Source organism: Kitasatospora phosalacinea (genome assembly GCF_000716545.1).
Lineage (GTDB): Bacteria > Actinomycetota > Actinomycetes > Streptomycetales > Streptomycetaceae > Kitasatospora > Kitasatospora phosalacinea.
In genome coordinates this window covers 1-57671 of the sequence record NZ_JNWZ01000031.1, presented here as the reverse complement: position 1 = coordinate 57671, position 57671 = coordinate 1, and the positions used below count along the sequence as shown (strand labels likewise).

General features: G+C 75.9%; 50 protein-coding genes and 1 pseudogene (1 of these 51 running past the window's edge). 23 read left to right on the top strand and 28 right to left on the bottom strand.

The window, feature by feature from the left end:
* Positions 1-603 carry the 3' end of a sigma-70 family RNA polymerase sigma factor gene (locus OO48_RS17375; RefSeq protein WP_033217174.1) on the top strand. Its footprint begins 1044 nt before the window's first position, so 603 of the gene's 1647 nt are visible here — the last part of the coding sequence; its start codon lies off the left edge, out of view; its stop codon occupies positions 601-603.
* A gap of 65 nt (positions 604-668) precedes the next feature.
* Here the strand turns inward: OO48_RS17375 and OO48_RS17370 are convergent, their stop codons facing one another.
* Positions 669-1088 (bottom strand): STAS domain-containing protein, encoded by a 420-nt coding sequence (locus tag OO48_RS17370; RefSeq protein WP_157845475.1) that lies wholly within the window; start codon positions 1086-1088, stop codon positions 669-671.
* A 313-nt stretch (positions 1089-1401) separates the two neighbouring features.
* Here OO48_RS17370 and OO48_RS17365 point away from each other — a divergent pair, with 313 nt between their 5' ends.
* Positions 1402-2190, top strand: a complete 789-nt coding sequence (locus OO48_RS17365; protein ID WP_033217172.1) for a VOC family protein — start codon at positions 1402-1404, stop codon at positions 2188-2190.
* Positions 2191-2224: 34 nt separating this feature from the next.
* Here OO48_RS17365 and OO48_RS17360 read toward each other — a convergent pair whose 3' ends face one another.
* Positions 2225-3571, bottom strand: a complete 1347-nt coding sequence (locus OO48_RS17360; RefSeq protein WP_033217170.1) for a cryptochrome/photolyase family protein — start codon at positions 3569-3571, stop codon at positions 2225-2227.
* Positions 3572-3792: 221 nt separating this feature from the next.
* On the opposite strand from OO48_RS17360, the gene OO48_RS40690 reads away from it, so the two are divergent.
* Positions 3793-6042: a CRISPR-associated endonuclease Cas3'' gene (locus tag OO48_RS40690; protein WP_033217168.1), complete on the top strand. Its 2250-nt coding sequence runs from the start codon at positions 3793-3795 to the stop codon at positions 6040-6042.
* A gap of 487 nt (positions 6043-6529) precedes the next feature.
* Positions 6530-8350 (top strand): hypothetical protein, encoded by a 1821-nt coding sequence (locus tag OO48_RS17350; RefSeq protein ID WP_051732237.1) that lies wholly within the window; start codon positions 6530-6532, stop codon positions 8348-8350.
* A gap of 67 nt (positions 8351-8417) precedes the next feature.
* On the opposite strand, the gene OO48_RS17345 is transcribed toward OO48_RS17350, so the two are convergent.
* Positions 8418-8906 carry a DUF3291 domain-containing protein gene (locus OO48_RS17345; RefSeq protein ID WP_033217167.1) on the bottom strand — a complete coding sequence of 163 codons (489 nt, stop codon included), beginning with the start codon at positions 8904-8906 and terminating at the stop codon, positions 8418-8420.
* Positions 8907-8954: 48 nt separating this feature from the next.
* Positions 8955-9587, bottom strand: coding sequence for a helix-turn-helix transcriptional regulator (locus tag OO48_RS17340; protein WP_033217165.1), 633 nt, complete (start codon positions 9585-9587; stop codon positions 8955-8957).
* Between the two features lie 233 nt (positions 9588-9820).
* Here OO48_RS17340 and OO48_RS17335 point away from each other — a divergent pair, with 233 nt between their 5' ends.
* Positions 9821-10072 (top strand): hypothetical protein, encoded by a 252-nt coding sequence (locus OO48_RS17335; protein WP_033217163.1) that lies wholly within the window; start codon positions 9821-9823, stop codon positions 10070-10072.
* Between the two features lie 250 nt (positions 10073-10322).
* On the opposite strand, the gene OO48_RS17330 is transcribed toward OO48_RS17335, so the two are convergent.
* Positions 10323-11663, bottom strand: a complete 1341-nt coding sequence (locus OO48_RS17330) for an NAD(P)/FAD-dependent oxidoreductase (RefSeq protein WP_051732236.1) — start codon at positions 11661-11663, stop codon at positions 10323-10325.
* A gap of 278 nt (positions 11664-11941) precedes the next feature.
* Here OO48_RS17330 and OO48_RS17325 point away from each other — a divergent pair, with 278 nt between their 5' ends.
* Together OO48_RS17325 and OO48_RS17320 are read left to right on the top strand one after the other, a co-directional pair.
* The gene (locus OO48_RS17325) at positions 11942-13693 is read left to right on the top strand and encodes a cation:proton antiporter domain-containing protein (protein ID WP_033217159.1); all 1752 of its coding nucleotides are present in this window, start codon (positions 11942-11944) and stop codon (positions 13691-13693) included.
* 114 nt (positions 13694-13807) lie between these two features.
* Positions 13808-14245 carry a GNAT family N-acetyltransferase gene (locus OO48_RS17320; protein WP_033217157.1) on the top strand — a complete coding sequence of 146 codons (438 nt, stop codon included), beginning with the start codon at positions 13808-13810 and terminating at the stop codon, positions 14243-14245.
* 309 nt (positions 14246-14554) lie between these two features.
* Here OO48_RS17320 and OO48_RS17315 read toward each other — a convergent pair whose 3' ends face one another.
* From OO48_RS17315 to OO48_RS17295, 5 genes are all read right to left on the bottom strand, one after another.
* Positions 14555-15025 carry an NUDIX hydrolase gene (locus OO48_RS17315; protein WP_033217155.1) on the bottom strand — a complete coding sequence of 157 codons (471 nt, stop codon included), beginning with the start codon at positions 15023-15025 and terminating at the stop codon, positions 14555-14557.
* 111 nt (positions 15026-15136) lie between these two features.
* Positions 15137-15523: a nuclear transport factor 2 family protein gene (locus OO48_RS17310; protein ID WP_033217154.1), complete on the bottom strand. Its 387-nt coding sequence runs from the start codon at positions 15521-15523 to the stop codon at positions 15137-15139.
* Between the two features lie 252 nt (positions 15524-15775).
* Positions 15776-17995, bottom strand: a complete 2220-nt coding sequence (locus OO48_RS17305) for an NADP-dependent isocitrate dehydrogenase (protein ID WP_033217152.1) — start codon at positions 17993-17995, stop codon at positions 15776-15778.
* Between the two features lie 88 nt (positions 17996-18083).
* The gene (locus OO48_RS17300; protein WP_033217151.1) at positions 18084-19553 is read right to left on the bottom strand and encodes an SDR family oxidoreductase; all 1470 of its coding nucleotides are present in this window, start codon (positions 19551-19553) and stop codon (positions 18084-18086) included.
* Positions 19554-19728: 175 nt separating this feature from the next.
* The gene (locus OO48_RS17295; protein WP_157845474.1) at positions 19729-20382 is read right to left on the bottom strand and encodes a pyridoxamine 5'-phosphate oxidase family protein; all 654 of its coding nucleotides are present in this window, start codon (positions 20380-20382) and stop codon (positions 19729-19731) included.
* A gap of 284 nt (positions 20383-20666) precedes the next feature.
* On the opposite strand from OO48_RS17295, the gene OO48_RS17290 reads away from it, so the two are divergent.
* A complete protein-coding gene (locus OO48_RS17290; protein ID WP_033217149.1) occupies positions 20667-21530 on the top strand; it encodes a universal stress protein in 864 nt (287 codons plus the stop codon).
* A 71-nt stretch (positions 21531-21601) separates the two neighbouring features.
* On the opposite strand, the gene OO48_RS17285 is transcribed toward OO48_RS17290, so the two are convergent.
* On the bottom strand, positions 21602-23287 hold the full coding sequence (locus OO48_RS17285; RefSeq protein ID WP_051732235.1) for a PP2C family protein-serine/threonine phosphatase: 1686 nt from the start codon (positions 23285-23287) through the stop codon (positions 21602-21604).
* 443 nt (positions 23288-23730) lie between these two features.
* Positions 23731-25797 (bottom strand): AfsR/SARP family transcriptional regulator, encoded by a 2067-nt coding sequence (locus OO48_RS17280; protein WP_033217148.1) that lies wholly within the window; start codon positions 25795-25797, stop codon positions 23731-23733.
* Positions 25798-25915: 118 nt separating this feature from the next.
* On the opposite strand from OO48_RS17280, the gene OO48_RS17275 reads away from it, so the two are divergent.
* The gene (locus tag OO48_RS17275) at positions 25916-26797 is read left to right on the top strand and encodes an alpha/beta fold hydrolase (protein ID WP_033217146.1); all 882 of its coding nucleotides are present in this window, start codon (positions 25916-25918) and stop codon (positions 26795-26797) included.
* A gap of 438 nt (positions 26798-27235) precedes the next feature.
* Positions 27236-27376 carry a hypothetical protein gene (locus OO48_RS38380; RefSeq protein ID WP_157845473.1) on the top strand — a complete coding sequence of 47 codons (141 nt, stop codon included), beginning with the start codon at positions 27236-27238 and terminating at the stop codon, positions 27374-27376.
* A gap of 51 nt (positions 27377-27427) precedes the next feature.
* Here the strand turns inward: OO48_RS38380 and OO48_RS17270 are convergent, their stop codons facing one another.
* From OO48_RS17270 to OO48_RS17260, 3 genes are all read right to left on the bottom strand, one after another.
* Positions 27428-28633 (bottom strand): alpha/beta hydrolase family protein, encoded by a 1206-nt coding sequence (locus OO48_RS17270; protein WP_033217144.1) that lies wholly within the window; start codon positions 28631-28633, stop codon positions 27428-27430.
* A gap of 92 nt (positions 28634-28725) precedes the next feature.
* Positions 28726-29064, bottom strand: coding sequence for a winged helix-turn-helix domain-containing protein (locus OO48_RS17265; protein WP_033217142.1), 339 nt, complete (start codon positions 29062-29064; stop codon positions 28726-28728).
* Positions 29061-29804, bottom strand: coding sequence for a hypothetical protein (locus tag OO48_RS17260; protein WP_063830695.1), 744 nt, complete (start codon positions 29802-29804; stop codon positions 29061-29063). Before OO48_RS17260 ends, OO48_RS17265 begins: the two co-directional genes overlap by 4 nt.
* Positions 29805-30486: 682 nt before the next feature.
* Here OO48_RS17260 and OO48_RS17250 point away from each other — a divergent pair.
* From OO48_RS17250 to OO48_RS17235, 4 genes are all read left to right on the top strand, one after another.
* Positions 30487-31572, top strand: a complete 1086-nt coding sequence (locus OO48_RS17250) for a LacI family DNA-binding transcriptional regulator (protein WP_245194688.1) — start codon at positions 30487-30489, stop codon at positions 31570-31572.
* Between the two features lie 205 nt (positions 31573-31777).
* Positions 31778-33733 (top strand): hypothetical protein, encoded by a 1956-nt coding sequence (locus OO48_RS39275; RefSeq protein ID WP_051732234.1) that lies wholly within the window; start codon positions 31778-31780, stop codon positions 33731-33733.
* Between the two features lie 364 nt (positions 33734-34097).
* Positions 34098-36926: a cellulose binding domain-containing protein gene (locus OO48_RS17240; RefSeq protein WP_051732233.1), complete on the top strand. Its 2829-nt coding sequence runs from the start codon at positions 34098-34100 to the stop codon at positions 36924-36926.
* A 171-nt stretch (positions 36927-37097) separates the two neighbouring features.
* Entirely contained in the window at positions 37098-37823 is a 726-nt protein-coding gene (locus tag OO48_RS17235) for a hypothetical protein (RefSeq protein WP_081952182.1), read from the top strand.
* Here the strand turns inward: OO48_RS17235 and OO48_RS17230 are convergent.
* From OO48_RS17230 to OO48_RS17220, 3 genes are all read right to left on the bottom strand, one after another.
* Complete coding sequence (locus OO48_RS17230; protein ID WP_033217135.1) at positions 37813-38544, bottom strand: dienelactone hydrolase family protein; 732 nt, start codon at positions 38542-38544, stop codon at positions 37813-37815. The genes OO48_RS17235 and OO48_RS17230 overlap by 11 nt on opposite strands.
* A gap of 178 nt (positions 38545-38722) precedes the next feature.
* Positions 38723-39199, bottom strand: a complete 477-nt coding sequence (locus OO48_RS36345; RefSeq protein WP_033217133.1) for an MFS transporter — start codon at positions 39197-39199, stop codon at positions 38723-38725.
* 61 nt (positions 39200-39260) lie between these two features.
* Positions 39261-40676 (bottom strand): MFS transporter, encoded by a 1416-nt coding sequence (locus OO48_RS17220; protein WP_081952181.1) that lies wholly within the window; start codon positions 40674-40676, stop codon positions 39261-39263.
* 220 nt (positions 40677-40896) lie between these two features.
* Here OO48_RS17220 and OO48_RS17215 point away from each other — a divergent pair, with 220 nt between their 5' ends.
* The gene (locus OO48_RS17215) at positions 40897-41772 is read left to right on the top strand and encodes a LysR family transcriptional regulator (protein WP_033217131.1); all 876 of its coding nucleotides are present in this window, start codon (positions 40897-40899) and stop codon (positions 41770-41772) included.
* A gap of 71 nt (positions 41773-41843) precedes the next feature.
* On the opposite strand, the gene OO48_RS17210 is transcribed toward OO48_RS17215, so the two are convergent.
* The 5 genes from OO48_RS17210 to OO48_RS38925 all read right to left on the bottom strand — a co-directional run bounded on the left by OO48_RS17210 (position 41844) and on the right by OO48_RS38925 (position 46572).
* Positions 41844-42863, bottom strand: coding sequence for an LLM class flavin-dependent oxidoreductase (locus tag OO48_RS17210; protein WP_033217129.1), 1020 nt, complete (start codon positions 42861-42863; stop codon positions 41844-41846).
* A 149-nt stretch (positions 42864-43012) separates the two neighbouring features.
* Complete coding sequence (locus tag OO48_RS17205) at positions 43013-43963, bottom strand: GNAT family N-acetyltransferase (protein ID WP_033217127.1); 951 nt, start codon at positions 43961-43963, stop codon at positions 43013-43015.
* A gap of 326 nt (positions 43964-44289) precedes the next feature.
* Complete coding sequence (locus tag OO48_RS17200) at positions 44290-45723, bottom strand: dihydrolipoyl dehydrogenase family protein (RefSeq protein ID WP_033217126.1); 1434 nt, start codon at positions 45721-45723, stop codon at positions 44290-44292.
* 85 nt (positions 45724-45808) lie between these two features.
* Positions 45809-46243: a response regulator gene (locus tag OO48_RS38930; protein WP_033217124.1), complete on the bottom strand. Its 435-nt coding sequence runs from the start codon at positions 46241-46243 to the stop codon at positions 45809-45811.
* Positions 46243-46572: a hypothetical protein gene (locus tag OO48_RS38925; protein WP_051732232.1), complete on the bottom strand. Its 330-nt coding sequence runs from the start codon at positions 46570-46572 to the stop codon at positions 46243-46245. The genes OO48_RS38930 and OO48_RS38925 overlap by 1 nt, the downstream gene beginning before the upstream one ends.
* 166 nt (positions 46573-46738) lie before the next feature.
* Between OO48_RS38925 and OO48_RS17185 the strand changes: the two genes are divergently transcribed.
* The 3 genes from OO48_RS17185 (at position 46739) to OO48_RS17175 (ending at position 50129) form a co-directional block, all read left to right on the top strand.
* On the top strand, positions 46739-48412 hold the full coding sequence (locus OO48_RS17185; protein ID WP_051732231.1) for a sensor histidine kinase: 1674 nt from the start codon (positions 46739-46741) through the stop codon (positions 48410-48412).
* Entirely contained in the window at positions 48409-49611 is a 1203-nt protein-coding gene (locus OO48_RS17180) for a PP2C family protein-serine/threonine phosphatase (protein WP_051732230.1), read from the top strand. Before OO48_RS17185 ends, OO48_RS17180 begins: the two co-directional genes overlap by 4 nt.
* A gap of 92 nt (positions 49612-49703) precedes the next feature.
* A complete protein-coding gene (locus OO48_RS17175; RefSeq protein WP_033217120.1) occupies positions 49704-50129 on the top strand; it encodes an ATP-binding protein in 426 nt (141 codons plus the stop codon).
* 51 nt (positions 50130-50180) lie between these two features.
* Here OO48_RS17175 and OO48_RS17170 read toward each other — a convergent pair whose 3' ends face one another.
* Positions 50181-50732 (bottom strand): YceI family protein, encoded by a 552-nt coding sequence (locus OO48_RS17170; RefSeq protein ID WP_033217118.1) that lies wholly within the window; start codon positions 50730-50732, stop codon positions 50181-50183.
* 102 nt (positions 50733-50834) lie between these two features.
* Positions 50835-50999, bottom strand: coding sequence for a hypothetical protein (locus OO48_RS39270; RefSeq protein ID WP_209439496.1), 165 nt, complete (start codon positions 50997-50999; stop codon positions 50835-50837).
* 22 nt (positions 51000-51021) lie between these two features.
* Between OO48_RS39270 and OO48_RS39265 the strand changes: the two genes are divergently transcribed.
* Both OO48_RS39265 and OO48_RS36335 read left to right on the top strand, forming a co-directional pair.
* Positions 51022-51522 carry a hypothetical protein gene (locus OO48_RS39265; RefSeq protein ID WP_209439495.1) on the top strand — a complete coding sequence of 167 codons (501 nt, stop codon included), beginning with the start codon at positions 51022-51024 and terminating at the stop codon, positions 51520-51522.
* 6 nt (positions 51523-51528) lie between these two features.
* Positions 51529-51690 (top strand): annotated as a pseudogene (locus OO48_RS36335) (SDR family oxidoreductase); the annotation flags it as partial.
* A 40-nt stretch (positions 51691-51730) separates the two neighbouring features.
* Here the strand turns inward: OO48_RS36335 and OO48_RS17160 are convergent.
* A complete protein-coding gene (locus OO48_RS17160; protein ID WP_157845472.1) occupies positions 51731-52381 on the bottom strand; it encodes a hypothetical protein in 651 nt (216 codons plus the stop codon).
* A 252-nt stretch (positions 52382-52633) separates the two neighbouring features.
* Complete coding sequence (locus OO48_RS17155) at positions 52634-53515, bottom strand: SDR family oxidoreductase (protein WP_033217114.1); 882 nt, start codon at positions 53513-53515, stop codon at positions 52634-52636.
* Positions 53516-53602: 87 nt separating this feature from the next.
* On the opposite strand from OO48_RS17155, the gene OO48_RS17150 reads away from it, so the two are divergent.
* Positions 53603-54181, top strand: a complete 579-nt coding sequence (locus OO48_RS17150; protein WP_033217112.1) for a TetR/AcrR family transcriptional regulator — start codon at positions 53603-53605, stop codon at positions 54179-54181.
* 188 nt (positions 54182-54369) lie between these two features.
* Here the strand turns inward: OO48_RS17150 and OO48_RS17145 are convergent, their stop codons facing one another.
* Positions 54370-55296 (bottom strand): helix-turn-helix transcriptional regulator, encoded by a 927-nt coding sequence (locus OO48_RS17145; RefSeq protein ID WP_051732228.1) that lies wholly within the window; start codon positions 55294-55296, stop codon positions 54370-54372.
* A gap of 116 nt (positions 55297-55412) precedes the next feature.
* On the opposite strand from OO48_RS17145, the gene OO48_RS17140 reads away from it, so the two are divergent.
* Positions 55413-56003 (top strand): non-oxidative hydroxyarylic acid decarboxylases subunit B, encoded by a 591-nt coding sequence (locus tag OO48_RS17140; protein WP_033217110.1) that lies wholly within the window; start codon positions 55413-55415, stop codon positions 56001-56003.
* A 45-nt stretch (positions 56004-56048) separates the two neighbouring features.
* On the top strand, positions 56049-57587 hold the full coding sequence (locus tag OO48_RS17135; RefSeq protein WP_081952180.1) for a UbiD family decarboxylase: 1539 nt from the start codon (positions 56049-56051) through the stop codon (positions 57585-57587).
* Positions 57588-57671 lie beyond the last annotated feature (84 nt).

Sequence of the window (57671 nt, the reverse complement as noted above, 5' to 3'; positions counted from 1 at the left end):
GTGGAGCCGACGGAGGGCGGCGCGCCCGCCCCCGCCGCGTCCCCCGCCGTCTCCTCGGCCGCCGCCCTCCCGTCCCCTTCGCCGTCCCCCTCGCCGTCCGCGTCCGCCGGCGGGTCGCCCTCGCCGACGGTGCGGGAGGCGAGCGCGCCGGCCGCCCCCGCGGTCCCGTCGGCGCCGTCGTCGTCCGCCCCGGCCGCCTCCGCGGCGGCGAAGCGTTCGGCGGACCAGGCGCAGCAGGTGCTGGAGCTGGTCAACGCGGAGCGCGCGAAGGCGGGGTGCGGGCCGGTGACGGCGGACGCGAAGCTGGCGACGGCGGCGCTGCGGCACTCCGAGGACATGGCGGCGCGGAACTTCTTCGACCACACCAACCCGGACGGCGCCGGTCCGCAGCAGCGGATCGACGCCGTCGGGTACGCGTGGAGCGGCTGGGGTGAGAACATCGCGCGCGGTCAGAAGGACGCGGCCGCGGTGATGGACAGTTGGATGAACAGCCCGGGTCACCGGGCGAACATCCTGAACTGCAAGTTCACCGAGCTCGGGGTGGGGGTCCACCTGGGCGCCGGTGGGCCTTGGTGGACGCAGGACTTCGGTACGCCGCGCTGACGCCGTCGCCGCCGACGGTGCCGTCCGCCCGGGGTTGCTCCGCCCGCCGCTCTCCGCCCGCGCGGTCAGTCGGTGGTGGCGTGGGTCCCTTCGCGGGGGCGGGGGACGGCGTCGGCGGCCTCCGCGGTCAGTACGGGCTCGCGCAGGTCGGCGAGCGCCTCGTCCACCGAGTCGTGGACGTCGAAGATCCGCTCGATCCCGAACAGCTGGAGGATCTTGCGGGTGTGGACGTCGGGTCCTGGCAGGACCAGTCGCAGCTGTCCGTCGCGGGAGGACAGCATGCGACGGGTGGCCACCAGGACGGCGAAGCCCGTGGAGTCGCAGAAGTCGACCCGGCTGATGTCGACCACCATCCGCAGGCAGCCGTCGGTGACCAGTCGCTGGAGGCGTTCCCGGAGGGCGGCGACTCCGCTGATGTCCACCTCGCCGGCCACCTGGACCACTGTCCAGCCGTATCGCTCCCCGTAGCTCACGCTCAGTGCCACTCTGTTGCCTTTCTCCGGGATCGCTGGGGTATGCGGGCCCCTGCCCGTTTACTCCGGCGGCAACCCTGTTCCAGGTGACGATTTAGCGGCTGGGCGGAGGAATTTCCGCGAAATGTCATGGCAGTGATCCGTTCGACGGCCGAATTCGCTGCCCGGGCCGACGATCTGCACAGGATTTACTCCGGTTGGCGGTACCGCCGGCCGCCCCTTCCTCTCGGCTTCCCCTCGGTCTCCCTCGGTCCGGTCCGCCGGAACGCGGGCGGCGCGAGCGGGTGCCAGGCTGGGAGGGAGTGCCCGGACAAGGGAGGACGCCGTGATCACCACCGATTTCGTGCCCGGCTCGCCGTGCTGGCTGGATCTGGGCGCGCCCGACGTCGCCGCCGCGTCCGCGTTCTACGGCCCGGTGCTGGGCTGGGAGTTCGAGCACCCGGAGGGCGCGGAGGACTTCCTGCTGGCCACCGCCGACGGCCGGGTCGCGGGCGGCATCGGCCCGCTCACCGAGCGCGGCGCCCGCTCGGCCTGGATGGTCCACTTCTTCACCCCGGACGTCCACGAGACGGCCGCCTCCGTCCTGCGCGCGGGCGGCACCGTCCGGGTCGAGCCCCGCGACGTGGCCGGCTGGGCCTCGCTGGCCCAGTTCACCGATCCGCAGGGCGGCCGGTTCGCGGTCTGGACGCCGGGGAGGGCGGGCGGCCTGGCCGCCGTCGACGGCCCCGGCGGCCTGTGCTGGACGGAGCTGTACACCACCGACGCGGCCGGCGCGCTCGCCTTCTACGAGACGGTGTTCGGCTGGTGGCACCAGGACACCCCGATGCCGGGCGGCTCCGGCACGTACACCATCGTCACCCCCGCCGGGCAGCCCCCCGAGCGGATGCACGGCGGCGTCCTCCAGGTCGGCCCGGCCGAACTCACCCTCTCCCGGGGCACCCCCGCCTGGCACCCGGTCTTCGCCGTCCTCGACTGCGACGCGGCGGCCGCCACCGTCGGCGCCCGGGGCGGCCTGGTCGTCATGGGCCCGGAGACCGCCCCGGGCATCGGGCGGATGGCCGTCTGCACCGACCCGTCCGGCGCGGACTTCGTCCTGATGACGCCCGGCCCTTGACCGGGCCCGGCCGTCTCGACGGCCCCCGCGGCGCTCAGGCGCCCGGCGGCGGGCCCTGCGGGAGGCGGGCGGCGCGCAGGCGGTGGCCGGTGGTGTCGGGGGCGATCAGCGGCGGGGGGTAGTCGGCGGGGCGGCGGGCGGACCGCCAGGGGCGGTGGATCTCGCGGCCGGGGAGGTGGGCGAGTTCGGGCACCCAGCGGCGGACGTAGGCGCCGTCGGGGTCGTACCGGTCGGCCTGGGCGAGCGGGTTGAGGACGCGGTTGGGGCGGGTGTCGGTGCCCGTCCCGGCGACCCACTGCCAGTTGAGCTGGTTGTTGGCGAGGTCGCCGTCGACCAGGTGGTGCAGGAAGTGCGCGGCGCCCGGGCGCCAGTCCTGGTAGAGGGACTTGGCGAGGAAGCTGGCGGTGAGCAGCCGGGCCCGGTTGTGCATCCAGCCGGTCTCGGCGAGCTGGCGCATGCCGGCGTCGACGATCGGGAAGCCGGTGCGGCCCTCGCACCAGGCGGCGAACTCGTCCGGGTCCGCGCGCCAGTCGTCGTGGCGGGTCCGGTAGTCGGCGTGGGCGGCGTCGGGGCGGGCGGCCAGGACCTGGTGGTGGAAGTCGCGCCAGACGAGTTGCCGGACGAAGGCCTCGGCGCCGTCGCCGCCTCGGCGTTCGGCGAGGTGGACGAGTTCGTTGGCGGACAGGCAGCCGAAGTGCAGGTACGGGGAGAGGTGCGAGGTGCCGTCGGCGGCGAGGGCGTCGTGCAGGTCGGCGTAGTGATCGCCGCGCCAGCGCTGCCAGGCGCGGCGGGCGGCGCTCTCGCCGGGGTCGGGCAGGCTGCGGGCGGTGGGCGTCGCGGTGGGCAGGGCCGCGCCGGCCGGGCCCTCGGGGGTGTCCAGGGCGCGCGGCCGGGGCAGCGGGGCGCGGCGGGCGGTCTGCTGCCAGGCCCGCTGGTAGGGGGTGAAGACGGCGTAGTGGTCCCGCCCGGCGGGCCGGACGGCGCCGGGCGGGACGGCCGTCAGCGAGCCCTCGTGCACCCGCAGCCGCTCCCCCAGCGCCCGGCGCAGCCGCTGCTCGCGCCGCCGGGCGTACCCGCTGACCCCGGCGGCGACGTGGACGCTCGCCGCGCCGGTCTCGGCGGCGAGCCTCGCGGTCTGCTCGGCGGTGTCGCCCTCGCGCACCAGCAGCCGCCCGCCGATCCGGCGCAGGCCGGCGTCGAGGTCGGCGAGGCAGCCGGCCAGGAACGCGGCCCGGTTGGGGGCGGCGAAGCCGGCGGCGGCGACGGCCGGGTCGGTGACGAACAGCGGCACCACCCGGTCGGCGCCGGCCCGGGCGGCGTACAGGGCGGGGTTGTCGTGCAGGCGCAGGTCCTGGGTGAACAGGACGATGGCGAGTGTCATGGTGCTGCTTTCGGTGCGGGGAGGCTTCCCGGTGTCGACATGACGATCTGTCAATGTTCGTACGCCGGGCGGTCTGCGGCGGGGACGGGCGTCCCCGTGTCGTCTTCGGATCTGGCGGCGGGACGGATGGGTGCGACCGCGCGGCGGCCTGACCCGGCGTCGCCCGCGCCGTCCGTGCGGCGGCCTAGAGTCGGGGTCCGCAGACGACGAGGGGGACGTGGATGGTGCAGGGGTTCGAGGAGTTCTTCCGCACGGCGACCGGGCACCGCCCGTACGGCTACCAGCGGGCGCTCGCGGCGGACGGGCTGCCGGAGCGGGTGCGGGTGCCGTCGGGGGGCGGGAAGACGGCGGGGGTCGTGCTGGCGTGGCTGTACCGGCGGGCGGTGGCGTCGCCGGGGGCGGGCGCGCGGCGGCTGGTGTACGTGCTGCCGCAGGGCGGCCTGGCGGACTGGACGCACGCCCGGATCGGCGGCTGGCTGGACCGGCCGGGCCTCGCGGGGCGGGTGGACCTGCACCTGCTGGCCGGGCCCGACGGGCAGAACGGCACCTGGCGGCGGCACCCCGAGCGGACGGCGGTCCTGGTCGGCACCCACGACGTGCTGCTGAGCCGGGCGCTGATGCGCGGCTTCGCCGACGCCCGGGCGATGGCGCCGGTGTCGTTCGGGCTGCTCAACAACGACGCCCACTGGGTGTTCGACGAGGCGCCCCTGCTGGGCCCCGGCCTGGCGACCGGCGAGCGGCTGCAGGCGCTGCGCGACGCGCTGGGCACCACGGCGCCGACCGGCAGCACCTGGATGTCCGCCGTCGGCGACGGCGCCGCTCCCCCGCCGGACGCCGCCCCGGCGGGGCGGCGCACCGTCCGGCGGCTGCGCCCGGACCCGGCCCGGTACGTGCCGGAGCTGGTGGCGGCGCTCGGCGCGGCGCACCGCCCCGGCACCCGGACCATCGCGGCGCTCGACTCCCCCGGCCGGGCCCGCGAGGTCCACGCCGCGCTGCGCGCCGCACACCCGCGGCAGCCGGTGGTGCTGCTGCACCCGTACCTGCGCTCCGCCGAACGGCAGGCCCTGGTACGGGAGTTGCCGGAGGACGGGTTCCTGGTGGCGACGCGGGCGCTGGACGCCGGGTCCGACCTGTCCGGCCGCACCGTGTTCACCGAGCTCGCGCCATGGAGCGCCGTCGTGCAGCGGGCCGGGCGCTGCGACCGGTACGGCGAGCACCCGGAGGGCGGCGAACTGCTGTGGTGCGTCCCGCCGGAGGGGGTCGGGGCCGGGCCGGAGGCGGCGCGGTGGCTGGCGGCGCACGAGGGGGTGGCGGTCACCGCCGCCGACCTGTTCCTGGCCCCGGTCGAACAGCCGGCGCCGGCCGCCCCGGCGCTGGGCGGGGCGGAGTTGGCGGCGCTGTTCGACACCGGGCGCGGGGCCGCTCAGGTCGACGCGGCCCCGTGGGTCTGCGCCGAGGAGCGGCGCACCGTCTTCGTGGCCTGGCGCGACTGGGGCGGGCAGGGGCGTCCGGCGGAGGACGAGCCGGAGCCCGGCCGGGCCGAGCAGTGCGAGGCGCCGCTCGCCGAGGTGTCGGCCCTGCTGACGGCGGCGGGCCCGGACGGCGGGGGCGGCGGGGGCAGCGCGGGCGGCGCGGGCGGCGGGGCGTGGCTGCGGGACGGCGACGACGGCCGGTGGCGGCGGGCCGGGACGGCGGACCTGCGCCCGGGGGCGGTGCTGACCCTGGACGCGGCCGGCGGCGGCCACCTGCCGGGGCTGGGCTGGCGGCCGGACAGCCGGGTGCCGGTGCCGCCGCTCTTCGCCGGGCGCACGCCGCCCGGGACCGGGTGCGCCGCGTGGGTGGGCCTCGACCAGCACCTGCGGGAGACCGAGGAGGAGGCCCGGGCGCTCACCGCCGTACTGCCGGGGCTGAGCGGGGCGCAGCGGGAGGCGGTGGCGCTGGCCGCCCGGCTGCACGACCTCGGCAAGTGCCACGAGGTGTTCCAGGCGAAGCTGCGCGACAACGGCGGCGACCCGCCGGCGGGGCTGCTCGCCAAGTCCAAGGCCCCCTGGAACAACGGGGTTTCGGCCCGTCCGCACTTCCGGCACGAGCTGGTCAGCGCGCTGCTGCTGCTGGACGGCGAGCACTGGCACGCCCCCGGCGCCGACCCGTCCCTGGTGACGTACCTGGTCGCGGCGCACCACGGGCAGGTGCGGGTCTCGGTCCGCCCCGGGCCGGGCGAGGACGCGGACACCCTGCTCGGTGTCCGCGCGGGCGACCGCACCCCGCCGGTGGCCGTCTCCACCGGCGAGCGCTTCCCGTCCCGGCCGCTCGACCCGGCCGTCCCGTTCCGCCCGGGCGGCGCCTGGGCCGGGCTGGTCGCCGCCCTGCTGGCCGACCCCGGCCTGGGCCCGTTCCGCCTGGCCCACCTGGAGTCCCTGGTCCGCACCGCGGACTGGCGCTCCAGCGCCCGCCACGACGGCCCGCTCTGACGCCTGGGCGGCCCGGCCCCGCACGGCGGGGGCCGGGCCGTTCGGGCGCTGCGGGCCGATCAGACGTGGGCCAGGCTGATCCGCCGGTCGAGGACCACCCGGTGCCGGCCCGGCGGCCAGGAACGCGGCGGCCGGCGCCAGGGCGGCCGGGGTGATCGTCCGGTGGAGTGCGGTGGCCATGGGCGGGAGTTCCGTTCCCGTTCCGGCCACGCGGACGGGCGCATGGGGCGCGCGGGGCGCGCGGGGCACGCGGGCTTCGCCGGCGGACCGTCGTCGGGGTGGGCGGCTCGGAGCCGAGCGCACCGCCGTCGACAGCAGCACGGAGCGACCGGACGACCACCCGGTGCGGCGAGGTCCACCCGGTCGGCAGGGAGCGCGGCAAGCGGCGCGGCGGTGGCGCGGCGGTGCGTAGCGCAACTATCCGATGATCCACTCGTTGGTCCGTCCGACGTAGAGCCGGGCTCGTCCCGATGCCTTGGAGGGGCCGATGGATCTCAAGACGCTGCCGCAGCCCGGGGTGACCGGTGCGGGCGGTCGGCCGGGTTCCGCGGAGGCCGTACTGGTGCGGCACTACCGGCGGCTGGTGTGCCTGGCGTACCTGACGCTGCCCGCCGACCGGGGGCGGCACGCCCGGGTGGTGGCGGCGCACGCGGTGGTGCAGCGGGCCCTGCCGGTGCTCGGCGGACGGGCGGCCGGGGCGGCCGGGTACCCGGCGGCGCGGATCCGGGTGCTGCGCGGGGCGCTGCGCCGGCGGCGGTGGCCCGGAGCGGCGTTCCCCCGGGTGTGGGGGGTGCGGCTGTTCACGCCGCCGGACGACGGGGACGCCGAACTCGACGCCCGGCTGGCCGGGTTGCCGGCCCCGGCGCGGGCGGGTTTCGCGATCCAGGCGCTGGACGGACTGCCCCGGGCCGAGGCCGCCGAGGTGCTGGCCTGGGCCGGGGTGGAGGCGCCCGCCGACGCCGCCCGGGCCGGTGCCGAACTGCTGCGCTCGCTGGGCGGCCCCGCCTGGTCCGACCTCCCGCCCGGCCACGACGCCTGCACGGTGCACCTGCAGCCGGGCGACCTGCTGCGCCGCCGCCGGCTGACGGCGGCGGCCGCGACGGTGGCGGTGGCGCTGACCGCGGGCGTCCTGCCGGCCCTGCTCCCGGCCGGGCCGGGCACCGGCGGGCCGGACGCGGCGGCGGCCGCCGCCCCGGGCGCGGCCGTTCCCGAGCGCCGGGCCGACGACCTGTGGCGGACGACCGCGAAGCTCGGCCTCCCGGTCTGGCCCGCCCGCGGCGACCTGCGCGACGACGGCGCCCTGGTCAGCCGCGCGACGGCCGCCTGGCGGCAGGCGGGCCCGCCCGTCGCCGTGCCCCAGCTCCTGTACGCGGGGCGGCTGGACGGCGCGGCGGTGGTGCTGCTGACGGACGGCCGGAGCCTGGCCAGGTACACCGAGGACCCGGCGTCCGGATCGGGCCCGGCCCTCGCCCTGGCACCCGCCGGGGACAGCGACGTGACGGCGGGCGCGGCGGTCGTCCTGCACCGCGACGACCACGGCGCGCGGTACCTGCTGGCCCCCTGGGTGGCGTCCGCGGCGACCCGGCGGCTGGACCGGCCGGACGAGGCGGAACACCCGCTGGCCCTCACCGCCGGGGTCACCGCGCCGGTGCCGGGGGCGGCCGCGCCGGGCTGCCCGGGGCCGGTGCTGCAACTGCGCTCGGACCCGGTGGTCGCCGAGCAGCACGCCTTCCTGCTCGCCGACCTCGGCGGCCTCGCCCCCGCCCACCTGACGTACACCCCGCCGCCGGACGCCTCCTCCCCGGCCCGGCCGCCACGTGAGGCGGTCGGCCCGCAGGCCCTGCGCCGGTGGGCGGCGGGCGCCTGCGCGGTGCCCGAAGCCGGGCCGGAGGTACGGCAGTTGAACCTGTGGGAGTTCGCCGACCAGCGGCTTCCGCAGAACGCCGGCGAACTGGCCTGGGCCTGCCTGCGGGCCGACCGCTGGGACGGCTCGGGCAGCGCGGCGGCGGCGGTGCTGCCGCCCGGCGGCGGCCGCGCCGAGCGGCTGGCGCACGCGGACGGGCGGGCCTGCAGCCGCTACGAGCAGGACACCGTCGCCCAGTACCGCTGGCGCGCCCCGAACGGCACCCCCTACCTCCTGGTGGCCGCCAGCCGCCGGATCACCCGCCTGGCCGTCACCACCCCGACCCGCCGCCTCGACCAACCCGCCCCGCCCACCCGCACCCTGGCCCTCGACAACCCGGGCGCCGGCCCCACCGCGGTCGAGGCGGTCACGGCCTCCGGCACCCGCCTGAAGCCGATCGGCTGAGACCCGGGAGAGCACCACCGCGGGGGGCCGTGGCCGCGAGAGGTCCGCCGCCGCTCCTTCCGGGCCTTCACTCCCCGCCCGGTGCCGGATGCGGGTCGCGGAAGGTGAAGGCGTCCGGGCCCGGCCCGTGGGTGCGGAGGGTGGTGATGCGGGCCATCGCTTCGGCGGGGGTGGGGCGGTGGCCGATCGGGATCCACCACATGGCGTGGTGGGCCGCGGTGGGGGGCTGGAACCAGTCGCGGCGGCGGGCCAGCACCCGCAGGTGGTCGCTGCGGTAGGTGTAGTCGCGCAGCGCCTCGACCGACTCCCAGATCGAGCAGTTGATCTGGAGCAGGTCGTCCTCCAGGTCGGGCCGCAGGCCGGTCGCGTCGGCGCCCGTCTCGTCGACCATCCGCCAGACGAAGCCGGGGCTGCGTTCGGCGAGCGCGTTGATCTCGGCCAACTGGGCCATGAATCCGGCGAGTTGTGGGCTGTCCAGCGGGGCGACGGTACGGCCGACGTTGACCTGGGCGAGGTGGTGGCCGCGCGGGGCGGCGGCGGGCTGAGGGGTGGTCATGCGGCAAGCATGGCCCGACTCGGCTTCTATAGTCAATGGATATTGTTTTTAGAGCTGGCTCCTGGAGAGCGACACGCAGCACCCGCCCGCGCACGGGTCCATCGCGGGCGTCCAGCCGTCCCCGGCCAGCCCCTCCAGCAGGGCCAGGTTCATTCCGCACACCAGCGCGGGGAACTCGTCCGCCAGCGCGTGGAAGGGGCAGTTGCCCAGCCGCAGCACCTCCCCGTCCAGGAACGGCGCGTAGCCGCGTTCGCGCAGGGCGTCCGGCAGGTCGTCGGACGCGCACTCCCCCGCCTCGCCCTCCGTGCGGGCCGCCGCCTGCAACTCCCGGTCCAGGCCCGCCCGTTCGACCACCTCGGCGAGCAGCCGGCCGACCGCGCCGTAGGCCCGGGGCGGGAGGGTGACCGCGATCTCGGTGTCGGCCCGGCGGTAGAACTTGGCGGGGCGGCCGGCGCCGGGGCCGCCGCGCCCGGCGGGGCGGCGGTAGGAGGCCGTCAGCAGGCCGGCGTCGACCAGCTTGTCCAGGTGGAAGGCGGCCAGGGAGCGGGAGACGCCCGCCGCCTCGGCCGCCGCGTCCCGGCCGACCTCCTGCGGGGCCGCGGCCACGTGCCGGTAGAGGGCGCGCCGCACCGGGTCGGCGAGGGCGCCCAGCGCCTCGATCGAGGAGTCCTCAGCTGTCATCCGTCGAGTCTATGACCGGCCGGAAGGGGCCCGCGGCGCGGCCGGACGGCGCCCGCGACGCGGCCGGATCCGGCGTGAACCCGCCACCCGGGCGGCGCCGTCGCGCCACGCTGTCCGGATTGCCCGCCATCGGTTTCTACACCTCTGTAGAGTGTTCCCGACCGCCACCAGCCGGGCCGTTCGGGCACCCCGCACCCGTCACCCCCGCCGACCGGACTCGAAGGAGGCCCGCAGTGCACCCTCCGCAGCTGCAGACCGACCCCGCCTGGTCCCCGCCGGAACAGGACGTCCATCCCGCCTACCAGCCCGTGGAAGTCCTGCTCGACGGCTCCGGGACGTGGGCCCTGGGCCGGATCAACGCCTGGTGGCACTCCCCCGAGGGCGAGCCCTGGTGCCGCCTGCGCCTGATCGGCGCCACCGCGGCCCCCGCCTGGCGGCGCTACGACCCCGAGCGGATCCTGCTGCTGCCCACCCACGGGATCTGACCGGATCCGGGGCCTGAGCCGCCGTCACCGGGCGCCCGGCGCCCCACCCCGCGAACGGGGAGGGCGAGTACGAGTCCCTGCCGGAGCCCGGCCGGTGCGGAAGGGCTCGAACTCGGAGCGCCAGGTGCCGTAGCAGCGCGAGCAGGAGAACTCGAACCGGAAGCCCGCGCTGTCCGGAGTCGTCGCCCAGGCCGACACACCGGGGTGTCGCGCCGGTACGGGCCCGGAGCGCGGTGCGGAGGCCGTGCGGTCAGCCGCCGAACAGGACCGGTCCCAGCACGGAGGGACGGAACAGCAGGGTGGGCGGTTCCACCATGGCGGCGACCTGGTGGAACGCGGCGGCGACCCGGACGTCGGTGACGGCGCGGGCCAGCACCCGGTCCAGCAGCCGCTGTTGGACCTTGACCTGGAGGCCGGAGGGACCGCCGGTGGTGCCGGCGAAGCGGACGTCCTCGCCGGCGGCCATCTGCCAGGGGTTCCTGGTGACCGAGGCGATGGCGTCGCGGGTCTCGCGGGCCGCCGCGTGGCCGAGGTCGCCGTGCTTGCGGACGGCCTCGCGCAGGGCGCGGGCGCCGAGGGCGGCCACCGTCATGCCCTGGCCGTAGACCGGGTTGAAGGTGCAGGAGGCGTCGCCGAGGGCGAGGAAGCCGTGCGGGGCGGAGCGCTCGTAGTGCCGCCACACGCTGGGCCCGGGGACGAAGCCGCGGGCGGGCCCGGCGGGCTTGGCGCCGGTGATCGCCTCGGCGATGCCGGGGTCGCGCAGCAGGCCGAGCTGCTTCTCGAACTCCTCGGGCTGGATGGAGGGTTCGAAGCCGCGCATGCCGCCGATGCCGACGATCCAGCGCTGGCCCTCGACGGGCAGCAGGACGCCGAAGCGGCCCTGGTCGGGGGCGTGGCTCTGCAGGTAGAGGGCGGAGTCGGCGGGGGCCTCGGCGGGGCGGTGGTAGAAGCGGGTGGCGTAGGAGACGCCGGCGTCGACGCGTTCCCGGGGGACGACGGACGCGCCGAGCAGCGAGAGCCACTTGGCGGCCCGGGTGGAGCGTCCGGCGGCGTCGACGACCAGTTCGGCGGATATCTCCGCGTCCCGTCCGCCGTCCCTGCCCCGGCCGGCGGTCCGGACGCCGGTGACGGCGTGCCGGTCGCCGAGCAGGCCGGTCACCTCGGTGCCGGTGCGGAACTCGATGTTCGGCGCGGTGCGGACGCGGTCCAGCACCACCCGGTCGATCAGCGGGCGGCTGCAGCCGAGCACCGCGAGGTCGCTCTCGTACGGGGCGAGCCAGCCGGCGGCGGTGAGCCAGCGCAGGCCGCCGGAGAGCGGGACGCGGTTGGCGCCGGCCGCGACGAGTTCGGCGAGGGCGCCGGGCAGCAGGTCGTCGATGGTGCGCTGACCGGCCTCCAGCAGCAGGTGGCTGTGCTTGGCCTGCGGGACGCCGGGGCGGAAGTCGGCCCCCTCCGGGTAGCGGTCGCGTTCGACCACCACGACCCGGTCCGCGACGCCGTGCAGCGCCCAGGCGGCCAGGCATCCGGCCAGTCCGCCGCCGATCACCACTGCCGTGCCGCGGTCGCCGGCCGCGCTCCCCCTAGGACTCATGCCCGTACAGTAAGGGACGCCGCGCTGACAGTCACCGGGGGGTCGCGTTTCGGCCGCACTTCTTCGACCTGGCAACTTCCTTGTGCGGGTGGGGTTTTCCCCGCTTGTGACCAGTACGGCCCGATTCGCCCCGGGGCCGACGGGCCGGGCCGCCACGAGGCCGCCACCGGGTCGCCACCGGACTGCCGCAGGACCTCCGCCGGGCCGACTGGGCCGGACGGGGGACCTGCCGGGCGCGTGGCGCGCCGGGGGCCCGGTGCGCGTCGTGGGATGGCGGGATGACCTCTGAGCAGATCCTGATCGGGGCCGGCCTGACCCTGGTGCTCGCCGTCGCCTCCCAGCTGCTGGCCGCCCGGCTGCGCATCCCGGCGATCATCGTGCTGCTGCCGGTGGGCTTCGCGGCCGGCGCGGTCACCGACGACATCCACCCGGACCAGCTGCTGGGCCCGGCGTTCTCCCCGCTGGTCTCGCTCGCCGTCGCGGTCATCCTGTACGAGGCCGGGCTCGGCCTGGACCTGCGCAGACTGACCGGCCACGCCCGGCGGGTGGTGGTGCGGCTGGTGTGGGTCGGCATCGTGGTGACCGTCCCGGCCACCGCGTTCGCGGCCGCCCCGCTGCTCGGCGTCTCGGGCCGGGCGGCGGCGATGCTCGGCGCGGTGCTGGTGGTGTCCGGGCCGACCGTGGTGGGGCCGCTGCTGAACTTCGTCCGGCCGAACGAGCGGGTGCAGCGGATCCTGGTGTGGGAGGGCTCGTTGATCGACCCGATCGGCGGCATCCTCGGCGCGCTGGTCTTCCACGCGCTGGTGAGCGAGCAGCACCGGGGGATCGGTCAGGGCCTACTGCGGTTCGCCGCCAACGTGGGCCTGGGCCTGCTCGGCGGCGCGGTCGGTGCGGCGCTGCTGTGGCTGTTGCTGGTCCGCGCCCGGCTGAACGAAGTCATGGGCACCAACGCCCAGTTGGCGGCGGTGGTGGGCATCGCCGCGGTCTGCGACGCGCTGCGCGACGACACCGGGCTGATCGCGGCGATCGTGATGGGCGTGGTGGCCGCCACCGCCCCCGCCTTCGACCTGCCCGCCCGGCAGACCTTCCTGGAGACGCTGGTGGCGCTGATCGTCGGCGTGCTGTTCGTGTCGATCTCCTCGACCGTCACCTGGGCCTCGGTGCGCCCGGTGGTGCTGCCCGCGCTGGCCCTGACCGCGCTGCTGGTGGTCGTGGTGCGGCCGGTGGTGGCGTCGCTGTCCACCCTGCGCACCGACCTGGGCGAGGGCGAGCGGGCGTTCCTGGGCTGGATGGCGCCGCGCGGCATCGTCGCCGCGTCCACCGCCGCGACCTTCTCCGCCGGCCTGGCCGCGGCGGGCGTCGGCGGCGCGGACCGGATCCTGCCGACCACCTTCCTGGTGATCGTGTTCACCGTGACGCTGTACGGCCTGACCGCCGTCCCGGTGGCCCGGCTGCTGCGGGTGACCCGCCCGGCCCGTTCGCGCCCGCTGCTGGTGGGCGGCGAGCCCTGGACGGTCGAACTGGCCTCCGTGCTGCGTTCGGCGGGCCTGGACGTGCTGCTGTGGGCCGGGCGCGACGAGCAGCGGGAGCGGATCGCCGCGGCCGGGCTCGAACTCGCCGACGGCGAGCTGCTGGCCACCGCGAGCGGCGAGGGCGCCGAGGCGGAGGGCGTCACCGCGGTGTACCTGCTGACCGCCGAGGACGAGTTCAACGCGCTCGCGGCGGCCGTCCTGCGCGACGGGTCCGACCTGCCGGTGTTCCGGCTGCCCGCCGCCGCGCCCGGGCCCGGCGTGGTGGGCGACGCCCCCACCGCGACGGTCCTCCCGGCCGCCCTGACCGGCCCCGAGCTGGCCCGCCGGCACGCCGCCGGCGCCCGGGTGCTGCGCCGCCCCGCCGACGGCAACCTGCCGCCCGGCCACGACCTGCTGTTCACCCTCGACCGGGCCGGCCACCTGCACCCCGCGACGCTCGACGGCGTGTCCGTCCACCCCGGCCAGGTCACCGAGCGGATCGTCCTCGGCCCGGCCTGACGCCCCTCCGGCGCGGCACGGTTCACCGGCCTGACACGGCGTCAGACCACCGCGCGTAACAGCGGCCGGATATCGTCCGACCGCCGCCCCGTTCCCCCGGAAGGATCCCGACCGATGACCGCCGCCACCGCCGACCTCGACGACCTCGCCGCCTTCCTGCGCGCCCAGGGCCTGGACCCGCACGGCCTGGACGAGCCCGGCACCCTGCTGTGGACCACCAGGGACGCCGCCGGGCCGACCGCCAGCGCGGCCCTGGAGCTCGCCGGGCCGGTCGGCCTGCTGCGCAGCGTCGCGGTCCGCCCCGACCGGCGCGGGCACGGCACCGCCCGCCGCCTGGTCGAGGACGTGCTGGCCGAGGCCGCGGCGGGCGGCATCCGCCGCGTCTACCTGTTCTCCACCGACGCGGGCGCGTTCTGGCGACGCCTGGGCTTCCGCGAGGTGCCCGTTCCGGAGGCGGCGGCCGCGCTCGCCGCCTCCCCGCAGGTCCGCCAGTACCTCGCGGACGGCTCGCTGGCCGGCGAGGTGGCCTGGAGCCGCGACCTGACGCCGTGACCCGGCGCCGCGATCCGGCCGCCCCCTGACGGGGCGTCGGACGTGCACGGTACGTTGGCGGGCGTGACCGAGCCCTCGACGGGCCCCGCACCGCTGCCCCCGGCCGCCCGTCCGGGCGGCGCACCTCGACTCGGACGAAGGCGGTCCGTCCGGCGGGGGTGAGTCCGCCGCCGGAGTGCACCGGGTGCACGTGCAGGTCGCCCCGGTACCAGCCGGGGCCGCGCCCGGGCAGCCGGGTCGGCGGGTAGTCCATGATCGCCTCCCGCATCCCCCACCGGCCTTGCGCCGGAGGGGAGTTCCGGTGGCGTGTCAGCTCAGGGTGAACCAGGGCGAGGGGTGGTCGGCGAGCGCCTTCTCCAGCAGCAGGGTGTCGTTGGGGGCCAGCGGCGGGAGGGCGTCCAGCGGGAACCAGGCGACCGCGAGCGACTCGTCGTCGTTGACCACCGCCTCGCCGGCCAGCGGGCGGCAGCGGAAGGCGATGTCCAGGTACTGCACCTGGTCGCCGTTGGCGCAGGCGAAGGCGGGCAGGGTGTGCACGCTGGTGATCCGCTCGGGCGCCACGGTGACGCCGGTCTCCTCCCGCACCTCGCGCACCACGGTGTCGGCGGGCTGCTCGCCGGGCTCCACGATGCCGTGCAGCAGGGCCCAACGGCCGGTGTCGGAGCGGCGGTTGAGCAGGATCCGGCCGTCCTCGACCACCACGGCGGTGATGCCGGACAGCCACAGCGGGCCGTGGCCGACGTGTTCGCGCAGATCCAGGATGAATTGCGGTGTGGGCATGCCGTGCACTGTAGTGCGCACCCGTCCGTTCCCGTGGTCGGCCCGCCCCGGGGTGGTGGCGCGGGGCCGGGTGCCGCGCCGGTCGCGCTGGCACCCGGGCCCGATGCGGCATCAGGCGCGGACGAGGCGGAAGATCTGGTTGAAGACGAAGAAGCCGCCGGGCTGGCCGGGGACCGGGGCCAGGTTGAACGCCTCGGTGAACTGCAGCGGCTGGTCGAAGGCGTTGTCGACGGCGAGGGCGCCGGCCACGAGGACCGCGATGCCGCTGTTCGCGCCGGGCTGCGAGTCGACCGAGGCGATCCGGTGCTTGACGACCTTCAGTTCGGGCTTCTTGAACTGGTCGAGGATGGCGGTCGCCCCCTGGCTCTGCCGGCCCTCCCAGGTGAGCATCGACTCCGGCCGGTAGAGGCCCGCGAGGCCGTCCCGCGAGTCGTAGCTGTCGAAGGTGGTGAAGTAGTGCTGCGCGAACGACTGGGCGATGTCGCTGAAGTCTGCCATGCACGGAACGTAGCAGCATGGCCACGCTGCGCACGCGCGGACTTGACCGCACGCGCCCCCGCCGGGTACGGGTGCGGCCCACCGCCGCCCGGTCACCGTCCGCTCCTGCGGCCGGGGGCCCTGGATCAGGAACTCCTGGGTCGAGAAGTAGTAGTACGGCGTTCGACCCGCCGGGAGCGCCGGGGAACGCGGAACGCCGCCGCGTCCCGCCCCTGGGGGCGGTCCGCGGCGGCGTCGGGCCGTGCCGGGCGGTCAGGCCAGCGAGGCGAGCGCGTCGTTGAGGGTCTTCGACGGGCGCATCACGGCGGCGGCCTTGGCCGGGTCGGGCTGGTAGTAGCCGCCGAGCTCGGCGGGCTGGCCCTGGACGGCGATCAGCTCGCCGACGATGGTCTGCTCCTGCTCGGCCAGGGTCGCGGCGAGCGGGGCGAACGCGGCGGCGAGCGCGGCGTCCTCGGTCTGGGCGGCCAGCTCCTGGGCCCAGTACAGGGCCAGGTAGAAGTGGCTGCCGCGGTTGTCGATGCCGCCGAGGCGGCGCGAGGGCGACTTGTCCTCGTTGAGGAAGGTGCCGGTGGCCCGGTCCAGGGTGTCGGCGAGGACCTGGGCGCCGGCGTTGCCGGTGGTGGTGGCCAGGTGCTCGAAGGAGGCGGCCAGCGCGAAGAACTCGCCGAGCGAGTCCCAGCGCAGGTAGTTCTCCTTGACCAGCTGCTGGACGTGCTTGGGGGCGGAGCCGCCGGCGCCGGTCTCGAACAGGCCGCCGCCCGCCATCAGCGGGACGACCGACAGCATCTTGGCGCTGGTGCCCAGCTCCAGGATCGGGAACAGGTCGGTCAGGTAGTCGCGCAGCACGTTGCCGGTGACGGAGATGGTGTTCTCGCCGCGGCGGATGCGCTCCAGGGAGAGCTTGGTGGCCTCGACCGGGGGGAGGATCCGGATGTCCAGGCCCTCGGTGTCGTGCTCGGGCAGGTACTTCTTGACCTTCTCGATCAGCACGGCGTCGTGGGCGCGGCCCTCGTCCAGCCAGAAGACGGCCGGGTCGCCGGTGGCGCGGGCGCGGGTGACGGCCAGCTTGACCCAGTCCTGGATCGGCAGGTCCTTGGTCTGGCAGGAGCGGAAGATGTCGCCGGGGGCGACGGCCTGCTCGAGGACGGTCTCGCCGTTCGCGTCCACCAGGCGGACGGTGCCGGCGGCGGCGATCTCGAAGGTCTTGTCGTGGCTGCCGTACTCCTCGGCGGCCTGGGCCATCAGGCCGACGTTCGGGACGGAGCCGATGGTGGCCGGGTCGAGGGCGCCGTTGGCGCGGCAGTCGTCGATGGTGGCCTGGTAGACGCCCGCGTAGGAGCTGTCCGGGATGACGGCGAGGGTGTCGGCCTCCTGGCCGTCCGGGCCCCACATGTGGCCGGAGGTGCGGATCATGGCCGGCATCGAGGCGTCCACGATGACGTCGCTGGGGACGTGCAGGTTGGTGATGCCCTTGTCGGAGTCGACCATGGCCAGGGCCGGGCCGTCGGCGATCTCGGCGTCGAAGGAGGCCTTGATCTCGGCGCCGTTGGGGAGCTTGTCCAGGCCGGCCAGGATGCCGCCGAGGCCGTTGTTCGGGTTGAGACCGGCGGCGGCCAGGTCGGCGCCGAACGCGGCGAAGGTCTTCGGGAAGAAGGCGCGGACCACGTGGCCGAACAGGATCGGGTCGGAGACCTTCATCATGGTGGCCTTGAGGTGCACCGAGAACAGCACGCCCTCGGCCTTGGCGCGGGCGACCTGCGCGGCCAGGAACTCGTTCAGGGCGGCGGCGCGCATCACGGAGGCGTCGACGACCTCGCCGGCCAGCACCGGGACCTTCTCGCGCAGCACGGTGACGGTGCCGTCCTCGGCGACCAGCTCGATGCGCAGCGCGCCGTCCTCGGCGATCACGGCGGACTTCTCGGTGGAGCGGAAGTCGTTGACGCCCATGGTGGCGACGTTGGTCTTGGAGTCGGCCGACCAGGCGCCCATCCGGTGCGGGTGGGTCTTGGCGTAGTTCTTGACCGACAGCGGGGCGCGGCGGTCGGAGTTGCCCTCGCGCAGCACCGGGTTGACGGCGGAGCCCTTGACCTTGTCGTAGCGGGCGCGGACGTCGCGCTCCTCGTCGGTCTTCGGCTCGTCCGGGTACTCGGGCAGGGCGTAGCCCTGGGCCCGCAGCTCGGCGATGGCGGCCTTGAGCTGCGGGATGGAGGCCGAGATGTTCGGCAGCTTGATGATGTTGGCGCCGGGGGTCTTGGCCAGCTCGCCCAGCTCGGCGAGGGCGTCGGCGATGCGCTGGTCCTCCTGGAGGTACTCCGGGAAGACGGCGATGATCCGACCGGCCAGCGAGATGTCGCGGGTCTCCACGCTCACACCGGCGGTGGCGGCGTACGCCTGGACGACCGGCAGGAACGAGTACGTGGCGAGGGCGGGTGCCTCGTCCGTGTGGGTGTAGATGATGGTCGAGTCAGTCACCGTAGCTCCAGCTTCCACGTCTGCAACGTCTTGACGTCAAGATATCTCGTCCCGGGGGTGTCTCCGCAACCAACCCCCCGGGCGGCGGTCATCCGGCCTCGGCGCGGGCGGCGATGTTGCGGGCCATTCCGCCGAAGACCACGGCGTGGAACGGGGCCACCGACCACCAGTAGGCCTGTCCGGCCAGGCCGTGCGGGTGGAACAGGGCGCGCTGGCGGTAGCGGGCGCCGTCCCCGTCGGGGGTGACGGTGAGTTCCAGCCAGGCCAGGCCGGGCAGCCGCATCTCGGCGCGCAGCCGCAGCAGCCGGCCGGGGTCGATCTCCTCGACGCGCCAGAAGTCGAGCGAGTCGCCGACCCTCAGCCGTCCGGGTGAGCGCCGACCGCGGCGCAGTCCGACGCCGCCGACCAGCCGGTCGAGCGCGCCGCGCACCGTCCAGGCGAGCGGGAAGGAGTACCAGCCGTGTTCGCCGCCGATGCCCTCGACCACCCGCCACAGCGCCTCGGGCGGGGCGGCCACCAGCCGTTCGCGGACGTCCTGGTAGAGGCTGCCGCCGGCCCAGTCCGGGTCGGTGGGCAGCGGGTCGCTGGGGGCGCCGGGCAGCGAGGCGGAGGACCAGCGGGTGTCCACCTCGTCGTCGCGGATCCGGCGCAGGGCCAGCGAGACGGCGCGGTCGAAGCCGATCGGGCCGCCGGGCGGGTCGGGGATCCAGCGCTCCAGGTCCCGTTCGGAGCGGACCACCTCGTGGCGCAGCGACTCGACCAGCGGCCGGGCCAGGCCGCTGGGGACGGGGGTGACCAGGCCGACCCAGTGCGAGGACAGGCTGGGGGTGAGGACGGGCACGGAGACGATCACCCGGCGCCGCAGGCCCGCGATGCGGGCGTAGCGCTGCATCATCGCGCGGTAGGTGAGCACCTCGGGGCCGCCGACGTCGAAGACCCGGTCGGTGGCGGGGTCGTCGGGCAGGTGGGCGGCGCCGAGCAGCAGGCGCAGCACGTCGCGGACGGCGATCGGCTGGATCCGGGTGTCCACCCAGCGCGGGGTGACCATCACGGGGAGCCGCTCGGTGAGGTGGCGGAGCATCTCGAAGGAGGCCGAGCCGGAGCCGATCACCACGGCGGCGCGCAGTTCGGTGACGGGCGTGCCGCCCTCGCGCAGGGCCCGCCCGGTGGCGACCCGGGAGCGCAGGTGCGGGGAGAGCCGCCCCTCGGGCAGGTCGGGCGGGACGAGGCCGCCGAGGTAGACGATCCGCCGCACGCCGGCCCGGGCGGCGGCGAGGCCGAAGGCGCGGGCGGCGTCCCGGTCGACGCGCTCGAAGTCGGGGCCGCTGCCGAGCGAGTGCACCAGGTAGTAGGCGACGTCGACGCCGTCGAAGGCCCCGTCCAGGGTGGGCGGTCTGGTCACGTCACCGGTGGCGGTCTCCACGGCGGCCCGCCAGGGGTGGTCGCGCAGCCGGGCCGGGTCGCGCACCAGGCAGCGCACCTTCGCCCCGTCGGCCAGCAGTTCGGGCACCAGTCGCCCGCCGAGGTACCCGGTCGCACCGGTCACCAGACATCGCACGTCGCCGTCTCCCGTTCTGTCCCCGTCTTCCCCCGTCTCTCCCCGTCCAGCCTCCGCCTCCCGTGGACGGAGCGCCAAGCGGGTGCGGACGCGGCACCGGTCCGGCGCGCGGGAGCGCGGCTACGGTGAGTGCCGTCCAGAGGGACACCGCGCTCCGCGAAGGGGCCGGCCCGGTTCAGCCCTTCCGAGGGGCCCGGATACTGCGCCCGGTGACGGTGGTCGGGGTGAGCCGGACCCAGCGACCGTCGGCGGGCGGCTCGGGCAGTTCGGCGAGCAGGGCCGGCTCGGTGACGTACTCCAGCGGGCCGGTCACCAGCACGCTCCAGCCCTCGCGCAGGCCCCGGTCGGCGCGGTCCGCCTCGAACGCGGCGTCGCCGCCCGGCCCGGGCGCCAGCGCCCCGCCCTCGGTGGTGCGGTACAGGACGGCCCGCCCGTGCACCAGGTAGCCGACGGGGCGCACCACGGGGCCGTCGGGCCCGGTGCGGGCGATCCGGCCGAGGCCGTTGCTCCCCAGGCGCCGCCAGCACTCGGCGACGTCGAGCTCGCCGAGGACGGGCGGGCCGACGAGGGCGGGGCCGTCGGCGCGGGCGGCCCGTTCGACGGGCCGGCCCGCCACCAGTTCCTCGTACTCCAGGCCGAGGACGGCGGACAGCCGCAGCAGCGCGGGCGGGTCGAAGCCGGGTCCGAGCTCCAGGACGCGGCGCAGGTAGACGGTCGACATGCCCGCCCTGGCCGCTGCCTGCGCCTCGGTGATCCCGAGGTCGGCGAGGCGGTCGGCGAAGCGTCGGGCGAGCGCGGCCGCGGGCGCGGGGTCGTGTTCGGTGGTCACGCCGGTCACCTCCCGTGAATCGTCGCTCCGGCCGGCCCGGGGGCGGTTCCTCCGGATTCGTCCGGTCGGTACCCCCATGGTGCGCGATTGGGGCCCGGCGCGGCAGGGGCCTTGGACCCTGGACGGAGCACCGGGTGCCGTTCCGGAGCCGGGCCGGGACCAACGGCCCCCGCCCGCCGGGCCCGCCGGCCCTGGCGGGCCCGCGCGGACGGGAGCAGAGTGGGCCCCGGATCCGACGCCGGGCGATGGGGGCCCGCCGGGACTCGTACAGGGAAGGCACTGCCATGACTCGTCCCGTTCTCGCCGCCGTAGACGCCTCCGTCCGCAGCCGGGCCGCCGCGCACTGGGCCGCCCAGGAGGCGGGCCGCCGGGGCGCCCCGCTGCGGCTGCTGCACGCCTGGCCGTACCTGGGGCGGAAGGCGAACGACCTGGTGAAGGCCGACGACCTGGAGAGCGGCGCCCGGAACATGCTGGCCGACGTCGCTCGGGAGCTGACGGCCGCCTACCCGGGCCTGGAGGTGACCGGCGAGCTGGTGCCGGACGCGGCGATCGACGGGCTGACCGAGGCCGCCGGACAGGGGCAGCTGCTGGTGATCGGCACCCGCGGCCTGGGCGGCTTCCGGGGGCTGCTGGTCGGCTCGGTCAGCCTCGGCGTGGCGGGCCGTTCGACGGAGCCGGTGGTGCTGGTCCACGAGGGCCGCCCCGACCCGGTCTCGCACGAGCCCGAGGTGGCGGTCGGCCTGGACGCGCTGGAGCCGGACGGCGCCGTCCTGGGGTTCGCCTTCGAGGCGGCCCGGCTGCGCGGCGCCCGGGTGCGGGTGGTGCACGGCTGGGAGCTGCCGCCGGCGTACGGGTACGCCGGGTGGATCCCGCTCGAGACCGAGCAGCAGGAGCTGGGCGCGCTGGCGGTCGGCATGGTCGCCGAGGCGGTCGCCCCGTGGCGGGAGAAGTACCCGCGCACCCTGGTCCTGGAGGACGTGCGCACCGGCGGCGGCGCGGCCGCGCTGGTCGAGGCGTCCGAGCAGGCCGACCTGGTGGTGGTCGGCCGCCGCCGACGCGCCCTGGGCCTGGGCAGCAAGCTCGGCTCGGTCGCCCACGCGGTGATCCACCACTCGCAGGCGCCGGTCGCGGTCGTCCCGCACGACTGAGCCCGTCCCCCGCCCGGCCCCCGCCCGGCCCGGCGGTCGGGCCGGGCCGGGCCCGTCCGGCGCCCGGTCGCTCAGCGCTCGAAGCGGCAGGCCAGCAGCGTGGCGTCGTCCTCCGACAGCGGGCCGGACATCTCGCGCACCACCGCGTCCACCAGCCCCTGCAGGTCGGAGTCGCCCGCCCGGTCGGCGGCGTGCGTGCGGACGGCCCCGCACAGGGCCGTCAGCCGGACGTCGATGTCCTGGTCGCGGCGCTCGATCAGGCCGTCGGTGTACAGCAGCACGGTGTCGCCGGGGCGGACGCGCGTCTCCACCGCCCGGTAGGCGGCGTCGGGCAGCACGCCCAGCGGCGGGCCGGTCGCCGGCTCCATCGGGGCGGCCTCGCCCTCGCGCAGCAGGACGGGCGGGGGGTGGCCGGCGCAGATCCAGCGCAGCAGCCGACGGTCCGGGTAGTAGCGGGAGACCACCGCGGTGGCGGTGGCCTCGTCGCCCTCGTCCCAGGCGACCCGGTTGAGCCAGCCGCCGAGCGACTCCACCAGCGCGCCGGTGAACGCCAGGCCGGCCAGCGCGTGCCGCAGCATCGACATCAGGGCGACCGCGTCCAGGCCGTGCCCGCGCGCGTCGCCGACCGCCAGCAGCGCCCGTCCGTCCGGGAGTTGACGGACCTTGAACCAGTCGCCGCCGACCCCGCCCTCGGCCGGGCGGTAGGCGACGGCGGTGCTGACACCGAGCCCGGACAGCAGCCCGGAGTGCGGCTGCAGGGCGTCCTGGAGGCGCTGGACGACGTGGTGCTCGGCGTCGGCGCGGCGGGCCTGCCGCTCGGTCTCCTCCTCCTGCTCGCGCAGCCGCCGCCGGCTGTCCGACAGTTCGGTGACGTCCTGCAGCACCGCCCGCAAGCCCTCGACCGGGCCGCCCTCCTCGCGCAGCGCCTCCGCCACCAGCCGGACCCGGCGCGGCCGGCCGACCCCGTACAGCTCGGTCAGCACGTCGATGTCCTCGCCGGTGGACAGCAGCCGGTCGAGGTCCCGGTACAGGGCGGGGCGGGCGGTCTCGGTGACCCGGCGCAGCACCAGGCCCACCGGGACGGCGTCCGTCTCGGGGGCGAGGCCCAGCAGTACGGCGAGGCCCGGCGAGATGTCGAGCCGGTCGTCGGGCAGGCTCCACTCGGCCCAGCCGACCCGGGCGATGCGCTGCGCGGCACGGGCGATCTCCTCGGTGCGGGCGTCCGGCCACACCAGCAGCAGCCGCCGCCCCAGCCGGTGCACGGTGACCCTCTCGCGCCGGGTGCGGGTGCTGCCGTCGGGCACCGGGTGCTGCCAGCGCGCCGGCACCGCGCGGGCCGCGTACCCGGTGCGCAGCACCTCGCCGACGGTGTCCGCGAACGCCGCCGTCCACAGGCCCGGGTACGCCTCGCGCAGCGAGACGCCGCGCCCCTCGGGGGTGTCGCGGTGCACCTGGCCGGGGTGGTGCGGGTCGCGGACGGCCGCGTCGTTGACGATCACCGCGGCCAGGTCGCGGACGGCTCCGGACTCGTCGAGCACCGGCTCGGCCAGCACCGCGGCCTGCGGAAGGGCGTCGAGCAGGTGGTGCAGGTCGAGGTCGGGCGGCCGGGCCAGGGCCGGGTCGAGGTCGGCCTCCGGGACGAGCGGCGGCGGCCCGGCCGGCTCGGCGGGCCGGGCCAGGCGGTGCTCCGCGCGCAGCCGCTCGACGGTGCGGCGCAGGGACGCGCCGTGGTCGGCCTGCTCCGGTCGCCCGTACACGCCCGCCCCTCTCACTCCGCTCGGCGCTGCCCCGCTCGGCGTTCTCCGCCACTTTTCCGGCCGCCCGGCCCGGCGGCGACCCCGGCGGACCGGACGGGTGAGCCGTTCCGGCGGGCCGGGCGGCGAGCCGTTCCGGCGGGCCGGACAGTGAGCCGTTCCGGCGGGCGCGCCGCCCGTCCTCGCCGCGCCGGATCGGCTGCTGCCCGGTCGGCGCCCGGCGCGTGCGCACCACCCCGCCGCCGTACTGCACCGACCCCGTCGCGGCCGGCTACCCGCCCGCCCAGGCCGGCCCGCCACCGTACGGGTACGCCCCCGACGCAGCACCAGGGGGGCGGCGGCCGCCGCTTCGGCACCGGCGTGATGGGTCAGCGCGGGCGCGGCGGGCCTGGTCGGCGGCGCCCCGCTGTACGGGGCCTTCGACGACGACGCGCCCGACACGGTGGTCAACGACCACGACGAGGACCGATCCCGCCGGACGCTGCGGCCTCCGCCGCCTCGTCCGCCTCGTCCAGGTAGCCGGCCACCGGGCCCAGGGTCAGCAGCCCGCCGGCCGCCCCGGCGTGCTCGGCCCGGGCGCCGCGCAGGGCCCCGGCGGCCCGGGCCGCGGCGGCGGGCCGTTCCAGCCGGGCGGCGGCGCGGACGGTCAGGCACCACAGGGCTTCCTGGAGGTGGTCGGGCGGGGGGTCGGGCAGGGCGGCGAGCGCGTCGGCCGCCTCCGCCCGGCGCCCCTGCGCGAGCAGCACGTGCGGGCGCGCCCAGGGCAGGTAGGGGCCCCAGTCCAGGCGCGGGTCGACGGGGGCGGGCCGCCCGTGCAGCAGGCGCAGGCCGAGCAGGGCGAGCGGGAGCAGGCCGCGCCGCAGGCCGGGCATCCCGGCGGTGCGCAGCGCGGCGTCGGCCTCCCGGTAGCGGGCGGCGGCCTCGGCGGCGGTCGGCCCGCCGGGGCGGGTGCTGAGTTCGGCGGCGGCCCGGGCCCGGAACCATCCGGTCAGGACGCCGACCAGGGGCGCCTCGACGGTGGTGGCGAGCCGTTCGGCGGCCCGCGCGTGCGCGGCGGCGGCCTCCAGGTCGCCGAGCGCGGAGGCGGACTGCAGGCGGACGAGCCGGCCGAGGACGGCGAACTGCGGCAGGTCGTGCCGAGTGGCCAGGTCGAGGATCTCGGCGCCGGTGCGGTCCCGCTCGGGGGCCAGACCGGGGCGGCCGAAGGACTGCAGGAAGACCCCGTTGAGGGCGAACGCCAGCAGCGCGGGGTCGCCCAGCCGCCGGGCCAGTTCCTCGGCCCGGCGGGCCGCCCGCCCGGCGCGGCGCAGCCGCTGCGGCGTCTGGTCGGCGCTGCGGCTCTCGACGGCGACGGTGGCCAGCAGCCGGGCGGCCAGGGCGTCGGGGGCGTCGGGGCCGAGCGTGGCGAGGGTCCGTTCGGCGGCCTCGACCACGGCCCGGGACTGCTCGGCGTCGTCGGCGCGGCTCCACAGCGCGGGGACGTCGTAGGCGCCGATGACCCGGGCGGTCAGGGCGGGGTCGCCGGCACGCTCGGCGGCGTGGATCGCGGCGAGGCGGTCGCGCCGGGCCTGTAGCAGGGCGTCGCCGCCCGCGAGCGAGAGGGTGCGGGCGAGGTCGACGGTGGTGCGCGGGCCGAGCCGGCCGCCGGGCACGCTCCAGGCGGCGGGCGGCTGCCCGTACGGGGTGGCGCCGGTGAGGATGTCCGCCTCCAGGCGTTGGAGTTCCGCGCCCGGGTCCAGGCCGAGCCGTTCGCCGAGCAGAGTGCGGGCGCGGCGCAGGGCGGCCAGCGCGTCGGCCTGCCGGCCGGCCAGGTGCAGGGCGCGGGCGAGCAGGGCCCAGGCCGGTTCGCGCCACGGGTGCTCGTCGACGTGGGCGCCCAGTTCGGCCGCCAGTTCGGCCGCCCGCCCGGCCGCCCGCCCGGCCGCCAGTTCGGCCGCCCGCCCGGCCGCCAGTTCGGCCGCCCGCCCGGCGGCCGGGCCGGTGCGCTCCCGGGCGCCGGCCGCGTCGAGGAGCAGGCGGGCGCGCAACTCGAGTCCGTCCAGGCGCAGTTCCTCCAGTCTGGTCCGCTCGCGCCGGGCCCAGGGCCGGTCGGGCAGGTCGGCGTAGGCGGGGCCGCGCCAGTCGGCGAGGGCGGCGGTGAGGTCGGGGGCGGCCGCGGGGTCGTGCCGGGCGCGGGCCAGGGTGTCCTCGAAGCGGTGGGCGTCGACGTCCGCGCGGGGCAGGCGCAGGGCGTAGCCGGGGCCCTCGGTGACCAGCAGGCGGGGCGGGGTGCGGGGCGGCCGGTCGGGTTCCAGGGCCCGGCGCAGCGCGCCGACGAAGGTGCGCAGGGCGCCGACGGCGCGGGGCGGCGGGTGGTCGGCCCACAGGTCGTCGACGAGGGTGTCGGTGGGGACCATCCGCCCTCCGGCGGCGACCAGTCGGGCCAGCACTTCGCGGTGGCGGGGGCCGCCCAGTTCCACCGGGGTCCCGTCGTCGCGCCGGGCCCGGACGGAACCGAGCACGTCGATTCGCATGCCCCCATCCTCCCTCCGGGGCGCCGGGCGGGCGGCAGGGGCGGCGCGTGCGCTGATCGGTTGCTGATCGGCGTCGCCGAGGCTGGTGCGGTCGGTTCCCGATCGAAGGAGGAGTTCCGTGAAGACGTTCGACGTCCCCGGTTTCGAAGACGTCCGGCTGCCCGGTGCGGACGGGGTGGAGGTGGCCGCGTCGGTGGGCGGCAGCGGCAGCCCGGTGGTGCTGCTGCACGGTTTCCCGCAGACCCGCCTGATGTGGCGGCACGTCGCCGCGCGGCTGGCCGCCGAGCACACGGTGATCTGCCCCGACCTGCGCGGCTACGGTGCCAGCGACAAGCCGGCGGCCACCGCCCCCGAGGTGTACTCCAAGCGCGCGATGGCCGCCGACGTGGTCGCCCTGGCGGCGGCGCTCGGCCACGAGCGCTTCGCACTGGTGGGGCACGACCGGGGTGCGCTGGTCGCCTTCCGCGCCGGGCTGGACCACCCCGGGGCGGTCACCCGCCTGGGCATCCTCGACGTGGTGCCGACGCTGGACATGTGGGACGTCCTGCACGGCACCTCGGCGGCGGTCGGCTACCACCTCTACCTGATGGCGCAGCCGCCCGGCCTGCCGGAGACCATGATCGCCAACAGCGCGGACGCGTTCTTCGGGTCCTTCCTCGACGCCTGGGCGAACGACCCGGCCGCCCTGCCCCCCGAGGTCCGCGCGGAGTACCTGCGGGCGAGCGCGGCGGCCGTCCCGTCGATCGTCGCGGACTACCGCGCCTCGGCGGGCGTCGACGTGCTGCACGACCGGGCCGACCTGGACGCCGGCTCGCGGCTGGCCATGCCGGTCACCGTCGTCCAGCAGGACTGGGGCGCGCGGCTGGGCTACGACGCCGCCGGGGTCTGGCGGGCCTGGGCCCCCGACCTGGACCACCGGCTCACCCGCGCGGGGCACTTCATGGCCGAGGAGGCCCCCGACGAGATCACCGCGGTCGTCCGGGACCTGCTGGCTCGCTGACGCCCCGGCAGGAGGACGCCGTCCACCGGCGGGAGGGCGGAGCGGCAGCCGCAGCGCACCGGCCTGCCGCCGTTCCTGTTCCTGCAGGTGGGCGGTTCTCGGGTGGCCGCCGATCCTGAGGCGGACTTCACGACGGAGTCCTCGCAGCTCAACGGCTATGGTTGGGAAGGCTGTTGATCACAACAGGTGTGTCGCAAGGCACTCCGGCCGGCTTCACCCTTCCGTGGCTTCCGGGAGCGCCGGAGAGGGGATGGCTGCCTGACTGCCTGGCCCACGGCGCCTCGATGACGAGCCCCTGCCGAGCGCCCGGGAAGTCCGGTGTTGGGCCGGCATCGTCCGGGCCAGCGTTTCAGGGCAGCCGCCTCACCATTGTCGGACGGCCGGTACTTGCTTCGGCCTGTCCCTCTGATGCCGGCCTTCCGATAGGAAGCCCGCAGCATGCTGCGCCGTGACGGCTACCCGACCGGTCTGAATGATGCGTTCGCCTACGACGGGCGAATTTTCGAAATCCTGGACCAGTTGGAGTCCGTCTCCGACGACTGCTACCGCCTCATGATCGGCAACCGCGTCCGATGGTGACGGCATTCCCGGCGTATTGGGCGGACCGCGCGTTGCGCGGTCCGCCGCTTCTCACGCGATGAACCTCACTTCGGGGAAGGCCGTACTCGGGCCGTCGAGCAGATGTCCATGGCGGTGTCGCAGGTGCTGGTCGAAGAACGCGAGCGGGTAGGCCTGCTGGATCCGGACCGCCCTGGTCGGATCGAGGGTGCCGATCATGTCCTGGATCTGCTGGTCCGTCATGCCGAGGATCGTGCCCGCTTGCGGGACCAGTGCCGCGTAGTCGCCGTACGTCTTGTGGATGGCCCCGTCGGCCTGGATGTTCAGGCGCCAGCCGCGAAGGTGCGTCCAGAACTCGGCGACGTCCGGCATGGCGGCCCGGGTGAAGTCGGCGGTCATCATCATGAACGGCCGGTCCAGGTCGGTGGTGATGGTCGGCTGCATCGGGCCGTCGATGCTGAGCCCCGCGCCGATGCGCTGGTCGGCGAGCATGGTGAGCGCGGTGGCGGTGCCGCCCTTCGACCAGCCGAACGCGCCGATGCACCTCGGGTCGAGGGCGCCGAGCAGTCCCTGGGGCAGCGGCCTGCCGTCGGCGTCGGGGTTGTGCCCGGCGGCCATGGCCTCGACGGCGTCGAGCACGAACCGGATGTCCGTGGCGAAGTCACGGGGCCCCGGGAACGGCGGAACCTCTGCCGGGACGGTGAGTCGGCCGTCGGGGAACTCGCTGAACGCGTCGTACGTGTGGTCGAGGGTGACCACGGCATAACCGTGGCTGGCGAGTTCCTGGACCATGATCGTGTGGTCGCCGCGGTGGCTGCCCGCGCCGTGCGAGTACACGAGGACGGGCAGGCGGCGGCCCGTACGGTGCACGGGTGCGCCCGTGTGTGCGGCGGTGAGGGGGCCGAGGGCGGGATCGAGGGGGAAGCCGACGTCCGCCAGGAACGCCTGCAGCGCGCCCTGGGTCATCCAGGGAGCACGCGGCAGGCCGTCCGTTTTGCGAGCGGGGTACCAGACGCCGGCCATCAGCTCTCGGTGATGGCCCGGGCCGGCCACAGGATCCGGACGCGAGGTGTCGACGAGGTGGAGCGGCACCGTGCCCACCGGGTGCGGCCCGGTGGGTGCCGGCAGCGTGAGCCGTAATGCTCCGGGGGCGGTGGGAGCCGCCCACGCCTGGCGTGCTGCGCTGATCGGCACGGCGGCCCCGAGCCCCGTCATCAGCGCGGCTGCGAGCAGGCGACGGCGCGTCACGTCCGTCGTGGTGACCGGTGTGATGGTCACGCGTCCTCCCTGGGTTTCCTGGACGGTGTTCGGTGTGATGTCCGGGCCGCCGGACATCGGTGGGAACCGCTCACGGCTCGCCGTGAGCGGGATCAGGACTCCGGGGCTGAGCTGCCGTGCTCGATCTGGTGGATGAGTCGCTTGAGCTGGGCGACCTCCTCGCGCAGGGCGCGGTTGCCCGCAGGGGTGAGGGAGAGCCAGGTGCGGGCGCGTTTGCCCTCATAGCCCTTCTCGATCTCCACCAGCCCGGCCTTCTCCAGCACGGACAGGTGCTGGCTGAGGTTTCCTGCGGTGAGGCCGAGCGCCGTGCGCAGAAAGCCGAACTCGACCCGGCCCGCTTGGTGGGCAACGGTGAGGATGCCAAGGCGCACGCGCTGGTGGACCACGTCGTCCAGGCCGGTGATGGGGTGCTGCTCGGGCTGATCGGTCATGACGCGTTACGCCGGCCGGACAGCTCGGCCAGGCCGAAGCCCAGCGCACCGAGCAGGAGAAGCACGCCGGGGACGCCGAAGGTGGGCAGAGCGGACCACGGGGAGGTGAACGGGATCCCCGCCCAGCCGGTGGACAGCGGCACCAGCTCGACGGCCAGGTACACCACCGCGAGCAGCAGCAGAGCGCGGCTGCGCTCCACCCGGGCCAGCACCAGCAGCGGCAACCCGACGGCCATGGCGTTCCCGGCGAGCCGTTCGAGGAACCTCGTCAACCCGGAAGCGGGGTCGAGGTGCAGGCCCCAGAAGTCGAGCGGTTCGCCGAGCTGCGCCACCCCGTGCCGCAGGCTCCAGAGCGCGGTGGCACTCGCCAGGGCGACCAGGACGATCCCCGTCAGGACGTAGGGCCGCACCCGGCTCCCGACACCGCGGTTGCGGGAGCGGCGGATGTAGAAGAACGCCGTCGCGGCGTAGGCGAGGGCGAGCCCGAGGGGCCAGTAGAGCGCCGAGCCCTGCGTGACCAGGGTGCAGCCGCCGACTGCGGCCTCACCCGCCGGGCAGGCCACTGCCTCGATCTTGAAGGTGAAGCGGCCGACCAGGATCCCGCCCAGCGTGAGCACCCCCAGCAGCAGGAGGGGGAACCAGGTGCCGCGCTGCGCGGCCCGGACCTTGCGGGTCAGGTCGCCGAGGCCTGCCAGGACTTCACGGGGCGTGCCCGACGAGGGCATGGATGCGTCTGTCACGCCATCAGCTTTGCATTACAAACCAGTTATGGCAAGAAACGTACGGGCTGCAGGTCCAGGCACTGCTCCCGCCGCGTCTTGAGCGTGACTTTCCTCTGCCGTTCCAGGAAGGCCATGCGGTTCAGGTAGGCGACGATGTCGTCGCGACCCAGGAGCGCCAGGGGCTCGCCCCGGTCCGGGCGCTGCAGCCGCAAGCTCTCCGACGCGCCGAGCGGGACGGGAACGAGCGGGACGGCCCCGGCTGTCGGCGCGGTCCCGGCACTGCGCGTCGCGGGCACTCGGACTCCCGCTCCCGCTCTCGCTCCCGCCGTAGGCACCGGACGGCGCCGATGTACGACGGCCCGTCACGTCCCGGCCGGGCCCGGCCCGTTCGTCCTGCGCCCCGCCCATCCACATGCCGAGACGGCCGTCCCGCCACGGGGTGCGGGCGGGCCTCCGGGGCGGGCGGCGCGTTTCCGACGGGGCGTCATGATCCGGACGGGACAACTCCCGTGGGGCGGCGCGGGTCTGGCGATCATGACCGGCGGGACGGGGGCGGCGGCCGGGCGGAGTGGGCGAGATGGTCGTGTCACAAGCCTTGACGGTCCACCGACCAGACACCTACGGTGCGGTCACCGATGGCCCCGGGCGGGTGGCCAGCGGTACCCCCCACCCCGCGCCAGGAAGGGCGACCGCGTTGCCCGTGCACCCGCTCCCCCACCCGACGAGCGCCCCCCGCCAGCCGGGCGGCGCCCTCCCGTTCCCGACCCCCTGCTCCGAGGACACGCCGGACGGCACGCCGAGCGCGTCGCCCGGGCCGACGCTGGCCCAGGTCGCGGCCCGCGCGGGCGTGTCGAGCGCCACCGCGTCCCGGGTGCTGAACCGGTCCGCACCGGTGTCCGCCGAGATCGCGGCGCGCGTCGAGTGCGCGGCCCGCGAATTGAACTACGTCCGCCGCCGGGCCCCCGCCGCGACCGCCCGGGACACCGGGGCGATCGCCGTGGTGGCGTTCGCGGACGTGCTGCGCTTCCACGCCGACCCGTTCCCGGTGCGGCTGCTCGCCGGTGCGCAACGCGTCGTACCCGAAAGGGAGTTGGTGGTGCTGACGGCGGGCCCCGGGCCGGCCAGGCCCTCGCTGGTGCGCTACCTGTGCGGCGGGCACGTGGACGGCGTGCTGCTGGTCGGGCGGTGGGGCGACCCCGCGCTGCCCGGGCTGCTGCAGGCCGCGGGCGTGCCGGTGGTGTCGCTGGGCCGGCCCCCGCAGTCGCAGCGGCTGGCGCACGTGGACGCCGACAACCTGAGCGGCGCCCGCGCCGCCGTGAACCTGCTGCACCGGGCCGGGCGGCGGCGGATCGCCACCATCGCCGGGCCGCCGGACACCGCCGCGGGCGCCGACCGGCTGGCCGGCTACCGGCGGGCGCTGGCCGACCAGGGCGACCCGGCCCGCTGCGCGGTGGCGTACGGCGACTTCGGGTCGCGCTCCGGCGAGCACGCGATGCTCCGGCTGCTCGACCAGTACCCGGACGTGGACGCGGTGTTCGCCGCCTCGGACGCGATGGCGATGGGCGCGCTGCGGGCGCTGCACCGGCTCGGGCGACGGGTGCCGGACGACGTCGCGGTGATCGGCTTCGACGACTCCCCGGCCGCCGCGACGGCCCGACCCGGCCTGACCACCGTCCGCCAGCCGGTCGAGGACCTGGGCGCCCGGGCGGTGGAACTGCTCCAGGACCCGGCGCCGGGCCGCTCGGTGGTGCTGCCCACCCACCTGGTGGTGCGCCAGTCCTGCTGACGGGCCCGCGCCCCGCCCCCGCCCCGCGGCCGATGTCGACCGCGGGGCGGGGGCGGGGTGCGATGCGGCGCCAACTCGCTTTTCCGGGCAGCCGGTTGGAGGTTCGGTGGAGGCCGCCCGGACGGTCCGGTGATCGGTTAGGGTCGTTGGCCACTGCCCCCGTTCGCGCCGGAGCGGGCGGGGCTGGTCGGAGGGAGTGCCGCCGGTGGCCCGCTACGAGTTGACCGCGATGGACGTCAAGGGCGCGGAGCACGGCCGCCGGGTCGACACCGTCCCGCCCGACCTGGCCCGGATCGGCGCGTTCGGCGACGGGCACCGGGCCGGGTACGTGCTGGTGCGCCACGAGCGGGGGCACACGGCGTTCGGCCGCGACGGCGGGGACCGCTGGCACGTCCTGTGCGACGGGGCCACCGAGGAGGCCGCGTACGAGACGGTGCTCTGGTTCGAGCTGCTGCACCACTACCCCGGTCCGGGGCGGGACGACCCGGACCACCCGCTGGCCGGGGCCCCGGCGCCGGGCCCGCGCGGGGAGCTGGGCCGGGCCGAGGCGCTGCGGCTGGTGGCCGAGCGGGTCGCGGCGAGCGGCGCGGACCTGCCGGTGGACGCCCTGGCGGCGGAGCGCTTCCCCGGCGGCTGGTACGTGTACGCGCCGGTGGAGGCGGACGACAGCGACCCGACGGCGTTCCTGGGGTCCCTGACGGTGGGCGCCCCGGTGTTCCTGGTCGGCGACCTGGGGCGGGTCCGGGAGGCCACCACCGCGCTGCCGCCGGACGTGCTGCGCGAGCGCTTCCGCGCCGAGGAGGTGTTCGTCCGCCGGCGGCCGGCCGGGGAGGCGTTCACGGCCGACTTCGCCGCCGCCTTCGACCGGGCCGCGCGGGCCGGCGGGACGCCTCCCGTCGCCTCCTTCACCGTCGTGGACGACACGCCCCCGGAGGTGGTCGCCGCCCGGGCCGCCGGGCTGGTCGACCCGATCGTGCAGCAGCTGTCCCTGCTCGGGCCGCAGGGCTGGGACGGCTTCACCGCGGTCTTCTCCTGCACCGTCGGCGCCGAGGTCGCGCAGGTGAGCTTCCGGCACGGCGGGCGGGAGACGGCCGTGCGCGTCCCGGAGAGCCTGGCCGTCCTGGTGCGCCGCCAGCGCCACCTGGCCGCCCGGATGCCCGCCGGGCCCTGGTACCGGCTGGTCGTGGCGGCCGACACCAGGCCGGGCGGCGCCGGCGTGCTGACCGACTACGACTACGCGGACGACCCGCTGCCCGCCGACCAGTTGCTGCCCGCCGCGTACTACCGCGAGGACCTGCTCGCCTACCCGCGCCCCACCGTCCCGGCCTGGCTGACCCTCCACCTGCCCGACGCCGCCGACCTCGGGAACGCCCCGGAGCGCGCACCCGCGCCCGCCCCGAAGCCCGCGCCCGCCCCGAAGCCCGCGCCCGCCCCGAAGCCCGCGCCCGCCCCGAGGCCCGCGCCCGCGCCCGCCCCGAGGCCCGCGCCCGCGCCCGCGCCCGCGCCGAAGCCGGTGTCCGCGCCCGCGCCTTCGCCGCCCGCGCCTTCGCCGCCCGTCCTGGAGTCCACGCACGCCGGACGGCGGCTGTACGCGGACACCCGGCACCTCGTCCTCGGCGGGAACGTGCTGGCCTTCGACGAGGTCGACTGGGTGCGCTACCTGATGCGCCGGGACGTCGCCCCGCGCCGCTTCCTGCCGGACGTGCACAGCACCATGTACGGGTTCGGGCTCGGGACGGCGGACCCGCGCGGGCCGGTCTTCGATCCGTACGGGTGGGAGGGGCCGGAGTCCCCGGGCCGGTTGGTGTTCACCGCGCGCGGGAAGATGGCCGAACCGCCGGAGGAGTGGCGGACCCTGGTCGAGCTGGCGCGGCAGTACGTGGAGCCGAGGCTGCTGGCCGACGTCACGGAGCGGGTCGGGGCCGGGGAGGAAGTGCTGATCGGCGGGCTGCGGCTGGACCGGGAGGGGGCCCGCGGCGAAGGGGAGTACGGGTTGTCGCTGGCGTGGGACGACGTGCGCGGGATGCGGACGACGGGCGGCTACGTGTCGCTGTACCGGGCCGGGAGCGAACGGTCCACCCTGATGGCGTCGCTGGACCTCCCCAACGTGGTGCTGCTGCCGGAGCTGGTCCGCCGCTTCACCGGTCGCCGGTTCGGCTGACCACCGGGCCGGGCCGGGCCGGACACCGCCGTCCGGGCCGGTTCGCACCGGGCGGCGGCCACTGGTACAAGACTGTCGAACGACTGTCGAACAGGCCCCGGCGGGGCGTCGGACCGGGCCGCCGCGCGGGTCGCACGCAGGCGAAAGAGCTGTCGAATATCTGTCGAACGCGGGCCGCGGGGGTGCTCCGACGGGGCGTCGGGAACCGTGGCGGGAGCGCCGTCCGGGCCGTCCGGCGATGTAAGTTTCGCCGGGGACGCGTCACTGACCTGCGACTTTGCGCACGTCCGGAACGGGGTCGTTGTCGGACGGGTGGACCGGGCCGGTTTTCTGGTCACCCACCCGTGACCTAGGAGACTTCCCCATGACCCCTGTGCCCCTGGAGCGCCGGGCCGCCTCGCGGCCCCCGGCGCGCGGACGCCGGCCGGTGCTGGCGACGGTGGCCGCCGCGGCCGCCCTCGCCGCCTGCGTGGCGACCGCGGCGCTGCCCCAGCTGTCCGCCAGCGCCGCCGAGTCGGCCACCGCGGCCAGCCAGCCGTACACCTGGAACAACGTGCAGATCGGCGGCGGCGGGTTCATCCCGGGCATCGTCTTCAACCAGGGGCAGCAGGGCCTGGTGTACGCCCGCACCGACATCGGCGGCGCGTACCGGCAGGACCCGGCCACCAAGCAGTGGATCCCGCTGCTGGACTCGCTGGGCTGGGACGACTGGGGCCTGACCGGCGTGGCCAGCATCGCCACCGACGCCAGGAACCCGAACCGGGTGTACCTCGCGGCGGGCACCTACACCAACGGCTGGGACCCGGCGAACGGCGCCATCCTGCGCTCCACCGACCAGGGCAGGACCTGGCAGCGCACCACCCTGCCGTTCAAGGTCGGCGGCAACATGCCGGGCCGCGGCATGGGCGAGCGGCTGACCATCGACCCGAACAACAGCGCGGTGCTCTGGTTCGGCGCCCCGAGCGGCAAGGGCCTGTGGCGCAGCACGGACTACGGCGTGACCTGGTCGCAGGTGACGGCGTTCCCGGTGACCGGCACGTACGCGCCGGACCCGTCCGACAGCTCCGGCTACCAGAGCGACCCGCTGGGCGTGCTGTGGGAGGTGTTCGACCAGGGCAGCGGCACCGTCAACGGCGTCACCAAGACGGTGTTCGTCGGCGTCGCGGACAAGCAGAACAGCGTCTACCGCTCGGACGACGGCGGCTCGACCTGGACCAGGATCGGCGGCCAGCCGACCGGTTTCATCCCGCACAAGGCCGTCCTGGACGCGTCCGGCAACCTGTTCGTCTCGTACTCGGACACCGGCGGCCCGTACGACGGCGCGCACGGCGACGTGTGGAAGTACGCGACCGGCACCGGCGGTTGGACGAACGTCAGCCCGGTGCCGTCCTCGGACAGCGCCAACAACTTCTTCGGCTACTCGGGCCTGACCATCGACCGCCGGCACCCGAACGTGCTGATGGTGACGGGCTACAGCTCGTGGTGGCCGGACACCCAGATCTGGCGCTCGACCGACTCGGGCGCGACCTGGAAGCCGTTCTGGTCGTACAACGGGTACCCGACCCGGGCCGACCAGTACAGCCTGGACATCTCCTCGGTGCCGTGGCTGACCTTCAACGCGAACGTCTCCGCGCCCGAGGAGTCCCCGAAGCTCGGCTGGATGACCGAGTCGCTGGAGATCGACCCGTTCGACTCGGACCGGATGATGTACGGCACCGGCGCGACGCTGTACGGCTCCTCGAACCTGACCAACTTCGACAAGGGCGCCAAGCCCACCATCACCCCGGTGGTCAAGGGCCTGGAGGAGACCGCGGTCAACGACCTGATCTCGCCCTCCACCGGCGCGCCGCTGCTCAGTTCGCTGGGCGACCTCGGCGGGTTCAGGCACGACGACCTGACGAAGGTCCCGGCGAAGATCTTCTCCCAGCCGAACCTGACCTCCGGCACCTCGATGGACTTCGCGGAGTCCGCGCCGTCCACCATGGTGCGGGTCGGTGACACGGCGTCCGGTTCCACCGAGAAGCACATCGGCTACTCGACGGACGGCGGCGCCAACTGGTTCGCCGCCTCCGCCGAGCCGAGCGGGGTGACCGGCGGCGGGCAGGTCGCGATCTCCGCCGACGGCTCGGCCACGGTGTGGAGCCCGAAGGGCGCCGGCGTGTACCGCTCCTCCGGGACGGGCAACTCCTGGACGGCGGCCGCCGGCATCCCGGCGGGCGCGAGCGTCCAGGCCGACCGGGTCGACCCGAAGACCTTCTACGGTTGGTCCGGCGGCACCTTCTACGTCTCCACCGACGCGGGCGCCACCTTCACCGCCAAGGCGAGCGGCCTGCCCACCGAGTCGGTGCGCTTCAAGGCCGTCCCCGGCGCCAAGGGCGACGTCTGGCTGGCCGGCGGCACCGCCACCACCAGCTACGGCCTGTGGCACTCCACCGACGGCGGCGCGACCTTCACCAAGCGGAGCGGCGTCGACCAGGCCGACAACATCGGCTTCGGCAAGGCCGCCCCCGGCAAGACCTACCCGGCGATGTACACCTCGGCGAAGATCGGCGGCGTGCGCGGCCTGTACCGCTCGGACGACGCGGGCGCCAGCTGGGTCCGGATCAACGACGATGCCCACCAGTGGGGTTGGACCGGCGGCGCGATCACCGGCGACCCGCGGATCTACGGCCGGGTCTACGTCGGCACCAACGGCCGCGGCATCGTGTACGGCGACACGGCGGGCGGCGTCTCGCCCTCCCCGAGCGCCTCCACCTCCACCTCGGCCTCGCCGTCCTCCTCCCCGTCCCCGTCGGCGTCCGCCTCGTCCTCGCCCTCCCCCTCCGCCTCGTCCTCCCCCTCGTCCTCCCCGAGCGGCGGCACCTCTTCCTCCTGCGAGGTCACCTACGCGGTGTCCAGCCAGTGGGGCGGCGGCTTCGGCGCCAACGTGACGGTGGCCAACAAGGGCACCACGGCGGTCAACGGCTGGACGGTGAAGTGGGCCTTCCCGAGCGGACAGACCGTCACCTCGCTGTGGAACGGCAACGTCACCCAGAGCGGCTCGCAGGTCACCGTCACCGACGTGGGCTACAACAAGACCATCGCCGCCGGGAGTTCGGTCTCCTTCGGCTTCAACGGCACGTGGAGCGGCGCGAACACCGCCCCGACCGCGTTCACCCTGAACGGCACCGCGTGCAGCGTGAAGACCGGCTGACGCGGTGACGGACCCGCCGCCCCCGCCCGGATTCCGTCCGGGGCCGGTCGGGGGCGGCGGCACCAGCGGAGCCCGGGCCGCCCGTGTCTCGTGGGGAGGCGGCCCGGGCTCCGTCGCGTCCGCCTCCGGAACCGGGTGGAAGGGCGGGGGTGCGCGTGCTGTACTCGGCGCATGACGGACGGCGGCGGCACGGGTGACCACAGGCGGATGCGGCTGCGGGTGACCAGCCGGCCGGTGGCCGCCGGGGCGCGGCTGAGCCGGGTGCTGGACACCGGGCCGATGCTCCGCGACACCTTCTTCCACCCGCCCGACCACCGGGTGGCGTTCCTGTACGCGAGCCGGGCCGACCTGCTGCGCCTGGGCGCCCTGTTCCGGCTGGCCGCGACCAGCCCGCACAGCGCCCTGCACGTCCCGGCCCCGCCGGGCCCCGGGCCGGTGGACGCCCGCACGACGCCGCTGCTGGTGGCCCGTGCGGACACCGGCCTGCGCCCCTCCGACTGGACCGCCCTGCGCCGCGGCCCGTACCGGGGCGGCACCCCGCTGACGGTGACCGCCCCGGCGCCGCGTCCGACCGAGCGCCCCGACGCGGTCCGGCGCCGCGCCGACCGCCACCCGGCCCGGTTCGCCGAACACGCCGGAACGTCCTTCGTCCTGGCCCGGCCCGAAATCCTCTTCTGGATGGGCGACTTGCTCACCGAGGCCGGGGAGTCCGTCGCCGGCGACCGCGAGATCCACCGCCGCGGCGAGAGCCACCGGAACGACTGGGTCGGCTTCTTCGACCCGGAGCGCACCGACGACCCGATGCACGCGCTGTGCGTGGTCGCCGCCGACCCGATCTTCCACCGGGCCCGCTGGCAGCGGCGGCCCGCCCCGGGGAACGCCGTGCTCAGCCGGTGAGGGTGGTGCCGAGCAGCGGGAGCAGGCGGTCCCAGTGGCGGCGGAGCCCGGCGGGGGCGAAGGCGTCGGTGTCGGGCATGGTGAAGCCGTGGACGGTGCCGGGGTAGATCTCGGACTCGTGGTCGACCCCGGCGGCGTCCAGTTCCCGGCCGAGCTCCTCGAACTGCCCGGGCGTCAGGTCGCTGGCGGCGTGGCCGAAGTGGGCCCGGGCGGTGATCCGGCGGAAGCTCTCCGGGCCGGCGGCGCCCACCGGGGCGTGGAACGCGGCGAGGGCGGTCACCCGGCCGGGGTGGGCCGCGGCGGTGTGCACCGCGTACAGGCCGCCGATGCAGTAGCCGGTCACTCCGACCGGTCCCGGGGCGGTCTCCGGCCGGGCGGTGAGGAAGTCGAGGTAGGCCACGGCGTCGCGCCGGACGAGCGCGGTGGTGTGCGCCTCGATCATCGGCATCAGCCGGGCGAAGATCGCGGTCCGGGACTCCTGGTCGATGCGCTCGGGCAGGTCGAGCAGCGGGGTCGGGCCGTGCCGGTGGAAGACGTTCGGCACCAGCACGCTGTAGCCGTGCCCGGCCAGTTCGGCGGCCAGCTCCCGCAGCGCGGGCCGGATGCCGAACCCGTCCGGGTACATCAGCACGCCGGGGTGCCGTCCGCCGCCGTCGGGGAAGGCGGCGATCGCGTCGGCCGGGCCGTCCGGGGTGGGGACGTGCAGGGTCTCGATGGGCAAGGGTGTCTCCTGTCGTCGGTCTGACCTGTTCCTGGCTCCTGGGGTCGGACACGACGGAGGAGGGGCCCGCGCCGCGGTGCGCGGCCCCGCCCCGGACAGCGGGTCGGCAAGGACCCGTCCGGCGCTCAGCGGAGCGCCGGGTCACCGATTCGTGCGTGGCGCGAGGCCGTCCCGGTCGTCATGGCCACCCAACGTAGCCCACCGGTCCCACGGGTGCGGGCGGTTTCGCGCGAAGGGCTCTCCCGCCGGCCGGTGCGCCCCGGTCGGCCGATCCGCTCGCGCAGCCAGGCCGGCTTCGCCGCCAGGTGGACTTCGCCGCCGCCCTCGTGGCCGTTGAACTCGTAGACCCGCAGCGCGCCCGCTCCGGCCGGCGCTCCATCGCGTAGGTGGCGCTGGCGCTGCACTCCCCCGCCGTGCCGAGGCCGGCCACCAGCCGGGCGGCGTGCAGCGTGCCGTAGCCCCGGGCGGGGCCGCGGGCCGGGGTGCCGAGGGAGAACAGCAGGGTGCCGGCGGTCATCGCGGTCCGGTGGCCGTGGCGGTCGCCGAGCGCGCCGAGCAGCACGCCGCCGAGCCGGCGGCTGACGGACGCAGCGGGGACCGGTGAGGCGGCCCGCACGGCGTCGGGGGCGAACTCGGCCCCGACCTCGGTGAGCACGAGCGCGATCAGGACGGAGTCGAAGCCGTCCAGCGCGTGGCCGCCCCGGGCGGGGGGATGGTCAGGACCCGGCGGCGGGTGCCTTCCCGCGCAGTCCGGTGGAGGTGACCACGGCCCCCAGCAGCAGGACCGCTCCGCTCGTGACCAGCGCCCAGCGGGTGCCCTCGGCGCTGGACGGGGACAGGTCGAGGACGAGGCCGAGGACGGCGACGCCGAGCGAGGCGCCGACCTGGCGGGCCGAGTTGAGGACGCCGGCGCCCGTACCGGCGAACTCGGCGGGAACGGCGCCCGCCGTGCCGGCGACCAGCGCGGGCAGGGTGAAGGAGACGCCGAAGCCGAAGGCCAGCAGGCCGGTCAGGGTCGCGGCCAGGGCGAGCGCCGAGCCGCCGGTGAACGGCGCCTGGACCAGCGCGCCGGTGCCCATCAGGAGGAAGCCGAGGGTGGCGGGCCCGCGCGGTCCGGTCCGGCCGACCAGGCGGCCGGTGTAGACCGGGTTGAACGCGGTGGGCAGGGTCAGCGCCAGGAAGACCAGGCCGGTGACGGCCGGCGAGTAGTCCCGGCCCTCCTGGAAGAACAGCGACAGGACGAACAGCAGGCCGGAGAGGCCGAAGTTGGCGAGCAGGCCCGCGCCGACCGCCGGGGAGAAGCCGGGGCTGCGGAACATCCGCAGCGGGACCATCGCCGCGTCGCCGGCCCGCGCCTCGGCCACCAGGAAGGCGGCCGAAGCGAGTGCGGCGAGCACGAGGGCGGTCAGGACCTCGGCGGCGCCCCAGCCGAGGTCCGGGCCCTCGATCAGCGCGTACACCAGGGCGGCGAGCGCGAGGACGGAGCTGAGCTGGCCGGCCAGGTCGAGTCCGCCGCGCTGCTTGCGGGCGGTCTCGGGAGCCAGTCTGGCGGTGATCAGCAGGCCGGCCAGCGCCGGCGGGACGTTGATCAGGAAGATCGCGCGCCAGCCGACGGTGTCGGTCAGCACGCCGCCGACCACCGGCCCGGCCGCCAGCGCGGCGCCGGTGATGGCCGCCCAGGAGCCCACCGCGCGGGCCCGCGGCGCGGGGTCGGGGTACGCGTTGGTGATCACCGCGAGCGAGGACGGGAGCAGCAGCGCCCCCGCCGCGCCCAGCGCCAGCCGCAGCGCGACCAGCACCGGCAGGGTGGTCGCCAGCGCGGAGACGCCGGACAGCGCCCCGAACGCGGCCAGGCCCCAGAGGAAGACCCGGCGGCCGCCGAAGCGGTCCGAGAGCCAGCCGGCGGTGAGCAGCAGGGCGGCGAAGGTGACGGTGTAGCCGTTGGTGACCCACTGGAGGCCGCTGAGGCCGACGTCGAGGTGGTCGGCCATCGCCGGGAGGGCGACCGAGACGACGGTCATGTCCAGCAGCACCATGAAGTAGCCGAGCGAGAGCCCGATCAGCAGGGCGCGCGGGGGGCCTCCGGACCCGGTCGGGGTGACGGCGGGCTGGACGCCGGCCTGCGTAGCCATGAGTGCTCCTCGTTCGAGAGACGGCGTGCCGCACCACCCGGGTCGCGGACGCGCGGACGTGCGGACGTGCGGATCCGCCGACGGGGAGGTCCGTCGGTCCGTCGGGGGGCGGTGAGTCCATTCTCCCGGACGTGGCACGGGAGTTGGCGGCACCGACGACGGGAACGGCCGATGGCTACAATCGGTTCAGCCGATAGATCGCCAGGGGAGGTCCACCGCCGTGGAGTTGCGGCACCTGCGCACGTTCGAGGCGGTCGCCCGGACTCTGAGCATGACTCGGGCGGCCCGCGAGCTCCACTACGCGCAGTCCAGTGTCAGCGACCAGGTCCAGGCGCTGGAACGCGAGTTGGGCGTCGAGCTGGTCGACCGCTCGCGGCGCCGGATCCGGCTGACCGCCCAGGGCGAGGTGCTGTCCTCGTACACCGGGCGGATCCTCACCCTGCTGGAGGAGGCCCGCTCCGCGGTCTCCCGGCCCGCCGCCGAGCTGGCCCTCGGCGCCCTGGAGACGCTGGGCCGCCACCTGCTGCCCGCGGTGCTCCCGTACTACCGGGAGCTGCACCCGCGGACCAGGGTCCGGGTCTCCCAGCACAACCGGGGCGAGCTGTACCGGTCGGTGCGCCGGGGCGACCTCGACCTCTGCCTGACCTTCGGCGCCCCGCCGGCCGACGCCGCGCTGCGCGCGGAGACGCTGGCCGAGGAGCCGCTGGTGGTCATCGTGCCGCCGGGGCACCCGCTGGCCGCCCGGGGCCGGGCCGACCTGGCGGAACTGGCCGCCGAACCGTTCCTGGTCACCCAGCCGGGGTGCGGGTTCCGGGAGATGTACGACGGCGCCTTCGGGGCGGTGTCCGGCGAGGAGCCGGTCGCCGAGGTGGACGGCATCGGCACCCTGGGCGCCTGCGTCGCGGCCGGGATGGGCTGCGCGCTGCTGCCGCTGGTGTCGGTCCGCGCCCAGGCCGACCGGGGCGAGGTCGCCCTGGTGGAGGTCGGCGGCACCGACCTGCGGACGGCGATCACCATGACCTGGCTGGAGCGCAACTCGGCCAACCCGAACCTGCTCGGCTTCCAGCGCGCCATCCGCGAGCGGCTGGCGGCCTGAGCCGCGCCCGCACGTCCGGCCGACGGGACGGGACGCCGACGGCGCGCGACGTCAGCCGACCGGACGGGACGTCAGTCGGCCGGGCGCCAGCCGAGCAGCGGGCCGAGCCGGGTGGCCAGGTCGGTGAGGATCTGCGCGTAGTCCTCCGGCGCGAAGGTGAACGGGAGGGCGAAGGCCACCTCGTCGGCCTCCCGGAACCCGGCGTGCGCGTACAGCCGTTCGGCGAGCTGCTCGCTGGTGCCGACCAGGTCGGGGGCGAACAGCAGTCGGCCGGGGCCCTGCGGGGCGAGCGTGCGGGCGTACCTGGACTCCGCGTACGCCTGGTACTTGGCGGCCTGCTCGGGGGTGGCGCTGTCGGTGGGGACGACCACCAGGCCGTGCGAGACCCGGGCCCGCCCGCCCGCGGGGTGGGCGGCCCGGAACTCCCGGATCAGGGCCAGCTGGTGGGCCTCGAAGTCTCCGTCCCGCTCGGCCCGCACCACGCTGCTGGTGAGCAGGTTCAGCCCGTGCTCGCCGGCCCAGCGCACCGAGCGCAGGCTGCCGCCGCCGTACCAGAGCCGGGCGGCCAGGCCGGGCACGTGCGGCTGGACGCGCTCGGAGTACGCCTCGATGCCCTCGGTGCCCCGGAAGCCGCTGGCCCGCTGTCCGCGCAGCAGGTTGAGCAGGCGCTCGACCCGCCCGTAGCCGAAGTCCTCCCGGTCGGCGGTGTCCGGGTACAGCGCGCCCTTGACGTCCTCGAAGTGGACCGGCACGCCGACGCTGACGCCGGGGTTGAGCCGCCCGCCGGAGAGCACGTCGACGGTGGCCAGGTCTTCCGCGTAGCGCAGCGGGTTCTCCCAGCCGAGCGGGGTGACGGCGGTGCCCAGGCCGATCCGGCTGGTGCGCTGGCTGGCGGCGGCGAGCACCGTCAGCGGGGAGGAGATGCCGTACTGCAGGTGCCGGTGGCGCAGCCAGGCGGTGTCGAAGCCGAGCCGCTCGCCGAGTTCGATCAGCCGCAGGGTGGCTTCGTGGCCGCCCGCCGGGTCGTGCTCGTCGAACAGCCCGATGGTCAGGAATCCCAGCGAGCGCAGCGGCCGGTCGGGGGTGGGCACCGGGTTCCTCCTCGGTCCGTTCGGTCTCCGTCCTGCCGCCACGCTCACACACCGGGGCGGCGGTGATCAACCGCCGGCCGGGATTGTGACGCGGCGTCATGCTCTCGCAACACGGCCCCGCGCACCGGCCCGGTGCCCCGGGCCCGCTCTCACCCCGGAGGGGCGGAGAGGACCAGGCGGCGGGCGGTGGTGCGGTAGCCGAGCCGTCCGAAGGCGGCGGCCATCGGGGTGTTGGCCAGGTCGGTGTCGGCGCGGACGTGCTCGGCGGCGGCCTCGGCGGCCAGGATCCGGGTGGTTTCGGCGAGTATCTCCTCGGCGTGGCCGCGACCGCGGTGCTCGGGCAGCACGCCGAGGTAGCCGACCACCGGGGAGGCGGAGTTGCGGGAGGGGACGGTGAAGCCGACCGGCTCGCCGTCGGGGGTGTGGGCGGTGCGCCACCAGCCGCGGTCGCCGGGCATGCCGTCCCGGTAGAAGGCGACGTCGGCCCGGGCCTGGGCCTCGGTGCCGAGGTGGGCGGCGGCGGTGCGGGAGGTGGCGTCGAGGGTGTCGGACAGGACGCGGCGGAACAGGTCGACGAAGACCTCGTCGTCGGGTTCGGGGCGGAAGCGCAGCCGACCGCTCGGGGCGGGCAGGCCCGCGCCCGGCGTCCACTCGTGGCGCAGCCGCTCCAGGGCGTCGGTGAGGCCGGCCCGGCCGGCCGCCTCCCGCCGCCAGGCCACCGCGGCGAGGACGTCGGGTCGGTCGTGCCAGTCCTCGGGGAGGAAGAGGTGGTGGGCGGGGGCGTGCCCGTACGCCGCGTGCGCGGCGGTGAGCAACTCGGCGGCCAGCGCGGTGCGTTCGGCGACGGACCGGACGCTGTCGCGGACGAGCACGGCGTCCAGCGCGCCCGGCCGGTCGGCACCCGGGCCGCTCCACCAGACGGCGAGCGCGAGCGGTGCGGCGCCCGGCGCGTCCTGGGCGATCCACGTCCGCCCCGGGCGGTACTCGCCGGTGGCGAGCCGGGCCAGGTAGGTGTCGGCCGTCAGGGCGCCGGCGGGGTCGGGCACGAGCAGCGGAAGGAAGCCGTCGAGGTCGGCCTCGACGGTGGGGCGGAAGAGCACGGTGCCTCCGGGGGCGGTGAGGGGTGGAGCCGGAGGCGCGGCCCGATCGGGCGGGCCGTCCCTACCGCACGGGTGCGGCGGGGGCGGCGGGGGAGACCGGGAGCGCCGGGTGCGTGGTGGACATCGCGGCCTCCTTCCTGCGCAGGGCCGCGCGCGACCGCGCGGACCCGACCGGGGCGCCGGTCTGCCGACCGGCGCCGCCAGGGTAGGACCCGGCCGCACGACCGCGCAACGGATTTTCCGCCCGCCGCCGGGACCGCCGCCGCACCGCCCCGGACCGCCCCCGCACCGCCCCGGGACGGCCACCGCACCGCCCCCGCGGCGGGTCAGCCCCGGTAGGTCTCCAGCAGTCGGAGCCAGACCTCGCTGATGGTGGGGTAGGCGGGGACGGCGTGCCAGAGCCGGGAGAGCGGGACTTCGCCGGCGACGGCGACGGTGGCGGAGTGCAGGAGTTCGGCGACGCCGGGGCCGGTGAAGGTGACGCCGACCAGGACCTCGCGGTCGAGGTCGACGACGGCGCGGGCCCGGCCCCGGTAGCCGTCGCCGTACAGGGCCGCGCCGGAGACGCCGCCGAGGTCGTAGTCGACGGCGCGCACCCGCAGTCCGGCGTCCTCGGCCTCGCGCAGGGTGCGGCCGACGGCGGCGACCTCGGGGTCGGTGAAGACGACCTGCGGGACGGCGGCGTGGTCGGCGGTGGCCACCGAGCGGCCCCAGGGGGCGAGGTCGAGCGGGCGGCCGGCGGCCCGGTCGGCGATGGCGGCGCCGAAGATCCGGCCCTGGTACTTGCCCTGGTGGGTGAGGAGCGCGCGGTGGTTGACGTCGCCCGCGGCGTACAGCCAGCCGGCCGGGACGGCGGTGGCGCGGCCGGTGTCGTCGGTGTCGATCCAGCCGCCGGGTTCGAGTCCGACGCTCTCCAGGCCGAGGTCGGCGGTGGCGGGGCGGCGGCCGGTGGCGAACAGGGCCTCGTCGGCGGGCAGTCGGGTGCCGTCGGTCAGGTCGAGCCGGAGGGCGCCGTCCGGCTCGCGGCGCAGGGCGGTGACCGAGACGCCGAGCCGGACGTCGACGCCGGCGGCGCGCAGGCCGTCGGCGACCAGCTGACCGGCGAACTCCTCGGTGCGCTCCAGCAGTCGGCCGCCGCGCACCAGCAGGGTGACCTCGCTGCCCAGGGCCCGCCAGGCGGTGGCCATCTCGACCGCGACGACGCCGCCGCCGACCACCGCGAGCCGGCCGGGCACGGCCTTCGCCGAGGTGGCCTCCCGGCTGGTCCACACCCGGGCGTCGGCGAGGCCGGGCAGGTCGGGGAGGGCGGCCCGGGTGCCGGTGCACACGGCGACGGCGTGCCGGGCGGTGAGGGTGCGCCGCCCGCCGTCGGGGGTCTCGACGGCGACCCGCCGCTCGCCGTCCAGCCGGCCGTGCCCGCGGACCAGGTCGATGCCGGCCGAGGCCAGCCACTCGACCTGCCCGCCGTCGTGCCAGTGCGAGGCGAACCCGTCGCGGCGCTCCAGCACGGCGGCCGCGTCCAGCGCCCCGGTGACGGCCTCCCGGCTGCCGGCCACCCGGCGGGCGTCGGCGAGCGCGGCGGCCGGGCGCAGCAGCGCCTTGCTGGGCATGCACGCCCAGTACGAGCACTCGCCGCCGACGAGTTCGCGCTCGACCAGCGCCACGCTCAGCCCGCCGGCCCGCGCCCGGTCGGCGAGGTTCTCGCCGGTGGGGCCGCCGCCGATCACCACCAGGTCGTAGTCGCTGTCCTGGGTACCCATCCGCGTCCACCCTCCTCTTCCGTCCGCCCGCCGCACCTCGGCGGCCCGTCCGACCCATCGTGCACCAGGCGGGGCGCCCGGCGGTTCAACGGGCCGGCGGGGTGGCGGTGTCCAGGAAGAAGGTGTCGATCTGCCGGACGGCCCGGACGAAGTCGTCCAGGTTGACCGGCTTGGTGATGTAGGCGTTGCTGTGGTTGCGGTAGGCCGCCGAGATGTCGTCGGGCGCGCCGGAGGTGGTCAGCACCACCGTCGGGATGACCTTCAGCTCCTCGTCGCTCTTGAGCACGCCGAGCAGTTCGCGGCCGTTCATCCGGGGCATGTTGAGGTCCAGCACGATCAGGTCCGGGCGGGCCAGCGAGGGGTCGCGCAGGCGCTCCAGGGCGGCCAGGCCGTCGGAGACCTGGGTGATGGAGCGGGTGTCGCCCCGGTCGAGCAGGGCCTCCTCGATCAGCAGGGCGTCGGCGGGGTCGTCCTCGACCAGCAGGATGTCGAAGAGGCGGTTGCTGGGGGGGGTGGCCATTACCGGCTCCGGTCCGTAGAAGAAGAAGGTCGTACTGCTCGGGCCGCGCGGTCGACCCGTACCGTGACCAGGCCGGGCCAGCGGCGCCGGGCACCCTGGCGGGTGAGGCCGGCGGCCTGGCCGAGCTGGGGGTAGCCGGCGCCGGAACTGGCGGCCCGGGCCGCCGTCTGGTCGCACTGCTGGGCGACGGCGAGCTGCAGGTACGTCAGCACGCGCAGCCGCGCCAGCTGCTCCGTCTGCGGGTCGGCGCCGGACAGCCGGTGGACCAGCTGCCCGGTGATCTCGGAAATCGCCGCGGTGCAGAGCATGGACAGCTCCTCATCGGGCATCCGGTGTCGTGTCGGGTCCGCTGGCATGCGGGCATCCTAGGGCCGCCCCCGGTTTTCCGACAACATCTGTTGTCGGAAGCGGTGTACAGTACCGCTGCTCGACCGGCTCCGGACCTCGGACCGCCGGACGGACGGGACCGACGAGGGGTGCACGGTGGCTGGCGCGGTGACGGATCGGTCCGGGCTGAACGGGCGGCCCTGGGCCGCTTGGACGACCCGGCAGTGGCTGGGGGCCAGCGTGCTCGCCGCCCTCGCCGTCCTGGTGGTGCTCGGCGCCCTCGGCGGCTGGGCGCTGAACCGCGCCTCCGACGCCACCGACCGGCTCACCCGGCGCTCCTCCCCCGCCCTGATCACCTCGGTCCGGTTGGACGGCGCGCTGGTCGGCCAGGAGACCGGCATCCGGGGCTACGGCATCACCGGCAGACCCGACTTCCTGCAGCCGTACACCCAGGGCCGGGCCGACGCCGCGGCCGACGTCGAGAAGCTGCGCACCCTGCTCGCCGGGGACGGCGCGGCGCTCGCCGACCTCGACGCGCTGCTCGCCCGGGTCTCCACCTGGCAGCGGGACGTCGCCGAACCGGTGGCGGCCTCGCCGGCCGGCGCGCCCGTGCCGCTCGCCACCGTCAACGCCGAGGTCGGCAAGGCCGAGTTCGACGCGATCCGGGACGCGGGCACCACCCTGCGCGACCGGCTGGAGGACTCGCGCAACCGGGCGGCGGCCGAGCTGACCGACGCCGAGACGTTCAGCCACTGGGTGTTCGGCACCATCGGCGTCACCCTGCTGCTGCTGTCCGGCGCCGTCTTCGTCGGGCTGCGCGGCATCACCCTGCCGCTGGACGCCCTCTCCCGGGACGTCCGGCGGGTCGCCGCGGGCGAGTTCGACCACCCCGTCGACACCCGTTCCGGCCCCGCCGACCTGGCCCAGCTGGCCGCCGACGTCGAGGGGATGCGCCGCCGGCTGGCCGAGCAGCTCGCCCTCGCCGACCTGACCCGCGAACAGCTCGACGAGCAGGCCGCCGACCTGCGCCGCTCCAACACCGAACTGGAGCAGTTCGCCTACGTCGCCTCGCACGACCTCCAGGAGCCGCTGCGCAAGGTCGCCAGCTTCTGCCAACTGCTGCAGCGCCGCTACGCCGCGCAGCTCGACGACCGGGCCAACCAGTACATCGGGTTCGCGGTCGACGGCGCCAACCGGATGCAGACCCTGATCAACGACCTGCTGGCGTTCTCCCGGGTCGGCCGGCTGCACCGCCAGTACGTGCCGGTGGACCTGGAGAAGGTGTTCGCCGCGACCCGCGACGCGCTCGCCATCGCCATCGAGGAGACCGGCGCCGAGATCACCGCCGACCCGCTGCCCACCCTGCCCGGGGACGCCACCCAGCTCGGCATGCTGCTGCAGAACCTCGTCAGCAACGCGCTCAAGTTCCGCGCCCCCGACCGGCCGCCGCGGATCGCCCTCACCGCCCGGCGCACCGGCGAGCACTGGGAGCTGGCCGTCACCGACAACGGCATCGGCATCAATCCGGAGTTCGCCGAGCGGATCTTCGTCATCTTCCAGCGGCTGCACACCCGCGAGGAGTACCCCGGCAACGGCATCGGCCTGGCCATGTGCAAGAAGATCACCGAGTTCCACGGCGGCACCATCCGCGTGGACACCGCGCACACCGGCGGCACCCGCGTCGTGCTGACCCTTGCCGCCGAGGAAGCCGAGGCCGGGCCCGTACCGCCCGCCGAGGCCGTACCGTCCGCCCAGCCCGCCCAGCCCGCCCAGCCCGCCCCCGGGCCGGCCGCGCCCGCCGAGGCCGCCGTGCCCGCCGGAACGGCTGGGACCGCCGGATGAATCCCACCACCGCCACCACCCAGCCGCTGGCGACCGCGCCGCCGCTCGACCCCGCCTACCGGGTGCTGCTGGTCGAGGACGACGCCGGGGACGCGCTGCTGGTCGAGGAACTCCTGCTGGACACCGGCCTGGAGCACTCGCTCGTCTGGCAGCAGTCCCTCGGCGCCGCCGTCCAGCAGTTGTCCGCGCACGGCGCCGACTGCGTCCTGCTCGACCTCAACCTGCCCGACGCCACCGGGATCAGCGCGCTGCGCACCCTGCAGACCGTCCGCCCGGAGACCGCGATCATCGTGCTCACCGGCCTCGACGAGTCCCGCACCGGCGCCCTCGCGGTGGCCAACGGCGCCCAGGACTACCTGGTCAAGGGCCAGGTCAGCCCCGACCTGCTGACCCGGGTGATCCGCTACGCCGTGCACCGCAAGCAGGCCGAGCAGGCCGCCGCCGAACTGCGCGAGAACCGGTTGCGGGCGCACGAGAACACCCGGCTGGAGCGCGGCCTGCTGCCCACCCCGCTGCTGCACGGCTCCCCCGTCACCGCCGCCACCCGCTACCTGCCCGGCCGCGAACGCGCCCTGCTCGGCGGCGACTTCCTCGACGTGGTGCGCACCCCCGACGGCACCGTGCACGCGGTGATAGGGGACGTCAGCGGCCACGGCCCGGACGAGGCCGCGCTCGGCGTGTGCCTGCGCATCACCTGGCGCGCCCTCACCCTCGGCGGCCACCGCGGCGCCGACCTGCTGCACCTGCTGGAGGAGGTGCTGGTCGCCGAACGCGCCCCCGCCGACAACTTCGCCACCTGCACCACCCTGGAACTGCGGCCCGACCAGCGCGAGTTGACCGTCCACCTGGCCGGCCACCACCCGCCGCTGCTGCTCACCGGCGGCACCGCCCGGGAACTGCCCGGCGCGTACGGCCTGGCCCTCGGCATCGCCCCCGGCCTCGGCGACTGGCAGCCCACCCGGCACGCCGTGCCCGCCGACTCCGGCCTGCTGCTCTACACCGACGGCCTGATCGAGGGCCACGCGGGCAGCGCGCCGGACGCCCAACGCCTCGGCACCGCCGGTCTGATCGCCCTGATCGAAGCGGCCGGCGGCGCCACCGGCGACCGGCTGCTCACCCACCTGGTGGACCGCGCCCGCACCCTCAACGCGGGCCGGCACTCCGACGACATGGCGCTGCTCCAGATCCGCTGGCCCTGAACCCCGGACGCCCGCCGGACACCCCGTCCGGCATGCCCCCGGAAGGACGGGGTAGCCGGTCGGCGAGGCACGAACCGACTCGGGGAGGAGCGATGGCGCAGCCCGACAGCAACAGCGTGAAGGCCCTCGGCTGGGCCCGCCGCATGCCGGTCTCCGGCGGTGTGCGGGCCGGCCGCCGCTGGGCCCGTGAACACCTGGACGGACTCGGCTGGAACACCGAGGCCCCGGACACCGCCGACGCCGTGGTGCTCGTCGTCTCCGAACTGATCACCAACGCCCACATCCACGCCCACAGCAACGCCGACCTGCTGCTCACCTGGGACGGCAGCTACCTGTACGTCAGCGTGCACGACAACTGCCCGACCCCGCCGCGCCCGCGCCGGGCCACCTCCAACGCCGTCTCCGGCCGCGGCATGGCCCTGGTGGAACTGCTCTCCGACGACTGGCAGGTCCACCAGGACGGCTCCGGCAAGCTGATCACCGTCCGCTTCCGCGGCCCGGACCACTCCGGGGACTGACCCGCCGCCCCGGCCCGGGCACGGTGATCGGCGCGGCCTGCAAGAGCGCCGTCAGCCCTGCTTGATCGCCGAGACGTCGAACTCCAGCACCACCTTGTCGCCGACCAGCACACCGCCGCCCTCCAGGGCGGCGTTCCAGGTGACGCCGAACTCCTTGCGGCTGATGGTGACCGAGCCCTCCAGGCCGACCCGCAGGTTGCCGTAGGGGTCGACGGCGTTGCCGGTGTACTCGAAGTCGATGGTGACCGGCTTGGTGGTGTCCTTGACGGTGAGGTCGCCGGTGACCCGGTACTCGGTGTCGGACTTCTTCTCGACCCCGGTGGTGCGGAAGGTGATGTCGGGGAAGTTCGGCGCGTCCAGGAAGTCGTTGGTGCGCAGGTGCTGGTCGCGCTGCTCGACGCCGGTGTCGATGCTCTGGGTCTTGATCACCACCTGGCCGCTGGACCTGGCCGGGTCGGCGCCGTCCAGGTGCGCGGTGCCCTCGAACTGGTGGAAGGCGCCGCGCACCTTGGTGACCATGGCGTGGCGGGCGACGAACCCGATCCGGGTGTGGGTCGGGTCGAGGACGTAGTCCCCGGTGAGCTCGGGCAGGCTGACGGTCATGGTCTGCGCTCTCTCCTCGTGGCGGTGCGGGTGCGGGGGCCGGTGGGTGCTCCCCCGCCCACGCTAGGCGCTGCGCTCCCGTGCGTCCGCCGTGACACGCGGTCAGGAGGGTCGGCCGAAGCGGCCGTTGGCGTAGTCGGCGGTGCGCTGGTCGGCCGGGTCGGTGAAGAGGCGTTCGGCGGGGCCGGATTCGACGATCCGGCCGGGGGCGCCGTGGGTGGCGGGGAAGAACGCGCAGGACCGGGAGACGCGTTGGGCCTGCTGCACGTTGTGGGTGACGATGACGGTGGTGACCCGGTGGCGGGGCGCCGAGCCGGTTGCCGACCTCGTTCCACAGGCCGGCCCGGCGCAGGCTGGACTCGACCAGGTGGTCGCGCTCCTCGCGGCCCGCCCTGATGCCGGACAGCTTGAGCCCGCTGACCAGGTTGTCGTACAGCGACACGGCGGGGAACGGGTTGGGGCGCCGGAGGACCACGCCGATCCGGCGGCGCACCTCGGCGGGGCGGCGGCCGGGCGCGTACACGTCCTCGCCCTCCAGCAGGACCTCGCCGGCCAGGGCGGCGCCGGACCGGAACCCGAGTGCCGCGGGGACGACGGCGCGTCCGCCGACGCTCCGCCCGCACTCACCTGCCGCCGCACCGGCCGGGCGTACGCGGCCGCCGCCCACCTGACCACCGGCCAACTCACCGCCGCAACCGAGGAGGTGGCCCGGATGAAGACGGACCTGCCCCGGGGCTTCCGGCAGCCGGTCGCCGAGGGCCACGTCGCCGAATGCCCCGACTTCGCCTGACTGGCGGGCAACGCCCTCCCCCACCTCGGCGAGCCCGAGGACATCGCCCACACCGTGGTGTTCCCCGCCTCCGAGGAGTCCCGCTGCCTCACCGGCCAACTCCTCGTCGTGGACGGCGGAATGACCATGCAGTCCTCCGCCGCCCCGGGACGCCTCGCCATGCTCCCGTCCTGGCCCTCCCCGGGACGCCGAACCCTCTCCCGTCACCTCAACGCGTCAGGTCGAACACCGTCTCGCTCTGCGCGGTGGAGCTCTTGGCCCGCAAGTAGGTGTTGTGGTTGGCGAACGTGTCCAGGTCCGTCGGGATCAGCACCTCCAGCGAGAAGGAGCCGTTGCCGTCCGGCATGGTGTCTCGCAGGTCGCGGACCTCCAGGTCGCCGACCGGATCGCCCTTCACCACGAACGAGACCCGCACGACGTCACCCGGGGTGAAGCCGCTACCGGTCAGCACCGTCTTCGTGCCGCCCTTCCCGGCATCCGGGGTCGCGGCCAGCACGCGGCGGCCGCCGGCCGACGCACTCGGAGCGACCCCCGAGGGCAGGGCCTTCGGCGACGGCCCCGCGCCCGGGGCCACGACCGGAGCCGGGGCGGTCACCGTGATGGTGGGCCCGGGGGCGGTCACCGTGACGGTCGCCGCCGGCTGCGCCTGCGCCCCGCCGACCTGGGACTGCGTGAAGAACCCTCCCGCGAAGCCCGCACCGGCCGTCGCCAACCCGACCAACGCGGTGATCATCGTGCCCCAGCCCTGCAAGTCCAACGAGCGGCGCTGCGCGTCGCGGACGCCCACCGCCGGCGGCCGGTCGGGCTGCGGCGGGACACGGGTCGGTGCGGGTTGCTGTCCCGGCGGCGGTACGGTCACGAATCTTCCCCCTGGTTCAGCCCCGCAGTGCGGGGCTCGATCACGCGGATATCTGGATACCACACCGCCTGACCACCCCAACGGGCCATCGAGCCGTCTCCGCACCCCGGGCAGGCTCCCGGCCGATCACCTGCCGGGGCGGCCGGTGATCGACCGGACGGCTCCTGGTCGAGTGCCGGCCCCGGGGCTCCCCCGCCGGTGCGGCGGGCCCCCGGGCCGATCGGGGAAGAGGCCGGCATCCCGCGCGGATGGTCAGGGCCGGAGGTTCTCCAGGTCCGCCAGGAGGCCGGTGTGCGTGGGCTGCCAGCCGAGGGCTTCGCGGGTGCGGGCGCTGGACGCGGGCTGGTCCATGGCGAAGATCGGGCCGAACGGGCCGAAGCTCTCCTGCGGGACCTCCTCGACCGGCAGGCCCAGCCGTCGGCCGATGACCGTCGCGATGTCGAGGACCGCGTCGCCCTCGTCGGCGACGGCGTGCCAGGCCGTCCCGGCCGGCGCCGACTCGAGGGCCAGCCGGAACAGGACCGCCGCGTCGAGCGCGTGCACGGCCGGCCAGCGCTGGGTGCCGTCGCCCGGGTAGCCGGCCACCCCGGTGCGGCGCGCCTGTTCGGCCAGCAGGCCGGCGAAGCCGCCCTCGCCCCGGTTGTGGACCGTGCGGGGCATCCGGACGGCCGTGCTGCGCACGCCGTGCGCGGCGAGCTCCAGCAGCGCGTTGACCGAGCGGCCCCGGCCGCCCACCGGCCCGTCGGTCGGCAGCGGGTCGGCCTCGGTGCTGGCGCGTCCCGGCACCCAGGGCGTGCCCGAGACCGTGACGATCGGGCGGTCGCTCCCGACGAGTTCCCGCCCCAGTGCCGCGAGGGCGGCGCCCTCCTCGGCGACGGCCCGTTCGAGCGCGTCCGCGCTGCCGTAGTCGCGCCCGAACGCCAGGCTGATCACGCCGTCGCACTGCGCGGCGCCGGCCCGCAGGACGTCGAGTTGGGCGAGGTCGCCCCGCAACACCTTGGCGCCGACACCCTCCAGCGCCTGCGCGGAGCCGTCCGAGCGGGCCAGGGCGAGAACGGTGTGGCCATTGCCGAGCAGTTCGGCGACGACGGCGGAGCCGATGGTTCCGGTACCGCCGGTGACGAAGACGTGCACGAGTCCTCCCGAAAGTGATGGGACTGTTGTCCCGTCACTGACGATACACCGTGACGGGACAACAGTCCCGTCGCCTATCCTGGTGCCATGGCTAGATGGCAACCAGGAGCGGCCCAGCGACTCGTCGTCGCGGCCGTCGACCTCTTCACCGAGCAGGGGTACGACGCCACGACGGTGACGCAGATCGCCGAGCGCGCCGGCGTCACCAAGAGCACCTTCTTCCGGCACTTCTCCGACAAGCGCGAACTGCTGGTCGCCGGGCAGGAGACGCTCGGCAAGCTGCTCGCGGACGGCATCACCGAGGCACCGGCGGACGCCACCCCGCTCCAGGCGGTGGCCGCCGGTCTCGAACGCGCGTCGAGCGCCATGGGGCCGGCGAACCGCGAAATCGGCCCCCGGCTCAGGGCGGCCGTGGCGGCCAGCACCGAACTCCAGGAGCGCGACGCCCTCAAGAGCGTCGGCCTCGCGGCCGCCATGACGGCCGCGCTCGTCGCCCGCGGCGTCCCCGAGCCGACCGCGCACCTCGCGGGCGAACTGGGGGTCCTGGCCTTCAAGCGGGGCTACGCCCAGTGGTCCGAAGGCGACCGCGATGACGAGGAGGGTCTCGCGCCCCACGCGCTGGCGGCCCTGGCGGACCTGCGCGCGGCGACCGCCTCACTGGGCTGATCCGGCGTCACCGGGCCGATCCGGCGCCACCAGGCCGGTCGGTGAGGGCGGGCCGATCCGGCATCACCGGGCCGATCCGGCGTCACCAAGCCGGTCGGCGTCACCAAGCCGGTCGGTGACGGCGAGCCGATCGGTGGCGGCGGCGTCCGGGACGCCGCCGCCGGGCCCGCCAGCTCCTCCCGCCCCGCTCAGCCGCCCCCTCCCGCCGGGGTGATCCGGGCCCGGGCGCGGAAGCCGGCCGGGGTCTCGCCGGTGCGGTGGCGGAAGAAGCGGGTGAAGACGGTGGTGGCCGGGAAGCCGAGGCGGTCGCCGATCGTCGAGGTGGTGGAGTCGCTGTGCAGGAGGAGGCGCTTGGCCTCGAGGACGAGGCGTTCGTCGATGAAGGACTTGGCGCCGCGGCCGGTGGCGGCGAGGGTCGCGCGGGTGAGGGTGCGGGGGCTGTAGCCGAGGCTGGCGGCGTAGTCCTCCACCCGGTGGGTGCGGGTGAAGTCGGCCTCGACGGCCTGCTGGAAGCGGCGGAAGGTCTCGTCACCGGCCGTCCGCCGGCGTTCGCCGCCGGGCAGGTGGGAGAGCCGCAGGACCAGGACGGCGAGGAGGTGGCGGACGACTTCGACGTGCACTTCCAGGGGGAGGCCGCGGAGTTGGCGGTACTCGTCCTCCAGGAGTTCCAGCGTGCGTTCCACCGCCGGGCGGGCCGAGGGGGCGGGGAGGAGCGGCAGGCGCCAGGCCCGGCGGTCGAGGCGGGCAGCGGCGACGGTGGCCGGGTCGAGGAAGCCGGCCTGGAAGAGCACGAGTACGGCGTCCGGCGGCGCGGGGCCGTCCCCGTCCAGGGTGCGGAGCACTTGGCCGGGGCGGATCCAGAGCCAGTGGCCGGGGGTGATCCGGCACTCGGTGAGGTCGACCAGGCAGCGCAGGACACCCTCCCGGACGGTGACGAGCAGGTGGAAGGACGGGCGGACCGGGGTGTCGGCGGACGGGACGCCGAGCCGGGCCAGGCGGGCGGACCAGCCGGGCGGGTCGGTGACCTCGATGCCGGGCGGGCCGCCGGGGGTGGTGGGGAACGGGAAGTCGGCGACCAGGGGCGCCCGCCCGGCAAGCTGTCCGTTTCTGCTCATCTCCTGCCCGAGTCTAGCCGTCGCGCCCCGCCTTCCCGCGCCTAGCGTGGTCGCCACCGGCCGCCGTTCGTCCGCGCCGGAACTGACCGGAACTGCACATCGAGAGGCTGGCACGCATGCGACTGATCGTGGGGATGACCGGGGCGACCGGCGCCGTCCTCGGGGTGCGGCTGCTCGAACACCTGGCGGCGAACCCTGAGGTGGAGACCCACCTGGTGCTGAGCCGCTGGGCCCGGGCCACCGTCGAGCTGGAGACCGGGCGGACGGCGCGGGAGCTGTCGGCGCTCGCCGAAGTGGTGCACGGGCCGGACGACCAGGGGGCGGCGATCTCCTCCGGGTCGTTCCGGACGGACGGCATGGTGGTGGTGCCGTGCAGCATGAAGACCCTGGCGGGGATCCGCGCGGGGTGGGCGGAGGGCCTGGTGGGCCGGGCGGCGGACGTGGTGCTCAAGGAGCGCCGTCCGCTGGTGCTGGTGCCCCGGGAGACGCCGCTCAGCGAGATCCACCTGGAGAACATGCTGGCGCTGGCCCGGATGGGCGTGCGGATCGTTCCGCCGATGCCCGCGTTCTACCACCGCCCCTCCACCGTCGAGGAGTTGGTCGACCACCTGGTGGCCCGCATCCTCGACCAACTGGACCTGCCCGTCCCGGACGCCCGCCGCTGGTCCGGCATGCGGGCGGCCCGCGCCCCGCGCCAGGCCCCCTGAACACCCCTCCGCCCGGACCCCCGACCCGACTCACAGGAGACCGCCTTGTTCGCACCCGCACGCACCGCATCCGCGCGCACCGAACCCGCCCACGTCGAACCCGCCCACGCCGAATCCGCCCTGGACTTCCGGGCCTTCGTCGCCCGCCTGCTCGCCGACGGCGACGTGATCACCGTGGACCGCCCGGTCGACCCGCACCTGGAGGTCGGCGCGGTCACCCGCCGGGTGTACGAAACCGCCGCGCCCGCACCGCTGTTCACCTCCCTGACGTCGGGCGCGCCGGGCTGCCGGATCCTCGGCGCGCCCGCCGGCCTGAGCGGCGACCCGAGCGGGCGCTACGGCCGGCTCGCGGCGCACGTCGGCCTGGGCCGGGACGCGGGGGCGCGGGAGATCGTGGAGCGGCTGGTCTCGGCGATGCACGCGGAGCCGGTGCCGCCCCGGGTAGTGGCGACCGGGCCGTGCAAGCAGAACGTGCTGACGGGCGCGCGGGTGGACCTGGAGCGCTTCCCGGTGCCGCTGCTGCACCAGGAGGACGGCGGCCGCTACTTCGGCACCTACGGGTTCCACGTCGTCCGCACCCCGGACGGCGGTTGGACCAGCTGGTCGGCGGCCCGGACGATGCTGCGGGACGCCACCAGCCTGGTCGGTCCGGCCATGCCGCAGCAGCACCTCGGCATGGTGCGCGAGCAGTGGCTGCGGCGCGGCGAACGGATGCCGTGGGCGATGGTGCTGGGCGCGCCGCCGGCCGCGCTGGCCGCGGCGGGGATGCCGCTGCCGGCAGGGGTGAGCGAGGACGGCTACGTGGGGGCGCTGGCCGGGGCGCCGGTGGAGGTGGTGCGGGCGGAGACCAACGACCTGCTGGTGCCCGCCAACTCGGAGATCGTGCTGGAGGGTTGGGTGGAGGCCGAGGAACTCGCCCCGGAGGGGCCGATGGGCGAGTACCACGGGTACGCCTTCCCGGAGGGCAGGTTGCAGCCGGTCTTCCACGTCGAGGCGGTGACCTTCCGGGACGAGCCGATCCTCCCGGTGTGCGCGGCCGGTCTGCCGCCGGAGGAGAACCACACCGTCTGGGGGACGATGATCTCGGCGGCCGCGCTGGACGTGCTGCGCCGGGCCGGGCTGCCGGTGGACTTCGCGTGGTGCTCGTACGAGGCGGCGACCTGCTGGATCGTGGTGTCCGTGGAGCGGGCCGGACGCGGCGAACTCGCCATGTCGGACGATGAGTTGACAGGAATGATCGCGGAGACGCTGTTCGCCTCGCACGCGGGGTGGCTGGTGCCGAAGGTGATCGTGGTGGACGACGACGTCGACATCACGGACGTCTCCCAGGTGGTCTGGGCGCTGGCCACCCGCCACCACCCGCAGACCGGCACCCGGCTCTACCCGGACGTCCCGGGCATCCCGATGGTCCCGTACCTGACGGCCGCCGAGGCGGAGGCGGCCCGCGGTGGCAAGTCGGTCACCAACTGCCTGCTGCCGCGGGGGTTCCGGGGGCGCACCGCGTCCTTCGCCGCCTCGTTCCCGGCGGAGTTGCGGCAGCGGGTGCTGAACGACTGGGCGGCGTACGGCTTCCCGGCCGCCTGACCTCGCCCGCCCCGCCCGCCCCCCTGCCTGCCCCCGCCTGACCCCCCGGCGGGCCGATTCGCCCCTCTCCAACCCGCCTAGCAC

Coding starts and splice junctions, on each gene's coding strand:
- OO48_RS17200 (WP_033217126.1), bottom strand. CDS start 45,723: ATGGGTACCCAGGACAGCGACTACGACCTGGTGGTGATCGGCGGCGGC.
- OO48_RS17180 (WP_051732230.1), top strand. CDS start 48,409: ATGAATCCCACCACCGCCACCACCCAGCCGCTGGCGACCGCGCCGCCG.
- OO48_RS17150 (WP_033217112.1), top strand. CDS start 53,603: ATGGCTAGATGGCAACCAGGAGCGGCCCAGCGACTCGTCGTCGCGGCC.
- OO48_RS17345 (WP_033217167.1), bottom strand. CDS start 8,906: ATGACCACCCCTCAGCCCGCCGCCGCCCCGCGCGGCCACCACCTCGCC.
- OO48_RS17265 (WP_033217142.1), bottom strand. CDS start 29,064: ATGACCGATCAGCCCGAGCAGCACCCCATCACCGGCCTGGACGACGTG.
- OO48_RS17220 (WP_081952181.1), bottom strand. CDS start 40,676: ATGGCTACGCAGGCCGGCGTCCAGCCCGCCGTCACCCCGACCGGGTCC.
- OO48_RS17310 (WP_033217154.1), bottom strand. CDS start 15,523: ATGGCAGACTTCAGCGACATCGCCCAGTCGTTCGCGCAGCACTACTTC.
- OO48_RS38380 (WP_157845473.1), top strand. CDS start 27,236: ATGCTGCGCCGTGACGGCTACCCGACCGGTCTGAATGATGCGTTCGCC.
- OO48_RS17235 (WP_081952182.1), top strand. CDS start 37,098: ATGACGGACGGCGGCGGCACGGGTGACCACAGGCGGATGCGGCTGCGG.
- OO48_RS17170 (WP_033217118.1), bottom strand. CDS start 50,732: ATGACCGTCAGCCTGCCCGAGCTCACCGGGGACTACGTCCTCGACCCG.
- OO48_RS17290 (WP_033217149.1), top strand. CDS start 20,667: ATGACTCGTCCCGTTCTCGCCGCCGTAGACGCCTCCGTCCGCAGCCGG.
- OO48_RS17330 (WP_051732236.1), bottom strand. CDS start 11,663: ATGAGTCCTAGGGGGAGCGCGGCCGGCGACCGCGGCACGGCAGTGGTG.
- OO48_RS17315 (WP_033217155.1), bottom strand. CDS start 15,025: ATGCCCACACCGCAATTCATCCTGGATCTGCGCGAACACGTCGGCCAC.
- OO48_RS38930 (WP_033217124.1), bottom strand. CDS start 46,243: ATGGCCACCCCCCCCAGCAACCGCCTCTTCGACATCCTGCTGGTCGAG.
- OO48_RS38925 (WP_051732232.1), bottom strand. CDS start 46,572: ATGCCCGATGAGGAGCTGTCCATGCTCTGCACCGCGGCGATTTCCGAG.
- OO48_RS17320 (WP_033217157.1), top strand. CDS start 13,808: ATGACCGCCGCCACCGCCGACCTCGACGACCTCGCCGCCTTCCTGCGC.
- OO48_RS17175 (WP_033217120.1), top strand. CDS start 49,704: ATGGCGCAGCCCGACAGCAACAGCGTGAAGGCCCTCGGCTGGGCCCGC.
- OO48_RS17140 (WP_033217110.1), top strand. CDS start 55,413: ATGCGACTGATCGTGGGGATGACCGGGGCGACCGGCGCCGTCCTCGGG.
- OO48_RS17240 (WP_051732233.1), top strand. CDS start 34,098: ATGACCCCTGTGCCCCTGGAGCGCCGGGCCGCCTCGCGGCCCCCGGCG.
- OO48_RS40690 (WP_033217168.1), top strand. CDS start 3,793: ATGGTGCAGGGGTTCGAGGAGTTCTTCCGCACGGCGACCGGGCACCGC.
- OO48_RS17145 (WP_051732228.1), bottom strand. CDS start 55,296: ATGAGCAGAAACGGACAGCTTGCCGGGCGGGCGCCCCTGGTCGCCGAC.
- OO48_RS17280 (WP_033217148.1), bottom strand. CDS start 25,797: ATGCGAATCGACGTGCTCGGTTCCGTCCGGGCCCGGCGCGACGACGGG.
- OO48_RS17350 (WP_051732237.1), top strand. CDS start 6,530: ATGGATCTCAAGACGCTGCCGCAGCCCGGGGTGACCGGTGCGGGCGGT.
- OO48_RS17325 (WP_033217159.1), top strand. CDS start 11,942: ATGACCTCTGAGCAGATCCTGATCGGGGCCGGCCTGACCCTGGTGCTC.
- OO48_RS17360 (WP_033217170.1), bottom strand. CDS start 3,571: ATGACACTCGCCATCGTCCTGTTCACCCAGGACCTGCGCCTGCACGAC.
- OO48_RS17340 (WP_033217165.1), bottom strand. CDS start 9,587: ATGACAGCTGAGGACTCCTCGATCGAGGCGCTGGGCGCCCTCGCCGAC.